Origin of the sequence: Blautia sp. BCRC 81119 (assembly GCF_003184505.1) — a bacterium.
Classification (GTDB): Bacteria; Bacillota; Clostridia; order Lachnospirales; family Lachnospiraceae; genus Blautia_A; species Blautia_A fusiformis.
The window spans coordinates 115344-173014 of sequence record NZ_QJHD01000004.1; the positions used below are offsets into that span (position 1 = coordinate 115344).

Annotated in this window: 52 protein-coding genes (1 of these 52 only partly in view); 10 read left to right on the forward strand and 42 right to left on the reverse strand. The window is 45.9% G+C overall.

The features are described from left to right. Nucleotides 1–312: 312 nt before the first annotated feature. The 5 genes from DMI82_RS03700 to DMI82_RS03720 form a co-directional block, all read right to left on the reverse strand. Nucleotides 313–1212, reverse strand: a complete 900-nt coding sequence (locus DMI82_RS03700; RefSeq protein ID WP_110102514.1) for a LysR family transcriptional regulator — start codon at nucleotides 1210–1212, stop codon at nucleotides 313–315. Nucleotides 1213–1291: 79 nt separating this feature from the next. Further along, nucleotides 1292–1963 carry a YkgJ family cysteine cluster protein gene (locus DMI82_RS03705; protein ID WP_110102515.1) on the reverse strand — a complete coding sequence of 224 codons (672 nt, stop codon included), beginning with the start codon at nucleotides 1961–1963 and terminating at the stop codon, nucleotides 1292–1294. After that, nucleotides 1963–2409: a DUF6483 family protein gene (locus tag DMI82_RS03710; protein WP_015527020.1), complete on the reverse strand. Its 447-nt coding sequence runs from the start codon at nucleotides 2407–2409 to the stop codon at nucleotides 1963–1965. Before DMI82_RS03710 ends, DMI82_RS03705 begins: the two co-directional genes overlap by 1 nt. Nucleotides 2410–2457: 48 nt before the next feature. Then, a complete protein-coding gene (locus DMI82_RS03715; RefSeq protein ID WP_110102540.1) occupies nucleotides 2458–4653 on the reverse strand; it encodes a DNA topoisomerase III in 2196 nt (731 codons plus the stop codon). A 153-nt stretch (nucleotides 4654–4806) separates the two neighbouring features. Further along, nucleotides 4807–5481: a response regulator transcription factor gene (locus DMI82_RS03720; protein ID WP_110102516.1), complete on the reverse strand. Its 675-nt coding sequence runs from the start codon at nucleotides 5479–5481 to the stop codon at nucleotides 4807–4809. Between the two features lie 180 nt (nucleotides 5482–5661). Here DMI82_RS03720 and DMI82_RS03725 point away from each other — a divergent pair, with 180 nt between their 5' ends. Next, nucleotides 5662–6594, forward strand: a complete 933-nt coding sequence (locus DMI82_RS03725; protein ID WP_110102517.1) for a diacylglycerol/lipid kinase family protein — start codon at nucleotides 5662–5664, stop codon at nucleotides 6592–6594. Nucleotides 6595–6667: 73 nt separating this feature from the next. Beyond that, complete coding sequence (locus tag DMI82_RS03730) at nucleotides 6668–7357, forward strand: phosphatase PAP2 family protein (RefSeq protein WP_110102518.1); 690 nt, start codon at nucleotides 6668–6670, stop codon at nucleotides 7355–7357. Between the two features lie 25 nt (nucleotides 7358–7382). Here DMI82_RS03730 and DMI82_RS03735 read toward each other — a convergent pair whose 3' ends face one another. Genes DMI82_RS03735 through sfsA form a run of 3 tightly spaced genes read right to left on the reverse strand, consistent with a single transcriptional unit; the run spans nucleotide 7383 to nucleotide 10144 of the window. Then, nucleotides 7383–8399: a glycosyltransferase family 2 protein gene (locus DMI82_RS03735; protein WP_021652289.1), complete on the reverse strand. Its 1017-nt coding sequence runs from the start codon at nucleotides 8397–8399 to the stop codon at nucleotides 7383–7385. Beyond that, the gene (gene mutY / locus DMI82_RS20225) at nucleotides 8396–9451 is read right to left on the reverse strand and encodes an A/G-specific adenine glycosylase (protein ID WP_110102519.1); all 1056 of its coding nucleotides are present in this window, start codon (nucleotides 9449–9451) and stop codon (nucleotides 8396–8398) included. The genes DMI82_RS03735 and mutY overlap by 4 nt, the downstream gene beginning before the upstream one ends. A 12-nt stretch (nucleotides 9452–9463) precedes the next feature. Further along, nucleotides 9464–10144 carry a DNA/RNA nuclease SfsA gene (sfsA, locus tag DMI82_RS20230; RefSeq protein ID WP_022426438.1) on the reverse strand — a complete coding sequence of 227 codons (681 nt, stop codon included), beginning with the start codon at nucleotides 10142–10144 and terminating at the stop codon, nucleotides 9464–9466. A 303-nt stretch (nucleotides 10145–10447) separates the two neighbouring features. Between sfsA and DMI82_RS03750 the strand changes: the two genes are divergently transcribed. Beyond that, nucleotides 10448–11068 (forward strand): HAD family hydrolase, encoded by a 621-nt coding sequence (locus tag DMI82_RS03750; protein WP_022426437.1) that lies wholly within the window; start codon nucleotides 10448–10450, stop codon nucleotides 11066–11068. A gap of 2 nt (nucleotides 11069–11070) precedes the next feature. Next, nucleotides 11071–12429: an MATE family efflux transporter gene (locus DMI82_RS03755; RefSeq protein WP_173741545.1), complete on the forward strand. Its 1359-nt coding sequence runs from the start codon at nucleotides 11071–11073 to the stop codon at nucleotides 12427–12429. 106 nt (nucleotides 12430–12535) lie between these two features. Here DMI82_RS03755 and DMI82_RS03760 read toward each other — a convergent pair whose 3' ends face one another. The 7 genes from DMI82_RS03760 to DMI82_RS03790 all read right to left on the reverse strand — a co-directional run bounded on the left by DMI82_RS03760 (nucleotide 12536) and on the right by DMI82_RS03790 (nucleotide 20915). Then, nucleotides 12536–12835 carry a DUF3784 domain-containing protein gene (locus tag DMI82_RS03760; protein WP_015527011.1) on the reverse strand — a complete coding sequence of 100 codons (300 nt, stop codon included), beginning with the start codon at nucleotides 12833–12835 and terminating at the stop codon, nucleotides 12536–12538. Nucleotides 12836–12917: 82 nt separating this feature from the next. Continuing rightward, complete coding sequence (locus DMI82_RS03765) at nucleotides 12918–14552, reverse strand: L,D-transpeptidase family protein (RefSeq protein WP_021652284.1); 1635 nt, start codon at nucleotides 14550–14552, stop codon at nucleotides 12918–12920. A gap of 127 nt (nucleotides 14553–14679) precedes the next feature. Further along, entirely contained in the window at nucleotides 14680–16032 is a 1353-nt protein-coding gene (locus DMI82_RS03770; RefSeq protein ID WP_092069591.1) for an MATE family efflux transporter, read from the reverse strand. Between the two features lie 257 nt (nucleotides 16033–16289). Next, entirely contained in the window at nucleotides 16290–17831 is a 1542-nt protein-coding gene (gene gpmI, locus DMI82_RS03775; RefSeq protein WP_059085365.1) for a 2,3-bisphosphoglycerate-independent phosphoglycerate mutase, read from the reverse strand. Nucleotides 17832–18042: 211 nt separating this feature from the next. Beyond that, nucleotides 18043–19338: a homoserine dehydrogenase gene (locus tag DMI82_RS03780; protein WP_021652282.1), complete on the reverse strand. Its 1296-nt coding sequence runs from the start codon at nucleotides 19336–19338 to the stop codon at nucleotides 18043–18045. Nucleotides 19339–19391: 53 nt separating this feature from the next. Beyond that, entirely contained in the window at nucleotides 19392–20510 is a 1119-nt protein-coding gene (locus tag DMI82_RS03785) for an Mbeg1-like protein (RefSeq protein WP_110102520.1), read from the reverse strand. Between the two features lie 183 nt (nucleotides 20511–20693). Further along, entirely contained in the window at nucleotides 20694–20915 is a 222-nt protein-coding gene (locus DMI82_RS03790) for a hypothetical protein (protein ID WP_021652279.1), read from the reverse strand. A 101-nt stretch (nucleotides 20916–21016) separates the two neighbouring features. Here DMI82_RS03790 and DMI82_RS03795 point away from each other — a divergent pair, with 101 nt between their 5' ends. Then, nucleotides 21017–21295, forward strand: a complete 279-nt coding sequence (locus DMI82_RS03795) for a helix-turn-helix domain-containing protein (RefSeq protein ID WP_092069588.1) — start codon at nucleotides 21017–21019, stop codon at nucleotides 21293–21295. 116 nt (nucleotides 21296–21411) lie between these two features. On the opposite strand, the gene tpiA is transcribed toward DMI82_RS03795, so the two are convergent. The 3 genes from tpiA to gap all read right to left on the reverse strand — a co-directional run bounded on the left by tpiA (nucleotide 21412) and on the right by gap (nucleotide 24607). Then, a complete protein-coding gene (gene tpiA, locus DMI82_RS03800; RefSeq protein ID WP_021977259.1) occupies nucleotides 21412–22161 on the reverse strand; it encodes a triose-phosphate isomerase in 750 nt (249 codons plus the stop codon). Between the two features lie 44 nt (nucleotides 22162–22205). Then, entirely contained in the window at nucleotides 22206–23402 is a 1197-nt protein-coding gene (locus DMI82_RS03805; RefSeq protein WP_110102521.1) for a phosphoglycerate kinase, read from the reverse strand. Nucleotides 23403–23587: 185 nt separating this feature from the next. Next, nucleotides 23588–24607, reverse strand: a complete 1020-nt coding sequence (gene gap / locus DMI82_RS03810; protein WP_021652276.1) for a type I glyceraldehyde-3-phosphate dehydrogenase — start codon at nucleotides 24605–24607, stop codon at nucleotides 23588–23590. Nucleotides 24608–24912: 305 nt separating this feature from the next. Here gap and DMI82_RS03815 point away from each other — a divergent pair, with 305 nt between their 5' ends. Next, complete coding sequence (locus DMI82_RS03815) at nucleotides 24913–25731, forward strand: histidinol-phosphatase HisJ family protein (RefSeq protein WP_022426901.1); 819 nt, start codon at nucleotides 24913–24915, stop codon at nucleotides 25729–25731. Nucleotides 25732–25806: 75 nt separating this feature from the next. Next, complete coding sequence (locus DMI82_RS03820) at nucleotides 25807–27741, forward strand: alpha-amylase family glycosyl hydrolase (protein ID WP_110102522.1); 1935 nt, start codon at nucleotides 25807–25809, stop codon at nucleotides 27739–27741. 142 nt (nucleotides 27742–27883) lie between these two features. On the opposite strand, the gene DMI82_RS03825 is transcribed toward DMI82_RS03820, so the two are convergent. The 4 genes from DMI82_RS03825 to DMI82_RS03840 form a co-directional block, all read right to left on the reverse strand. Then, the gene (locus DMI82_RS03825) at nucleotides 27884–30442 is read right to left on the reverse strand and encodes an HAD-IC family P-type ATPase (protein WP_110102523.1); all 2559 of its coding nucleotides are present in this window, start codon (nucleotides 30440–30442) and stop codon (nucleotides 27884–27886) included. 89 nt (nucleotides 30443–30531) lie between these two features. Beyond that, the gene (nifU, locus tag DMI82_RS03830) at nucleotides 30532–30978 is read right to left on the reverse strand and encodes a Fe-S cluster assembly scaffold protein NifU (RefSeq protein ID WP_015526995.1); all 447 of its coding nucleotides are present in this window, start codon (nucleotides 30976–30978) and stop codon (nucleotides 30532–30534) included. Nucleotides 30979–31006: 28 nt separating this feature from the next. Beyond that, nucleotides 31007–32194, reverse strand: coding sequence for a cysteine desulfurase NifS (nifS, locus tag DMI82_RS03835; RefSeq protein ID WP_021650819.1), 1188 nt, complete (start codon nucleotides 32192–32194; stop codon nucleotides 31007–31009). Nucleotides 32195–32219: 25 nt separating this feature from the next. Continuing rightward, complete coding sequence (locus DMI82_RS03840) at nucleotides 32220–32648, reverse strand: RrF2 family transcriptional regulator (RefSeq protein ID WP_015526993.1); 429 nt, start codon at nucleotides 32646–32648, stop codon at nucleotides 32220–32222. 124 nt (nucleotides 32649–32772) lie between these two features. Here DMI82_RS03840 and DMI82_RS03845 point away from each other — a divergent pair, with 124 nt between their 5' ends. Further along, nucleotides 32773–34107, forward strand: coding sequence for a polysaccharide biosynthesis protein (locus tag DMI82_RS03845; RefSeq protein WP_110102524.1), 1335 nt, complete (start codon nucleotides 32773–32775; stop codon nucleotides 34105–34107). A 42-nt stretch (nucleotides 34108–34149) separates the two neighbouring features. Further along, a complete protein-coding gene (locus tag DMI82_RS03850; RefSeq protein ID WP_015526991.1) occupies nucleotides 34150–35181 on the forward strand; it encodes a 3-deoxy-7-phosphoheptulonate synthase in 1032 nt (343 codons plus the stop codon). A gap of 140 nt (nucleotides 35182–35321) precedes the next feature. Here the strand turns inward: DMI82_RS03850 and xerD are convergent, their stop codons facing one another. The 6 genes from xerD to uraA all read right to left on the reverse strand — a co-directional run bounded on the left by xerD (nucleotide 35322) and on the right by uraA (nucleotide 42036). Then, nucleotides 35322–36206 (reverse strand): site-specific tyrosine recombinase XerD, encoded by an 885-nt coding sequence (gene xerD / locus DMI82_RS03855; protein WP_015526990.1) that lies wholly within the window; start codon nucleotides 36204–36206, stop codon nucleotides 35322–35324. 179 nt (nucleotides 36207–36385) lie between these two features. Beyond that, the gene (locus DMI82_RS03860) at nucleotides 36386–36994 is read right to left on the reverse strand and encodes a stage II sporulation protein M (protein ID WP_092069579.1); all 609 of its coding nucleotides are present in this window, start codon (nucleotides 36992–36994) and stop codon (nucleotides 36386–36388) included. A 129-nt stretch (nucleotides 36995–37123) separates the two neighbouring features. After that, nucleotides 37124–38683: a ribonuclease Y gene (gene rny / locus DMI82_RS03865; RefSeq protein WP_021650814.1), complete on the reverse strand. Its 1560-nt coding sequence runs from the start codon at nucleotides 38681–38683 to the stop codon at nucleotides 37124–37126. Between the two features lie 293 nt (nucleotides 38684–38976). Then, the gene (locus DMI82_RS03870) at nucleotides 38977–39465 is read right to left on the reverse strand and encodes a regulatory protein RecX (protein ID WP_110102525.1); all 489 of its coding nucleotides are present in this window, start codon (nucleotides 39463–39465) and stop codon (nucleotides 38977–38979) included. Nucleotides 39466–39468: 3 nt separating this feature from the next. Next, nucleotides 39469–40521 carry a recombinase RecA gene (gene recA / locus DMI82_RS03875; RefSeq protein ID WP_110102526.1) on the reverse strand — a complete coding sequence of 351 codons (1053 nt, stop codon included), beginning with the start codon at nucleotides 40519–40521 and terminating at the stop codon, nucleotides 39469–39471. A 264-nt stretch (nucleotides 40522–40785) separates the two neighbouring features. After that, the gene (uraA, locus tag DMI82_RS03880) at nucleotides 40786–42036 is read right to left on the reverse strand and encodes a uracil permease (protein ID WP_110102527.1); all 1251 of its coding nucleotides are present in this window, start codon (nucleotides 42034–42036) and stop codon (nucleotides 40786–40788) included. A 188-nt stretch (nucleotides 42037–42224) separates the two neighbouring features. Between uraA and pepT the strand changes: the two genes are divergently transcribed. Next, nucleotides 42225–43451, forward strand: a complete 1227-nt coding sequence (pepT, locus tag DMI82_RS03885; RefSeq protein ID WP_021650807.1) for a peptidase T — start codon at nucleotides 42225–42227, stop codon at nucleotides 43449–43451. 182 nt (nucleotides 43452–43633) lie between these two features. On the opposite strand, the gene DMI82_RS03890 is transcribed toward pepT, so the two are convergent. From DMI82_RS03890 to ftsX, 14 genes are all read right to left on the reverse strand, one after another. After that, a complete protein-coding gene (locus DMI82_RS03890; RefSeq protein ID WP_021650806.1) occupies nucleotides 43634–45259 on the reverse strand; it encodes a putative polysaccharide biosynthesis protein in 1626 nt (541 codons plus the stop codon). 15 nt (nucleotides 45260–45274) lie between these two features. Next, complete coding sequence (gene ung, locus DMI82_RS03895; RefSeq protein ID WP_021650805.1) at nucleotides 45275–45949, reverse strand: uracil-DNA glycosylase; 675 nt, start codon at nucleotides 45947–45949, stop codon at nucleotides 45275–45277. Nucleotides 45950–45970: 21 nt separating this feature from the next. After that, nucleotides 45971–46729 carry an imidazole glycerol phosphate synthase subunit HisF gene (gene hisF / locus DMI82_RS03900; protein ID WP_059085355.1) on the reverse strand — a complete coding sequence of 253 codons (759 nt, stop codon included), beginning with the start codon at nucleotides 46727–46729 and terminating at the stop codon, nucleotides 45971–45973. A 2-nt stretch (nucleotides 46730–46731) separates the two neighbouring features. Then, the gene (gene hisH / locus DMI82_RS03905) at nucleotides 46732–47361 is read right to left on the reverse strand and encodes an imidazole glycerol phosphate synthase subunit HisH (protein ID WP_021650803.1); all 630 of its coding nucleotides are present in this window, start codon (nucleotides 47359–47361) and stop codon (nucleotides 46732–46734) included. 146 nt (nucleotides 47362–47507) lie between these two features. Continuing rightward, nucleotides 47508–49025: a sensor histidine kinase gene (locus tag DMI82_RS03910; RefSeq protein WP_022426553.1), complete on the reverse strand. Its 1518-nt coding sequence runs from the start codon at nucleotides 49023–49025 to the stop codon at nucleotides 47508–47510. Continuing rightward, on the reverse strand, nucleotides 49022–49702 hold the full coding sequence (locus DMI82_RS03915; protein ID WP_015526981.1) for a response regulator transcription factor: 681 nt from the start codon (nucleotides 49700–49702) through the stop codon (nucleotides 49022–49024). Before DMI82_RS03915 ends, DMI82_RS03910 begins: the two co-directional genes overlap by 4 nt. Before the next feature lie 224 nt (nucleotides 49703–49926). Beyond that, nucleotides 49927–50793 (reverse strand): phosphatidylserine decarboxylase, encoded by an 867-nt coding sequence (locus DMI82_RS03920; protein ID WP_193599907.1) that lies wholly within the window; start codon nucleotides 50791–50793, stop codon nucleotides 49927–49929. Further along, the gene (locus DMI82_RS03925; protein ID WP_015526979.1) at nucleotides 50790–51473 is read right to left on the reverse strand and encodes a CDP-alcohol phosphatidyltransferase family protein; all 684 of its coding nucleotides are present in this window, start codon (nucleotides 51471–51473) and stop codon (nucleotides 50790–50792) included. The genes DMI82_RS03920 and DMI82_RS03925 overlap by 4 nt, the downstream gene beginning before the upstream one ends. Before the next feature lie 110 nt (nucleotides 51474–51583). Beyond that, on the reverse strand, nucleotides 51584–52606 hold the full coding sequence (locus DMI82_RS03930; RefSeq protein ID WP_022426551.1) for a lysylphosphatidylglycerol synthase transmembrane domain-containing protein: 1023 nt from the start codon (nucleotides 52604–52606) through the stop codon (nucleotides 51584–51586). Beyond that, nucleotides 52606–53304: a phosphatase PAP2 family protein gene (locus tag DMI82_RS03935; protein ID WP_044961052.1), complete on the reverse strand. Its 699-nt coding sequence runs from the start codon at nucleotides 53302–53304 to the stop codon at nucleotides 52606–52608. Before DMI82_RS03935 ends, DMI82_RS03930 begins: the two co-directional genes overlap by 1 nt. A 324-nt stretch (nucleotides 53305–53628) precedes the next feature. Then, entirely contained in the window at nucleotides 53629–54276 is a 648-nt protein-coding gene (locus tag DMI82_RS03940; RefSeq protein ID WP_015526977.1) for an L-rhamnose mutarotase, read from the reverse strand. A 206-nt stretch (nucleotides 54277–54482) separates the two neighbouring features. After that, the gene (locus DMI82_RS03945; RefSeq protein WP_015526976.1) at nucleotides 54483–55406 is read right to left on the reverse strand and encodes an AEC family transporter; all 924 of its coding nucleotides are present in this window, start codon (nucleotides 55404–55406) and stop codon (nucleotides 54483–54485) included. Between the two features lie 21 nt (nucleotides 55407–55427). Then, nucleotides 55428–56615: a S41 family peptidase gene (locus DMI82_RS03950; protein WP_110102528.1), complete on the reverse strand. Its 1188-nt coding sequence runs from the start codon at nucleotides 56613–56615 to the stop codon at nucleotides 55428–55430. Nucleotides 56616–56787: 172 nt separating this feature from the next. Continuing rightward, on the reverse strand, nucleotides 56788–57671 hold the 3' portion of the coding sequence (ftsX, locus tag DMI82_RS03955) for a permease-like cell division protein FtsX (RefSeq protein WP_110102529.1). Its footprint extends 22 nt past the window's final position; the window shows 884 of its 906 coding nt (coding positions 23–906); its start codon lies off the right edge, out of view; it ends in the stop codon at nucleotides 56788–56790.

Consider the following 57671-nt stretch of genomic DNA (forward strand, 5'->3'; position numbering starts at 1 on the left):
TTCGTTCATTTTATTACGGATTTCCGTCATCACTTTATCACTTTAAATCAAGTATCTGTCCTTATTATACCAACTGGTCATTTTTATCTCAACCCAAATTTTCATTGAATTTACGCATGTGATCTATAGATTATTTTTATAATTTTTAGGCACGGCAAAGATATCTGACGCAGGACTTCACGCTATGATGGACTGGATTGTTTGCAGTAATTTATGGAATTGCTATAGTATTCACGCCAGGATCTGTGTCAAAAAAATCTCCGCCCTATTATAGAAGCAGAGATTTTTTACAGAAATTATATCACCAAGATTCTACTGTATCACTTCATAGATCCGGTAATGCTTATATATATAATCCCGGAACTGCTCCACAAGCGCACTTGGATACCGGTTTTTCATCATTCCCATATATATATATCGGCGATAGTGAAGATTCTCGATATTTAAGATTTTCACAGGAAGTGTATGGATCACCGGTACATCCGGCACAATGCCTACCCCAAATTCCTCCGCCACCATACCTGCCAGTGCACCATCCTCTTCTACCTCAAAGGCCGTCTCCGGTGAAAGTCCTTCCTTTTCGAAAAGCTCCCGGATCACAAAATACAGTCCGCTTGCAGGGGTAAAGGTCACCTGCGGATACTGTCCCAGCTCTTTTATGGTCACTGAATTTCGGTCTGCAAGAGCATGGTTCTCAGGCACTACAGCCACCAGCTTTTCTTCTGACACCGGCACAAAGCTGATTTCCTTCTCTCCCTCTGCCCGGGAACAGAAGATCACGTCGAATTTCTCTTCCTTCAGACCCCGGATCAGACTTCCGGTAGCTGCATTCTGAAAACGGAAATCAATCTTCTTCCCCTCCTGTTCATTAAGGAACCCCCGGACAAGCTCCGGGATAAATCTGCGTCCCTGGGTATGGATATATCCGATGGAAATACTTCCTCCCGGAATCCTTGCCGCTTCCTGTATCCTCTCCACACCAAGATTCAGGATATGTAAGGAGTCCTGCACATATTTCAGAAACATTTCCCCGTATTTGGTCATGGTCACATTTCTTCCGTGACGCTCAAAAAGTGGAACCTGCAGTTCCTTTTCAAGGTTGGAGATCGCATGGCTCAGGCTTGGCTGGGTTATATCCAGCCTCTTGGCTGCTCTGGTATAATTTTCGATCTGGGCAAGAGTCACAAAATATGTGAGCTGATTTAAGTTCATATGTCAAAAAATCCTTTCTTTCCTCCGCGCGAGAGACCTTCAGGCAGGTAAGCTCAGACACCTCGCTGCCTGGTCTGTTTCACACTCCAAGGCTCAGGAGTTCTTTTCCCGCCGCAAGTCTCTCATAAAACTGCTCATAAAAATCCCGCTTCTCATCATAAGGCTTCCTGTAAAACTGGTTTACCACATACATGTTCAGGTTTCGGATCAGATCACTGTCCTCGCTCTCATAGAGAACCGCCTGGACATCCAGAAGAAAATAATGCCAGTCACAGACAAATTTTTCGTAATTTCGAAAATCCGGAGTATCTACCCATTTCCGGACCTTGATCTTACTGCGGCTGGTCTTTTTGCACTCGTGGATCTGAAGAATGTATTTAAAACTCCCGTCCTCATAGTATCTTCCCAGCGGGAACAAACGGCAGAAGCCCGGACGGAAGCTGTGGATGGAGCATCTTCCGTTGCCATTCAGAAATACGCATCGTTCCTCTGCCCCTGTCATCCTAAGATGCGGCAGAATATTTCCGTCTGTGACGCCAAGCTCTATTTTTCCGGCAAGCAGCTGGTCCACACTTAAGTGAAGTCCCTGACTTAACCGCCATACATCCAGCGGATCCAGTACAACAGAATCTCCCATTCCCGTACAGCAGTCAAAACAGCCCTTACAGTCCTGACAGTCTGCCTTTACCATGTCATTTGCCTCGTATAAACGACCGTCGGAAATTTCCTCCAGTGTAACCTCCCGCCGCATTAGACAAGTGCCTCCAGTCCTGTAACTCCCCAGTCCTCAGCCAGGCTTTTCAACCCGTCCAGAATCTCCTCCCTGGAATAATCGTGATCATCCAGGTAATCTACGTCCATATCATTGAGATGCAGATAAAAGGTAAGGGCAAGCTCCAGATAATCCGGATCATCTTCCTCCATGTTCATAAGAAGCTCATTTTCCGCTCCGTTGATGTCACCCTCATCAGCAAGTCCGATAACCTTCTTAAAAAGCTGGTCTGCCTCTGTATAATCTGCCTCTGCTGCAGGAAGTGTATACTGCGGCATATCTCCCTTAAGAAGAAGTCTTGTGATCAGTCTTGCGATATCCTGAATATTTCCTGACATTCTGTCATCCTGTAATCCCAAATCGTTTTCCTCTCTTTCTGCTGTCCTGTTCTGCCAGACACATTTCTCCGACCGACGTATCTGCATCCGGTCCTCCGCTCATCCGAACCCCGGATATCTGGACAGGCAATTTATTTAATCCAGTTTAATTCCTGACAACGCCTGCGCAAATGCATTGTTCACCGGCTCATTGGCCTCTTTCTGCTGTTTCTTAAGATAACGCTGCACATCACGCTTATTCACACCTGCACCCTCTTTGGCTCGTCTTGCCTGGAAGGATGAAAGCTTTTCTTTATAGCCGCACTGACATACAAAGGTCTCTTCTTTTCCCTTCAGAAGCATCTCCATACGCTTATGGCATTTCGGACAGCGCGCATTGGTGGTCCTGGATACTGTCTCTCTGTATCCGCATTCCCGGTCCTCGCACACCAGCATTTTGGCATTCTTTCCGTTGACTGCCAGAAGATGTTTGCCGCAGTTAGGGCACTTCTTGTTTGTCATATTGTCATGGCGGAAGGTTCCCTGTCCGCCTTTGATCTCATCTACGATCTCACAGGCATATTTACGAATCCCTGTGAGGAATTTATCCTGACGGAGCTTTCCGTTTGCAATATCACTGAGCTTCATCTCCCAGTCTGCGGTAAGCTCCGGCTTTTTCAGTTCTTCCGGAACCAGCTCCAGAAGCTGTTTCGCCTTGGAGGTAATGTAGATCTCATTGCCTCTTTTTTCCATCATAAAGCTGTTGAAAAGCTTCTCGATGATGTCCGCTCTTGTGGCTACCGTTCCAAGTCCACCGGTCTCACCAAGGGTTTTTGCCGCTTTTTTGTCGTGGCTTTCCATAAAATGAACCGGATTTTCCATGGCACCAAGAAGTGTGGCCTCTGTAAATCTGGCCGGTGGTTTTGTTTTGCCTGCTGTAAGAGCTGATCCTTCCACAGTAAGTATCTGACCTTCCGTAAGCTCCGGAAGCTTCTGGTCTTTCAGCTTATCACCGGATTCCTCTTCATCCTCATCCTGCCAGCCGCCTTCATAGACTTCTCTCCATCCGGCACTTTTTACAATACGTCCGCTTGCAGCGAAAGTTTCTCCTGCTGCAGTTCCTTCCATGCTTACCAGCTCATATACAGCCGGCGGATACAGCACGCTCAGGAAACGGCGTACTACCATATCGTAAATCTTTCGTTCCTCGTTGGTCATATGATCCAGCTGTACAAACTGTTCTGTAGGAATGATGGCATGATGGTCACTGACTTTTTTGTCATCCACAAAGCCAGCACTGGTCTGGATTGGTTTATTGGCCAGTACACCGGCAAGTTTCCGATAAGGACCTGTCCCGCATGCCTGAAGACGCTCTTTAATGGTAGGAACTACATCTTTTCCTATATATCTGGAATCCGTTCTTGGGTAGGTAAGGACCTTGTGATTCTCGTAGAGCCTCTGCATGATATTCAGAGTTTCCTTTGCAGAAAAGCCGTATTTCTGATTGGCTTCTCTCTGAAGAGTGGTCAGGTCATAAAGCCCCGGCGCATAGGTCTTCTTCGGCTTTCTGGAAACCTTTGTTATGGTAAGGCTGCTTTTTCCTGCCTTTGTCTGGATCTCCTGGGCACGCTCCTTCTTAAAGGTGCGGAGGCTTCCGCTTTTTCCGTCACGCCAGGTCCAGCGTACATTTCCCGCCTGCAGAGTGATCCCGTAATAATCCTCCGGCTTAAATTCCCGGATCTCCTGCTCTCTTCTTGCGATCATGGCAAGGGTGGGGGTCTGCACACGTCCGCAGGAAAGCTGGGCATTATATTTACAGGTCAGTGCTCTGGTCCCGTTCATTCCCACCAGCCAGTCCGCCTCCGCCCTGGCCTGTGCCGCACGGTAAAGATCATCATAATCATGGCCGTTTTTAAGGTGGGCAAAGCCGTCACGGATCGCTTTGTCCGTTACGGACGAGATCCACAGACGCTTAATAGGCTTATGGCAGTCTGCCTTTGCAAGGATCCACCTTGCTACCAGTTCTCCCTCACGTCCGGCATCTGTGGCAATGATGATCTCCCCAATATCTTTCCTGTAAAGCTGGGTTTTCACCGCATTGTACTGCCTGGAGGTCTGGCGTATCACCACCAGTTTCATTTTCTCCGGCATCATGGGGAGCGTAGAAAGCTCCCATTTGGTATATTTTTTATCGTATTCTTCCGGATCTGCCAGTGTTACCAGATGTCCCAGGGCCCAGGTCACTACATAGTCTTTTCCTTCCAGGGTTCCGTTCCCCTTCTGACTGCAGTGGAGGACTCTGGCAATGTCTCTGGCAACGGATGGCTTCTCCGCAATTACTAATGATTTCATATTTTTTTCTTTCACCTCTTACTCTTTGGAGCCTGTTTTTCAGAGCTCCGGGGTTCAACTATTATAGCATGAAAAAAGCACTTCGTCCAGAAAAGGGCCGAAGCCTTTTTCCGTCGAAATGCTCTTTACTTTCATATTACTCTCAGCAGCTGTTCATGCACATTTTCCGCTGATCTTATAGCCCACTCCACGAACGGTTTCCACCAGATCTCCTGCCGGTCCAAGCTTCTGGCGAAGGGTACGGATATGTACATCTACGGTTCTGCTCTCCCCGTCGAATTCATATCCCCAGATCTGATTTAAAAGCTGTGTTCTGGAAAGAACCGTACCACTGTTTTTCAGAAGGAGACAAAGCATCTCGTATTCTTTCAGTGTCAGATTCACAGGCTCCTGATCAACAGTTACCTCATGTCTTCCCGGACATACATAAAGATTTTCCATACGATACTCCTCTGCGCCATTGTCCTCTGATCTCCGAAGAAGGGCACGTACCCTGGAGATTAGCTCCATCATGCGGAACGGCTTCGGAATGTAATCATCTGCACCGCTGTCCAGACCTACCACGGTATCAAACTCACTTCCTTTTGCAGTAAGTATGATCACCGGAAGTTTCCGCACATCCGGACGGATACGGATTTTTTTTAAAATAGACAGTCCGTCTTCCTCCGGAAGCATAATGTCCAGAAGCACCAGTGAAGGCAGTTCTTTTTCCAGCGCTTTCCAGAAAAGTGATGGCCGTTCAAAGCCCTGTGCCTCCAGCCCCTGACTGTTTAATGTATATACAACAAGTTCACGGATACTTTCATCATCTTCCACAAGATATATCATAATTTTCCTCCAGCTTCATTTTTCATCTGATACGTGCAAGTATAAAGTGCATTCGTAAAATCCAGCATAGAAAAAAGGTTAAGTTTATGTAAAATATAGAAATCCTTAAGAAATTTTAATTTGTAAAAGCCGAACGTCAATGTTATGATAAAGCTGACAGTTGTCTGGAGGTTTTTTATTATGTATTCTTTTATTGTGAATCCCAATTCAAGATCCGGTGAGGGACGTAATGTCTGGAACCGGCTTCGCAGCATCATGGAAAGTCAGGGGATCTCATATCAGTATTTTCTCACAGAATATGTGGGACACGCCACAGTACTGGCACGAAGGATCAGTGCCGCCGGAACACCGGAGGATCCGGTAACTCTGGTAACAGTAGGCGGTGACGGCACTATTTATGAAGTACTTACCGGGATCATTGATCTGTCTTCGGTTGTTTTCGGATTTATTCCGGTCGGGTCCGGCAACGATTTCTGCCGCAGTATGGGCCTGCCCTTTGATCCTTTTGAAGCGCTTCGCTCTATTCTTGAGAACAGACGGACCATTTTCATGGATGTTCCTGTTCTCCACCTTGGCAGCCATTCCTACCGTTTCGGCATCAGTGCAGGAATGGGCTACGATGCGGCAATCTGTCAGGAAGTCCTGATCACACCTGGCAAAAAATTTCTCAACCGTCTCCATATGGGTAAACTCATCTACCTTATGGTGGCACTGAAGCAATTTCTCTTCCTTACTCCGTCCCCGGTCACGATAACACTTGACGGAAACAAACCACAAACCTTCAGCAGGACTTGGTTTGCGGCTGTAATGAACCAGAAATATGAAGGCGGAGGCTTTAAATTCTGTCCAGACGCCAGTCCGGAGGATGGTTTACTGGATGTGATCGTTATTGAAGGAATCTCCAAGCTGAAAATGCTGTTCTGCCTGCCGAGCGCTCTCTGGGGAAAACATACCCGCATTCGCGGTGTACATATTTTACAGTGCAGGAACGTACATATTACAAGTGCCCATTCCCTTCCTGTGCATAAAGACGGAGAATCCGGCGGAATCCAGCGTGAATTTTCTGTGACCATTGAAAAGAAACCTTTAAAAATCATAATGCCTGTGTTATAGTAGCAGGTAGATACTTAACAAAAAAGAAGCTTAAGGCTGACATCAGCCATACCTCAAGAAAAGGAGCGGCAAAATGTTGAGTAAAATAAAAAAATACAGGCACGGTTTTATCATAGCGATCTATTTCGTTGCCTATCTTATCCTGTTTGGATATCTGGAGCAGCGGCCTGTACGAGCCTACCATGTTGTACATACTGTTTTTGATGATATGATCCCGTTCTGCGAGATTTTTATTATTCCGTACCTTTTATGGTTTCCATATGTGGTAATGACGGTTGTGTATTTCCTGTTTCGCAATAAGAATAAAAAGGAATATTTCCAGCTGATCTTCAACCTGATGATGGGAATGACGGTTTTCCTTGTTGTTTCCTACATCTATCCGAACGTTCAGTATCTCCGCCCTGCGGTATTCCCCAGAAGCAACATCTTTACACGACTGGTGGCTGAGATCTATCGGACAGATACTCCCACCAATATCCTGCCAAGTATCCATGTATTTAATTCCCTGGCTGTTTATTTTGCCATTCATCACTGCCAGGCACTAAAAGACAGGAAATGGCTTCAGCGAGGAGCTCTGATCCTTTCTGTTCTGATCATCCTGTCCACCATGTTTATCAAGCAGCACTCCGTGATCGATGTATGTCTTGGTACCACACTGGCACTGTTCGGACATCTCCTGTTCTATCCACAGAGAGTGGAGGATTACGAGGAACAGCGTTCCCTATCTCATATGCGCAAGAAGAAGCCGGAACAGAATTTATAAAAAAAAGCCCCGTTGGGGGCTTTTTTTAATTAAATCCATAAAACTTCTGACAGATCTTATAGGCTGCCACAAACATCTTTCTTCCACCTCTTCCGGGAAGATTGGACACCCTTCCGAAGAGACTTCTCCGAAGCTTCCGGTACAGTCCCATATTCTGATCTTTGATGTAATCCTGCAGCTCCTGTTTTTTATCCAGGCATTCCTGCGTTGCAGCTCTTACCAGCATGATCGAAGAAACGGTTGTGATGATATCCAGATAGCTGAACATATAAGCACGAAGTCTGCGGTTGCTCACATTAGCCTTCAGATAGGCGTCCACCATCAGTTTGTTTACACGGATCTGCTGATCGATACGCTTGATCATCACTTTCTCATTGACAGACTGATCATCTCTTCCAATAAAATATCGATAGAAATTTACATCCAGATAATAGAGATTTTTTACATAGGGAAGCGGCTCAAACGCAAACAGGTTATCTACGTAGAACGTATGCTTCGGAAGCTCCATTCCACAGTCATGGAGAAGTTTTGTACGGTATATCATGGAATGCATAAGGAGATACTGGCCTTTTTTCATGTGGCGTACCTCATCCCATCCGAAAATCTGGTTTGTCGGAAAACAGTGTCTGTACTGCATGACCTTTTTGCGGGTAGCTCCCTGCTTCTCATAAACGAAATTACTGATGAGAAGATCCACGGTCTCAGCCCCACGTATCAGTTCATAAAGTGTTTTCAGGACCTCATAGTAGGCATCCTGATTTACCCAGTCATCACTGTCCACAACCTTGAAATAAAGTCCTGTTGCGTTTTTGATCCCTGTGTTGACTGCCTGTCCATGGCCGCCATTTTCCTGATGTATGGCTTTTACGATAGTTGGATATTTCTCGGCATAATCATCTGCGATCTCGGCAGTACGGTCACTGGAGCCATCATCTACAATGATGATCTCTACTTCCTCTCCTCCGATCAGCAGGGAATTGATGCATTTTGACATATAAGCCTCTGAATTATAGCATGGTATTGCTACGCTCAAAAGTTTCATGTGTTTTCCTCCTTCATATATCTGGTGTATGCGCGAAACGCAGATGGTATTGCATATTTTTTATCGGATTCTCTCTTATCCACAAACAGGAACTCCCCCTGCGGTGCTTCTTCCAGAGAGGATACAGCGATACGATAAGCACACATCCTCCATTCAATATGGGAAAAAATGTGCTTCGCATCCGGCAGTGCTTCGATCCGCAGTGGTTCCAGCCCCATGGCTTTTACCCGGGCAAGTGCCGCCTTCTCCGTCAGATGTCCTTCCACATTTGGAAGCTCATAAAGGCCTGCCAGAAGTCCTGTATCCGGACGTTTACGGATCGCTGTGCCTGCTCCGTCCTGGATCACAAGGACCGTTCGCTGTTCTATGGTGCGGGCTTTCTTCGGTGCTTTTACGGGAAGTTCTTCTACAGTTCCATGCTTTCTGGCAAGGCAAAAATGCCCCAACGGGCATTCTTCGCACTTTGCTGCTCCGTTTGGAACACAGACTACAGCTCCCAGCTCCATCATAGCCTGGTTGAAATCCCCTGGTCTGTCCTCAAACATCTGCTCTGTAAGATCATTTTCCACCGATTTCCGTACAGACTGTTTCATGATATCTCCACGGTTTTCGGTGAGTCTTGCGTATACCCGCAACACATTTCCATCTACTGCAGGGACTTTCTTTCCGTAGGCAATGGACGCAATGGCACCTGCCGTATATCTTCCTATTCCTTTTAACGAGAGAAGTGTCTCAAAATCCTCAGGGATCCTGCCTCCATATTCTTCCATGACCTGAACAGCCGCTTTCTGCATGTTGCGGACACGGCTGTAATAGCCAAGGCCTTCCCACAGCTTGATGATCCTCTCTTCCGGTGCCGCCGCAAGGGCTGCTACATCCGGAAGTTCCTGGATAAAGCGCTGAAAATAAGGTTTCACCGCTTCCACTCGGGTCTGCTGGAGCATGATCTCAGATACCCAGGTATAATAGGCATTGTCTTTATCTCTCCAGGGCAGGATCCTTTTGTTTTTATCGTACCATTTCAGAAGGGGTTCTGCAATGTTTTCAGGCATATCGTTTCCTTTCTATAATCTTACCGGTATCGGATCACATATCTTCATGGAATCTTCCGTGACAACACAGTCATAGGCCAGGATGTGAACACCGGCATCTGCTGCCGCCTTAAGTGTTTCTCCAAATTCCGGATGTGTCTCCCGATTTGGTTCAAAATACCTTACACCCTTCATCTGGATCACCAAAAGAAGATACGCCTCATAGCCGTCAGCTGCTGCATGCATCAGCTCACAGAGATGCTTGATCCCCCGTTCTGTAGGTGCGTCCGGAAAACGCACGATATTATTTTCTTCCAGAGTGACGCCTTTTACCTCGATAAAAGCCTTTCGCTTCCCGGATTCCACATACAGGTCAAAACGGGAATTTCCGTATGTCTTTTCTCTCCTGACAGTCACTTTCTCCGGAAAAAGATTTCCGGCCGCCACCCACTCTTCTGCTGCTTTATTTGGGGCCTGGGAATCCATATTGATCCAGCGGCCCTCCTTGTTCACACTGATCAGATCGTATTTCGTTTTCCTGGCAGGATTATCACTCTTTTCCAGGATCACTTCTGCTTCCGGAACAAGAAGTTCCCGGCATCTGCCTGTATTCTTCACATGGACCGTTTCCAGCTGATCCCCGATCTGCACATGAGCGATAAAACGGTTAGGCCTGTCTTTGAATATACCTCTGATCGTATTCTTATAATTCATAGTTTTTCCCTCGTAACCCTTACTATAACATAAAATCTTCAAAAGCGCAGTTGCTTTTTTTTCTTTTCTCATATAGAATTGTTTTGATAACTGTTCACTGGTAATATTCTGCGAGGTGTTTTTTGTGAGCGAAGGCCACAGAAAACCCGAGACATACCGCGCGAATTTATTCGATTAGCATAAATTCTGTGCATCGTGAAGCGTATTGCTGAGAACGGAGTGAACAGTAACTTGTTTTGTACTATGTCCAGTACAAAGGGTTGCTTTTTTTACATATCATAGTTTTTTGGGGAGGTTTTTCTGATGGACAGTATTATTTTTGATGTTGACGGTACGCTCTGGGATTCCACCGGAATCGTAGCTGAGGCCTGGAGTGATTACCTTATCCATACGGAGCACATGGATACCGACGTAAGCGCCAAACGACTGATGGGGCTTTTCGGCCAGCTGCTGCCGGATATCGCAAAGGCTCTTTTCCCTGAGCTTCCGGAAGCAGAACAGCTTCGTATCATCGACGGCTGCTGCCAGGCAGAGCACGAGGCACTGCTTCGCAAATGTGCTCCGCTGTATCCGGATCTTGAGGAAACACTGAAGATTCTTTCCAGCCGTTTTCCTCTTTTTATCGTCAGTAACTGCCAGGCCGGATATATTGAAGTGTTCCTGAAATCCACAGGCTTCGGACACTATTTCAAGGGCCATCTCTGTCCAGGTGACACCGGCATGGCCAAAGCGGAAAATATCATGAAGATCCGCGAGGATAATAATCTTTCCGATCCGGTTTATATCGGTGATACTATAGGAGACTTTAATGCCTGCCAGAAAGCAGGAGTTCCTTTTATCTTTGCTGAATACGGTTTCGGTCAGGTGGATAAACCGGATTACCGGATCACCAGGCCTTTTGACCTTACGGAGATATGCAGATGAGTATGAAAAAATCAAAATCCATAGACCTTACTTCCGGTCCGATCCTGAAAACGCTTTCAGAGCTTGCTCTTCCTATCATGGCATCTTCCCTTCTTGGAACTGCCTATAATATCACAGATATGGCCTGGATCGGACTTCTGGGCTCCAAGGCAGTTGCCGGTGTCGGTGTGGGCGGCATGTATGTGTGGCTTTCCCAGGGACTTGTAGCCCTTCCGAGAATGGGCGGACAGGTAAACACCGCACAGTCCTGCGGCCGGAAGGATTATAAAGAGGCACGTTCCTACGCGGCCAGTGCCCTGCAGATGACCATTCTCTTCGGGCTCTTATTTGCTGCAGCAAGTATTATATTTCTTGATCCTCTGATCGGATTTTTTAATCTGACAGACCCGGAAGCATATTCTTCTGCCAGATCTTATATGCTGATCACCTGCGGACTGATCATTTTTTCCTTCCTGAACCTGACTCTCACCGGACTTTTTACAGCCCAGGGAGATTCCAGGTCTCCACTGATGGCCAATTTTCTTGGACTTGTGGGAAATATGCTCCTGGATCCGCTCCTAATCCTTGGCATTGGACCTTTTCCACGGCTTGAAACGGCAGGTGCTGCCATTGCCACAGTAACTGCACAGTTTCTGGTTTTTGCAGTGCTGGTTTTCCGGATCTTTACTTCCGGGCTGGAAACAAATGTACTTCGTGAACTTCATCTTTTTTCACGTTTTCCGAGAAAATTTTATAAAAATATCTTCCGCATTGGTTTTCCAACCGCTATCCAGAGCATGCTCTACTGTATGATCTCCATGGTACTGACCAGAATGGTTTCCGCCTTCGGTGCTGCTGCCATTGCTGTCCAGCGTGTGGGCGGACAGATTGAATCCGTTTCCTGGAACACCGCGGACGGCTTTGCCTCTGCCTTAAATGCTTTTACCGCACAGAATTTCGGTGCAAAAAAATACGACCGCATCCGCCAGGGCTACCGTATTTCCTTTGGTATCCTGACAATCTGGGGCCTTATCATAACTGCAGCCTTTGTGCTGCTCCCACGCCCGATCTCCGGACTGTTTTTCCATGATCCGGAATCCCTTGGGATTTCTGTAAATTACCTGATCATCATCGGCTTCTGTGAGGCTTTCATGGCCATTGAGCTGATGACCATCGGTGCACTGTCCGGCCTTGGTATGACCAAGCTCTGCAGTATCATCAGTATTATCCTGACAGGGGCCAGAATCCCGCTTGCCATGCTGCTGACTCATGCGGGAATGGGACTCAATGGTATCTGGTGGGCACTTTCCCTTACTTCTATCGTAAAGGGAATCATCTTTACTCTGACATTCCGGCAGACCAGCCGAACGAAATTAAACTAAATACAGACAGAAAAACTCCCCGCGGATACCGGAGCCTGATCAGACAGGTTACCGTTTCACGGGGAGTTCTGCTTTTTTACCTAAAGGATAGTTCTGATACTTCTGATCATTTTTTGATACATTTTGTTCTGAGTACAAACAGAAATACCGCAAGTATCACAAACAGAATTACTACATAGGCAATCTTTGCTGCTACACTTGTGGTGAATGCGTCAACTCCTGTAGCCACTCCGATAAGTATCAGACAGATTCCTGAAACCTTTTCCATTTTTTTCTCATCATACTTCTGGGCTCTGGCCTGTGTGTTTCCGCCTTTCATAAAAAAGGAACCGTGTCCGGTAAAAAGCATAAATCCTACTACCAGTGCTGCGATTGTAAGTATAAAGCTGAATGACTGATCAAACATAATGTTTTCCTCCTGCTAAAGAACAGGAGCCACACACCGGATCACCGGCTGGCTCCTGTTTGTTTTTTGACTACAGCTCCGATCAATAGAAACAGACGATCGGAACATTATACTGGATAATGTTGTAAAGCTCTCCCGCTTTATCCGGCGGCATATTGATACAGCCGTGGGAACCTCCGGTTAGATACCGATCGCCTCCAAAATACGGCTGCCAGTCTGCATCATGGAATCCAATGCCTCCGTTAAACGGCATCCAGTAGGTTACCGGCTGTTCATAGGAATAGGTTCCGTCTGGTTTCTTGGTGCCACGTAACACATCCGGGCTCTTCTTATAGTACAAGGTGAAGATTCCAGGAGGTGTTTTTCTCTTGGGATCACTTGCAAGTCCGGATACGATATCTGATTCAAAGATCACATTTCCATCCTGATAATACCACATATACTGTTCTGTAAGGTCCACTTCAATGTAGGTATTTCCCAGATCATTCACACCATAGGAATTGGCTCTCATGGAATAAACCGGCTCTCTGGTCGTCTGAGCTCCGGACTGGATCTCCTGGGTAAGCTGTGCCACCTCTCCGTCCTGATCGATCTTCCAGCCATATGCAGAACCGGAAACCGAAACAGTTCTTCCGCTTGTTGTCTGGAACTGACGCTCTGTACCTACTGTATCATGATCCGCTGCAAGCTGTGCCACATAATCCACGATATGCTGTTTGAAGGATGCATCATCCTGGATCAGCTGGCCCTTTTCGTCAAACTGCAGCCAGTTCTTGATGGTGCTTCCATCAAGTGTTACTGTCTCATCTCCAAATGTGTAGGTGATGCTTGCCCTCGCAAAGTTATTATATGCATCCACCGTTGCCTGCAGATCTGCACTGTCGCTGGTCACATCTGCTTTCACATAAGCATCCGGGTTACTGCCAAGATCTACTTCCCCGTCATCGCTGCTGATAGCATCACTGATCATCTGATAGGCTTCTTTTACCTTCAGTTCACTTCCCACTGTCTCCGGCACGATCGTAAACTCGGAATCATTAAAGCTTACGTACGCATTCTCCGGTGCTACCTGATTCTCTTTCTGGGCACAGTTCAGTGCTTTCACTTCTGACTCCAGCTTTGACTTGTCAAAAGCTGTCTGCTCACTGGCTGTGTAAGTCGTCTTTTCAAAAAATCCTCTCACCCATTCATAGGGCTTCTGCGCTTTCAAAAGCTTCAGAACTTCACCACTGGATATATAACGATAACTGATATCCGTTCCTTCTATCGTCTGCGGTTCCTGATCTCTGGCCTTTACCTGGATGGAATAGCCTTCCATTTTTTTTGCGATCTCCTGCTCAACCTCATATGCAGTCCTGTTGGAGCTGTCGATCCCGTTAATCGTTGTGCCCTCAAAGAAATGACTGGTATAATAATAAGATACTCCTGCATATGCACAGCCTGCCACTACCAAAACCATGGCGGCGATCATTCCGGTCACCTTCAGTGCCTTATGCTTTTTCTTTTCGGGTATAACAATAGGTTCAAATTCAGATTCATCGATAGGTACGTAGGTGATCTTCCTTGGCCTTGCTGATTTCGAAGGTCGTGCCGACTTGTGAGCAGCTGATCTGTTATTTTTATTTTCAGGCTGAGGCTCTCCTGCAGTATCACTGACGATCTTTGCCATGGCATCATTGATCCTGTCCTCGATATCCCTCTTTTCATCGTTGCTCATATTTATTCACCTCTATGTTCATGTGCCTTCAAAAAAGGCATCTTTCCATTGATACTTTCTGGTCTTACTCACCAGCTTTTTCATTATATCATACTTTCCGGAAATTGCATCTCATTTCACGTTTTTTTTATAACTTATTTGTACCGTACAGCTTCCGCGCCATATCTTTCATAACATAGAAATACATTACCCAAAGGAGCACTGACGCAAAGATCCAGGCCACCGGACTTGCAAGACAGGTACCGATATAGCTGCTTTTTCCGGCTGCAACGGTAGCGGTGATCCCTCTTCCTGCAAGCTCAGCCACACCGGCCATCATAGGAAGAAGACCATATCCCATTCCCTGGATCCCGTTTCGCAGTACATTGACAAAATACAGAGGAATAAAAAACAGTGCCACACATTTTACATAGATTGCTACCATAGGAAGCACTTCTTTAATGTTATCTGAGATAAACAGATATGCGAAATATTTTCCCGCAAAGAACAGAAAACTGCCAACAACAACAGAATATACAATTCCTATAAAATGCGAAGCCCGGAAGCCTTCCCGCACTCTCTCAAGCTTTCCGGCTCCGATATTCTGTGCATTGTAGGTAGCGCTGGCAGTTCCCTGTGCCACATATGCCTGGGTGAAGATCTGCTCGATCTTACTTCCTGCTGTAAACGCCGCCACCGCATAAGAGCCAAGCATATTTAAGGCTGACTGTACCATCATGGTTCCGATCGCCGTAATGGAATACTGCAGTCCCATTGGGATTCCCACACCGATCTGCTTGGCTGCGAGGTTACGTCTAAAATACCAGTCTTCTTTTTTCATACGGAGCTCCGGCACAAACTTCCAGATATATACCAGACATAAGACTCCTGAAACTCCCTGGGAAATAATGGTAGCCCAGGCTGCTCCAGGTGCTCCCAGCTTAAACACGATGATAAATACAAGGTCAAGCACAATATTCAGCATTGCAGATAAGATCAGAAAATACAGTGGTACCTTACTGTTTCCCAGTGCACGGAGGATACTGGCCAGGATATTATATAATGCCTGGGCAAAAATCCCTCCGCAGATGATCATAACGTAAGCATATGCATCCTTGAAAATATCATCCGGCGTATGCATAAATTTCAGAAGTGCATGCATACCTGTCATGCTGACTGCTGTCATCACTGCCGAGACCAGCGCTGTCAGGATCAGTGCATTTCCCACGGTCTGACGCATCTCATCCATTTTTCCCGCACCGTACTTCTGTGCAGTCAGTACGGTAAAACCGGCAGTAAGTCCCAGAAGAAAGCCTATGATCAAAAAGATGATAGTTCCTGTTGAGCCAACTGCCGCCAGTGCCTTTGTTCCTACAAATTTTCCTACAACCACCGCATCTACCATATTGTAGAACTGCTGAAATACATTACCAATAAATACCGGGATCGTAAATCCCAGGAGCACTTTTACCGGTTTTCCCTGTGTCATGTCTGTTTTCATGAAATCTTTTTTCCCCCCATTTAATTTGATCGTTCATAAACTTTGTGCTGCTTTTTGTTATTCTTTTTATTATTCTTTCTGTAACTTTACAGTTGCTCAAAAGTTACCTGTTTTTATGTATCAGAGGGATTATAGTTGAAATGGAATGATTTTACAAGATGATTTTGAAAATTTTTTTCATGTGTGGAAACAGAAACAATCGGATGAAAAAATCCCGGCAGATCCATAAAAATCTGCCGGGATTCCGTGAAGCTTATTTATTTCTCAACAAGAAGAGACTCTCCTGTCATTTCCTTCGGCTGCTCCATACCCATAAGCTGGATCAGAGTCGGAACGATATCTGCAAGACATCCGTTCTCACGAAGTGTGTATTTCGGATCTGCGTTTACAAGGATAAACGGTACCGGGTTCGTTGTATGAGCTGTCCACGGCTCACCTGTTTCATAATTTACAAGCTGCTCTGCGTTACCATGGTCAGCGCAGATAAAGAGCTGTCCGTCAACCTCTTTGATCGCCTCTACAGCCTTACCAACACACGCATCAACAGTCTCAACAGCCTTGATCGCAGCTGCCTCAACACCTGTATGGCCAACCATATCCGGGTTCGCAAAGTTGATGATGATCACATCATATTTGTCAGATTTGATCGCCTCTACAAGCTTTTCACAAACCTCCGGTGCACTCATCTCCGGCTGCATATCGTAAGTCGGAACCTTCGGGGATTTTACAAGGATTCTGTCCTCTCCTTTGTTTGGTTCCTCAACACCACCGTTGAAGAAGAATGTAACATGTGCATATTTCTCTGTCTCGGCGATACGTGCCTGTGTCATATCGTGAGCTGCAAGGTACTCACCAAAGGTATTGTGAAGAAGAACCTTGTGGAATGCTACCAGCTTATTCTGGATGGTATCATCATACTCTGTGAAGCATACGAATGTGGTATCCAGTCTCTTTGCTCTCTCAAAGCCCTTAAAATCGTCATCACAGAAAGCTCTTGTGATCTCTCTTGCACGGTCCGGACGGAAGTTGAAGAATACAACGGAATCCTTATCGGAAATAGTTGCAACCGGTTTGCCGTCCTTCTCGATAACAGTCGGAAGCACAAATTCATCTGTCTTGTCATCATCATAGGAAGCCTGAACTGCTGCTGCAGCATCTGTTCCCTTTACGCCTTCGCCCTGTGTAAGAGCTTTATATGCAAGCTCAACACGATCCCAGCGGTTATCACGATCCATTGCATAATAACGTCCGGAGATCACACCGATCTCACCAACGCCGATCTCTTTCATTTTAGCTTCCAGCTGCTCTACAAACTCTTTACCGGATGCAGGCGGTGTGTCACGTCCATCCAGGAAGCAGTGTACGTAAACTTTCTTGAGTCCCTCTCTCTTTGCCATCTCAAGAAGTCCGTAGAGATGTGTATTGTGGCTGTGTACTCCACCGTCAGAAAGAAGTCCCATAAAATGGATCGCGGAATCGTTGTCTTTTGCATTCTTCATAGCAGTAAGAAGTGCCTCATTCTTGAAGAAATCGCCGTCCTGGATCTCTTTTGTGATCCTTGTAAGCTCCTGGTATACGATACGGCCTGCGCCCATGTTCATATGACCAACCTCGGAGTTACCCATCTGTCCGTCCGGAAGACCTACCGCAAGACCGCTGGCATTGCCTTTTACAAACGGATAATCTTTCATGAGTCCGTCCATAACCGGTGTTTTTGCCTCATATACAGCATTTCCGTCATGTCTGTCATTGAGTCCGTATCCATCAAGGATCATTAAAACTGTTGGTTTTTTGCTCATAATTTTCCCCTTCTTATCTTTGATCGAAAATCTGTCCGGCACAGCTCTTCACTGATTCTGAAACCCTCTGTACCATTCAGGATTCTTTTGTTTTCCATTTTATATAGTACCAAAATCCAGAAATTTTGCAACGTTTTCTTTGACAAAAATTTGTCTGTTTTCAATTTCCCGACAACTGATACAGCTGATCTGTAAATTTACGCGAAAGATATTATTTCTGGTATACACGGATCATAGAAGAAATCTTTCTTACAGATGCGCTGTTTTCCAGTTCTTCCTTAACCTTAAAGAAAGCGCCCTCGCTTACAAGTTTGGTGATCACAACAACCTCTGCGGTATCCGGTCTCTTGCTTTCTTTCTGCATGATCTGTGCCACGCTTGCCTGATATTTTGCAAAATGCTCCAGGATTTCAGCCAGCACACCGCAGCGGTCCTCTACCTGCAGGCGGAGGAAATAACGGTTATGGGTATCTGCCATATTTTTTACCGGAAGTGTCTTATAGCAGGTGCAGCCTACTCTTCCGCAGCAATCTGCCTTCATATTACGGACTACCTCAAATACATCACCGGCAACCGCACTTGCTGTAGGAAGCTCACCTGCTCCACGTCCGTAGAACATGGTATCTCCTACTGCATCTCCGTGTACAAAAACCGCATTATAAGAATCATTGACGGATGCAAGGGGATGCTCTGCCGGGATCAGCATCGGGCAGACATAGGCCTCAACGCCGTCCTCCTGACAGCGTGCAACACCCAGAAGCTTGATCTCGCAGCCCATTTCTTTTGCGTAACGGATATCCTTTGCCGTGATCTTTGTGATTCCTTCTATATGAACATTATCAAGGGTAACTCTGGAATTAAAGGCAACTGATGCAAGGATGGCAACCTTTCTTCCAGCATCAATTCCCTCGATATCTGCAGTAGGATCTGCCTCTGCATATCCAAGTTCTGTAGCAAGAGCAAGAGCATCTGAAAATTCCATTCCCTCCTGGGACATCTTGGTAAGGATAAAGTTCGTAGTTCCGTTTACGATTCCCATAACTTCCGTTACATGGTTGGCCTCAAGACTGTTCTTCAACGGGCTGATGATCGGGATTCCTCCGGCAACTGCTGCCTCAAACAGAAAATCCTTCTGCGCTGCCCTGGCAGTTTCCAGGATCTCTTTTCCGTGGACTGCGATCAGATCCTTGTTTGCAGTTACAACGTTCTTGCCGGCTTTCAGTGCTGCAAGGATATAAGTACGTGCCGGCTCGATCCCGCCGATCAGCTCGATCACAATATCAATGGAAGGATCTCCCTCAATATCTGCCCAGTCTGTTGTAAGAACAGAAGGATCGTCTACCTTCCCGGACGCTTTCTCAAGGTTACGCACCAGGATCTTTGTGATCTTTACCTGGCATCCAAGCTTGGCTGTCATTTCCTGCTCCTGGCTTTTGATCACTTTATATACACCGGTTCCTACTGTTCCGAGACCAAGAAGGGCCGCATTTACGACTTTTTCGTTCATTTTCTGATGTCCCCTTTCCGTTTTTTCCAATTTTTATCAGAGTAACTCCTATGTTATGGCAGAAAACGCTTTTTGTCAAGTTCCGGCAGAGGAAGCAATTCCAGCCAGCTGCCAAAAAGTCCGGTGATCAGTTCCTGCACCATAGCTTTTGACTGTGGTTCCAGTTTATCCAGCTGGCGCACCATGGCAGCCAGACTTTTCAGACCACCTTCCTGGATTTGGGAAATGGTATCTGCTCCGGTTGCTTCCAACACAGAAAAGAGTTCCCCGATGAGATGCTCTCTCTGCTTTTTATCCATATGGTCGATCCATTTATGAAGACTTCGATCTGACGCCGCAGCTCTTCTTGTCAAACTTTCTTTCTCTATAAAGGATGACCCCATTACCTCCCAGGTAAAAGCATCATGCTGCAGGATTCCCTTCTGTGTACTGGCTACGATCCGCGGATCTTTCTGATGGCTGAGCAGCATACCGATCACAGATGCCTCGGGAATGATACGGGTGACTTTTGGCAAAACGCTTTCCACTCTTCCGGGACTGAAAAATCCTTCTGGAAAACCCGGGCCATCATTATCATAGACAGAAAGAAGCTTTTCCTGCAGGATGTCACTGCACTGCATCGCTGCATACATAGCCAGATTTCCTCCTTTGGAATGACCGCCGATCCGCAGCATGGACTGTATATAAGTTCCATGCGTTTCCAGATATTCCAACGCTTTTCTGTGCGAAGGAACAACTCCGTTGCTTAAGTTAAAATCCTCCTTCCATCCCACAATGGTATCATCGGTTCCACGAAATGAAATATATGTGGTTCCATCATCCAGTCCTATAGTCACTGCCGCAAACTGCTGAGCCTGACTGGAAATGATTTCATTGACAAAGCCCCCTACTGTACATTTCCGGAATCTCTCCGCACAGGCCATTTTTTCAAGGAGCACCGGTGTATTCTGCAGAAATGCACTTTCTGCTTTCAGATCCTTCTTCATTTCCTGTCTGGAAAAAGCCGCAAAGAGTTCTTCTACAGAAAGAGTATTTCCGTTTTTTACTTCTGCCATCTCATCCAGATCAAGATAGGAAAAACACGCCAGTATCAGATTGTCAACTTCATTAAAGGGTGACTGCTCAAAGGTAAGATCTCCTCTCCATTCAAGATAATCCAGAATATTCCCCATAAAATCCTCCGCAAATGATCATATAAGCGTCTTACGCACAGCTACAGGCTTTCTTTCTATTATAATACGTAACGGCTGCATCACAACACAGCCATCTGATGCGTTTCTGCCGTTATCAGATAACCGTTTTCTGAAACGACATACCCTGCCAGATATTTATTGTTATCATACCATAAATCCTGATCATTTGCTCCTTTCATCCATTTTTTTTCTGAGATAAAGGATGTAATGAATGCAGCCGCAGGTAAAAGCCGGAAACAGTATCGACAGGCCTGCTGCTGACATCATATAGATCACTGCCCCTTTTCCGTCATCCGGTGTTCCTGCCACAAAGCAGTAGAACATGGTAGCTGAAAAATACAGTGTGATCACCACTGAAATTAAGATTTTAAAAAACTTCCTCATTGCTTCTCCTTTCTGTAGTGTCGATATAAGGACACTGTTGTGATTCCAATTTTACCTTCATAATAAGATTAATTCAAGGATGAATCGGACAGGATATATATATGATAAAATATGACAGATTTTGGGTCACGATGAAGAAGCGTGGGATCACTCAGTATGATCTTTATGAACATTATCAGATCACCCGTTCACTTCTGGACAGACTTCGAAAAAATAAAAATGTTGAAATTTATACCATAGACAGGCTGTGTTCCATTCTCCACTGCGAGATTGAGGACATTGTGGAACACGTTCCCGAGCCTGACGAAAGGAACGAACATACAGAAAAAGCTTCAGAGAAAAACAATCCTTACTCTGAAGATAAGAAAAACTCTCTCTAACTGTGATCAGATGCAGCTTTTTTGTTGGCTGTGTTATCCGTGTCAGGGAGAGTTTTTCTGATTTTTTCTATAAGTAGATATAAAAAAAGGGGCCGAAGCCCCTTTTTAAATGGATCTTATTTGTAGTTTACGATCTTTCCGAAATCTGGTTTCAGGGAAGCGCCGCCTACAAGACCGCCGTCGATGTCAGCCTGAGCAAATAAGTCAGGAGCTGTTGCAGCGTTTACAGATCCGCCGTACTGGATACGGATCTCTGCTGCTGTAGCGTCATCATAGATCTCAGCGATGCATTTACGGATATCAGCGCAAACCTCCTGAGCCTGCTCTGTTGTAGCTGTCTTACCTGTTCCGATAGCCCAGATCGGCTCGTAAGCGATAACTGCTGTCTTAGCCTGATCAGCTGTAACACCCTGGAATCCAACCTTAACCTGCTGACGGATGAAGTCCATTGTTACGCCCTGCTCTCTCTGAGTAAGTGTCTCACCACAGCACATGATCGGTGTGATGCCATGCTCGAAAGCTTTAAGCATTTTTTTGTTAACGTCCTCGTTTGTCTCACCGAAGTACTCTCTTCTCTCGGAGTGTCCAAGTACAACGTACTTAACGCCTGCATCTACGAGCATAGCCGGAGCGATCTCACCTGTGTAAGCGCCTTTCTCCTCGAAGTACATGTTCTCAGCACCAACCTGGATGTTAGAACCTTTAGCTGCCTCAACAACAGGGATGATGTCGATAGCCGGTACGCAGAATACTACGTCAACTTCATCGTTAACAACAAGCGGTTTTAAAGTCTCAACAAGCTTTACAGCCTCGCTTGGTGTCATGTTCATTTTCCAGTTTCCAGCAATGATTTTCTTTCTTGCCATTGTTTTTATCTCCTTTTCGTGTTCGCGGAACACTTTATTTTTTATCAGTCTTTATCGTTAGCTGCTGCTACGCCCGGAAGCTCTTTGCCCTCAAGGAACTCAAGAGAAGCACCGCCACCTGTGGAGATGTGTGTCATCTTGTCGCCATATCCAAGGATATTTACAGCTGCTGCGGAATCACCACCACCGATGATGGTTGTTGCGTCTGTATCAGCAAGAGCTTTTGCAACTGCCTCTGTACCATGTGCGAAGTTCGGCATCTCGAAGCATCCCATCGGTCCGTTCCATACAACAGTCTTGGCATCTTTTACAGCGTCTGCAAAAAGCTTCTCAGTCTCCGGTCCGATATCCATTCCTTCCCATCCGTCCGGAATCTCACCACGTTTTACAACCTGGATATTGCAGTCATTGGAGAAGTTATCACCGATTCTGTTATCTACAGGAAGAAGAAGCTTCACGCCCTTCTCCTCTGCTTTCTTCATCATGTCAAGAGCATACTGAAGGTAATCATCCTCGCAGAGGGATGTTCCGATATGTCCGCCCATAGCCTTGGAGAATGTATAGGACATACCACCACCGATGATCAGTGTATCTACCTTGTCAAGAAGGTTGTTGATTACAGAGATCTTGCTGGAAACCTTAGCACCGCCAAGAATTGCTACGAATGGTCTCTCCGGATTGTTTACAGCGTTTCCAAGGAAATCGATCTCTTTCTGCATCAGATATCCTACAACTGCTGTTTTTACATATTTGGTAACACCTACGTTAGAGCAGTGAGCTCTGTGAGCAGTTCCGAATGCATCATTTACAAATACATCACAGAGGGAAGCAAGATCTTCGCTGAACTTGTCTTCGTTCTTTGTCTCTTCTGCACGATAACGTGTGTTCTCAAGAAGAACTACATCGCCATCTTTCATCTCTGCTACAGCAGCTTTTGCGTTCGGTCCTACTACCTCAGGATCTGCTGCAAATTTTACTTCCTGGCCAAGAAGCTCAGAAAGACGAACTGCTACAGGTGCAAGAGAAAGCTCCGGTTTCGGCTCTCCCTTCGGTTTTCCAAGGTGGGAGCAAAGGATAACCTTTCCGCCGTCTGCGATCAGTTTCTTGATTGTAGGAAGAGCAGCTACAAGACGGTTCTCATCTGTGATCTTTCCATCCTGAAGCGGAACATTGAAGTCGCATCTTACAAGTACTTTCTGTCCTTTTACATTGATATCGTCAACACTTTTTTTGTTCAGCATCTCTATATCTCCTTAACTTTTATTTCTGCAAAAGCAGATGAATAAGGGCGAGCGGTATTGTTGTCCGCTCTGTTAACAGTCATTCCTCAGACATTTTTTTGTTTGGTCTTTTGGAAAAAAAGGGCCCGGTCCTCTTCAGACCGGACCCTTTCTGAGTCTATTCTTCTACACCCGTTCGCAGAAAATTAAGCGTTCAGAAGTTTTCCGAAGTGCTTGATTGTACGAACCATCTGGCTTGTGTAGGAGTTCTCGTTGTCATACCAGGAAACTACCTGAACCTCTGTTGTGCCATTCTCAAGTGGAAGTACCATTGTCTGAGTAGCATCGAAGAGGGAACCAAATCTCATACCAACGATATCGCTGGATACGATCTCATCCTCGTTGTATCCGAAGGACTCATTGGAAGCTGCTTTCATAGCTGCGTTGATCTGCTCTTTAGTAACGTTTCCTTCAACTACTGCTGTAAGGATTGTTGTAGAACCTGTTGGGGTAGGTACACGCTGTGCAGAACCGATAAGTTTGCCGTTAAGCTCTGGGATAACAAGTCCGATAGCTTTAGCAGCACCTGTGCTGTTCGGAACGATGTTAACTGCAGCTGCACGGGATCTTCTCAGATCGCCTTTTCTCTGCGGTCCGTCAAGTGTCATCTGATCGCCTGTGTAAGCGTGGATTGTGCACATGATACCGGATTTGATCGGTGCAAGATCGTTAAGAGCCTTAGCCATTGGTGCAAGGCAGTTTGTTGTACAGGAAGCTGCGGAGATGATCTTGTCCTCGTTTGTAAGACCCTGATGGTTTACGTTGTAAACGATTGTCTTAAGGTCGTTTCCAGCCGGAGCGGAAATAACTACGTGCTTAGCACCTGCATCGATATGAGCCTGAGCTTTGTCTTTGGATGTGTAGAAACCTGTGCACTCAAGAACTACGTCTACACCGATCTCTCCCCATGGAAGCTCTGCAGCGTTAGCCTTAGCATAGATTTTGATCTCTTTTCCGTCTACTGTGATGGAATCCTCGCCTGCTGTTACTTTATCAGCAAGAGCATATCTTCCCTGTGTAGAATCATATTTTAATAAGTGAGCAAGCATCTTAGGAGATGTAAGATCGTTGATTGCTACGATCTCAAATCCTTCTGCTCCAAACATCTGACGGAATGCAAGACGACCGATACGTCCAAAACCATTAATTGCAACTTTTACTGCCATGATAAATTCCTCCTATGAATTGAATGGTGATTTAAATCGTTCCTTTGTTAAAGAAACATCAACCTGTTTCATATTGTACCTAATTCCAAACAAAAATTCAAGAGCTATTTATAAAAAAGAACATTAAAATAAATATTAAGAAAATTTCTGAAAAATGTGCTATAATTCTCTGATAGAAAGTTCTGTCCTGCTGATTCCCAAAACGGATATCTATATTCCCGCTGGGAGTTTGACTTTCCCGGATTCATAACAGGCAGATACGATCATTGTCACAGAATATAAAGGCTTGAATATGGAGGTACAAAATGGACCAGAAAATTTTATGGGACTGCCATATGCACTCCTCTTTTTCCGCAGATTCCGATACACCGATGGAAGAAATGATCCAGACTGCCGCAGACCAGGGTCTCACGGGAATCTGTTTTACTGAACATTTTGATCCGGATTATCCCGATACTCCGGAAAATCTTGATTTTTCCCTGAACATCCCTGCATACCGTCAGAAACTTGAGAGTCTTGCGGATGCTTTTAAAGACCAGATTCAGGTTAACTTCGGGATCGAGCTTGGACTTCAGCCTCAGCTTGCAGAATCTTTTTCCGATCTTCTGAAAGAAGTTCCCTTTGATTTCGTTATTGGTTCCTCCCATGTGGTGCACGGATACGATCCTTATTATCCTTCTTATTTTGAGGGCCGTAAGGAATCCGCATGCTACATGGAATATTTTGAATCCATCCTGGAAAATATCGCTGCTTTTGACGAGATGGATGTGTACGGACATATCGACTATGTAGTACGTTATGGTCCAAATCAGAACCGTCAGTATTCTTACGGACGATATAAGGAGATCCTGGACGAGATCCTGCGGACATTGATCCGCAAAAATGTGGGAATCGAGCTGAACACAGGCGGTTATCACTACGGGCTTGGTGAACCGAATCCATGTGTCAATATTATCCGACGTTACCGTGAGCTTGGCGGTGAGATCATCACCATCGGTGCAGATGCCCATACTCCGGATAAGATCGGCTATGCCTTTGACAAGGCGGCTGATGTTCTCCGTGAATGTGGTTTTTCCTATTATGCTGTATTTAAAAACCGCCGTCCTGTTTTTCATAAGCTGTAGCTCTGTTTCTCTCTCCGGTGAGAGAGTTTACATTTTTATACCGAAAATATCATTTTATCTAAGGAGGAACTCTATATGTCAACAAAAAGACTCCAGAAAAAGAAAGCTGCCATGCAGGCAAAAAAAGAAAAGCAACTGAAAAAAAATACCTCTGCTACCGGCACCAGTTCCAGTGCTGCCAAATCTGTTGAAAATGCTAAAGCCGAAGTGAAAAAACTTGAAACCGTAAAGAAGGAAACGCTTAAAGTCGAAACTTCCAAAACTGAACCGATCAAAGTCGAGACTTCCAAGACCGAACCGATCAAGGTCGAGACTTCCAAGACTGAGCCGGCGAAAGTTACTACTTCCAAGACCGAGCCTCTGAAAGTCGAAACTTCCAAGGAGGACACAGCTTACGATGCCCTCTACGAGAAACGTCTGAAACACTACTACAATGATCTGAAATGGCTTTACTGCGAACTGTTCCGCGATCACCCGGAAGTTACCGGCACATTCTCAAGCCTCACAAAAAAGATGAAAGAAATCTACCGTGAGCGTTCTCTTTCCATGAAGGAAGCCGACCAGAACTGCGCTGCAGATCCTGATTGGTTCCGTAAGACTACTTTCACCGGAATGGCTGTAAATCCTGCTGACTTCGCAGATACTCTTTCCGGGCTGTCCGATAAACTGGACTATATCAGTGAATGCAAAGCAGACACTCTGTACCTGACAGATCTTTTCCAGGCAACCTCCAACTGCTCCCTTCGCATTATCCCGGAGATTGGAACCTCCGAAGATCTGCATACACTTGCAGCTAACTGTAGGAAAGCAGGTATCCGCCTGGCTCTTGAGATCCCGTTAAGTCTTTCTGTGGATGACCCACAGTCCGGTGCGCCATGCGTGCTCCAGACTCCAGCTTATTTCAATGCAATGCTTCTTCAGATCCTGGAGCTTGCAAATGAAGGTGCTTCTATATTCAGCCTTGGTGTCCTTCCGATGATACCGGAAGAAAATCTCTGGAAGCTTCACTCTCTGCTGCGTATGACCCGAATGGTGTGTGAGATCGTATGCCCCGGAATTCTTCTCCTTGGTGAAACAGACCGCCCACCTGCAGAGGCTGCTGCATTTGGCGGAACTTCCGATATGCCGGAACTTCACATTGTAAACAGCACCCAGCTGATGTCCGATCTCTGGCATACCGTTGCTACAAAGGACACTGCCCTTCTCCGCCGGGGAATCGACAGAGCTGCAGACCTTCCGCAGGCACCGGTATTCCAGAATTACCTCCGTAACCGCAACACGGTACGCTGGAATCTGGACTATGATTTCCTGAAAGGAAGCTTTATCACAGAAGGGCCTCACAGAGATTATCTGAATGAATTCCTGGCAGGTATTTTCCCTGATTCCTTTGCCCGGGGTGAAATTTATGTAAATCCGGAAACCGAGGAATCTGAGCTCTGCGGAACAACCGCATCTCTTGCAGGAATCGAGCGTTTTGATTATGAAGGAAATATGGAGGGTGTCAGCCGGGGAATCCGCTATGACGTAGCACTTCATGCATTGCTTCTTTCCCTCCCCGGAATTCCGGTACTTCGAAGCGGTGACGAGGTCGGACAGCTGAATGACTATACCTATAAAACAGACATTTCCAAAGCAGCTGATCCTCGCTGGCTCCACAATGGACGTTTCAACTGGGCACTTGCCCGGAACAGAGCCGATGCCGAAACGATCCAGGGACGCATTTTCAACAGCCTTGAGCAGCTGGAATCCATCCGTGCCAGCCATCCGGTATTTGCACCTGAAGTTTCTGCACATACACTGGAAACCTGGGAAAAAGCTCTCCTTGCCCTGGTAAGAGAAACCTCCGAAGAAAAGCTGATCTGCATCTACAACTTCAGCGACCAGGATAAGGTAGCCTGGATCAACGAACAGGACGGTACCTACACAGATCTTCTCACAGGAGTTCAGAGAGACGCACAGGCTGTAGAAATCCCGGCCTTCGGATTTATCTGGCTTATGCACACGAAATAATAGCTTTGTCAGGCGGATATCCACAATCTGCATTCTCTACACAGCTCTGCACCGGATAACTGGATAACTGCTTCACAGTTTATTTGCAAAAAAGGACACTGCCATTTTCAACGGGCAGTGTCCTTTTTTATTTCTCATATTATTATTTTCTCAGCTTATCAATAAATGCAGCAAATTTCCCCTGTTCCCCACTATCCAGCGAACGACTGTAAATATTTCTGAGCCAGGCCGTGATCACATCGATCAGGATCGGAGAAAATGTCATCAGAAGGAACACCAGAATGATCATTCCGAATTCCAGCGATCCCAGTGTCAGAAGATTCTGCAGAACCACCGCCGCACCGAAAAAGATCACCTGCATACTGTAAATGATCACCTTTCGATACTTATTCAGAGGTGCGTAAACTGTCTTAAGTGCCGCCATATAATTCCATCCTGTTACAAGCACACAGGCTGTATTCAGCATAGCATTGGAATGGTATACATTCTGGCATACCAGCATCACACTGAACACACAGCCCGTGATGGTCACAGCAGCCGGAAATGCATTCATAAATACATGACGCAAAAATGTATGGTCGATCTTCTCATAATTATTCTCCTGTGCCAGAAGGAATGTAGGAATACCAACAGCGCAGGCACTGATCAGAGACATCTGGATCGGCTCAAAGGGATAGGAATCCCCGAAGAAGATCGTGATCAGTGACAGCAGCACGGAAAAAATCGTTTTGATCAGAAACATAGATGCCGCAGTACGGATATTATTTACAACCCGGCGTCCCTGATTCACAATTTCCGGCATTGCTGCAAAATTAGAATCCAGCAATACCACATTGGCAATATTCTTGGCAGCATCACTGCCCTCAGCCATGGCAATACTGCAGTCCGCCTCTTTAAGCGCCAGAACATCATTGACACCATCACCGGTCATGGCAACCGTATGCTTCTGAGCCTGCAAAGACTTCACCATTGCCTGTTTCTGCTGAGGTGTTACACGCCCGAACACACTATATTCTGCAACTGCCTCGTCCATCTGTTCCTGAGTTGTGATCGTTGTCGCATCTATATAATGCTCTGCATTTTTAAGGCCAGCACGTCTGGCAATTGCAGAAACCGTCACCGGATCATCACCGGAGATCACTTTCAGATCAACACCCTGACTTTCGAAATATGCCAGCGTATCCGGTGCCTCTGCACGGATCACATCGGTAATAAGCAAAAGTCCGACAGGTTCCAGTCCCTCCGGAAGCTCCGCTCCCTCACTCACATTTACACTATGGGCAAGAACCAGCACACGAAGACCTTCCTCTGCAAATCTGCCACAATACTCCATCAACTCCGGGTTCCCTTCCGGAAAAAGAAACTGCGCTGCACCCATCAGATAAGTACCTGTATCTGTAAATGCAGCTCCGCTGTACTTCCTGTCAGAAGAAAATGGGATCACATGATCCAGCTCCATATCCTGAGATACTTTAAATCTCGCCCTGAGTGCATCGGCAGTGGCATTCTGATCCTTCAGCACAGAAAGCAGATTTCCCATGATATGCTCGATCTCCCGGATCTTCTCCGGATCTTCCTGACTATGTTTCTCCGGGTCAGCTTCTGACTTTTCCTGTAATACGAGATTCGCGCTTCCATCCTCCTTTGCGATCGCATCTGTTGCTGAAACTGCAGAAGTCGCAGAACTCTCAGTTCCATCGCTGTCACCTTCGCCGGATTCAGGATCTTTCCCGGATATTTTCTCTGAAATCTCATCATACACCGGCGGATAGCTCTCCACCGCCTCCACACACATGGTACCCTCTGTGATAGTTCCTGTCTTATCCAGGCAGAGCGTATCCACGCGTGCAAGAGTTTCTATACAGTACAACTCCTGCACCAGCGTCTTCTTCTGGGCAAGCTTCAGCGCACCCAGAGTCAGTGCCACACTGGTAAGAAGGACCAGTCCCTCCGGGATCATTCCCAGGACCGCTGCAACCATATTGACAACAGAATCCCGGATATTGTCTCCCACAAAATAATACTGTTTATAAAAAAGCATCGCACCCATTGGTACGATAATGATACTGATCACCTTTAGAATGGCATTCAGGGAATTTCTAAGCTCTGAATTATGGCGTTTGAATTCCTTGGCCTCGCTGGTGATCCTTGACGCATAGTTGTCACTTCCCACATGGATGATCTGGCAGCAGGCCTGTCCCGCCGTCACAAAGCTTCCGGAAAAAAGCTCATCTCCCGGATTCTTCGGAAGATTGTCTGCCTCACCGGTAAGCAGAGATTCATTGACCTCAAGGCTTCCCTCCAGGATCTTCGCATCTGCCGGAACCTGTTCTCCGGCCTTCAGGAATATCAGATCATCGACAACCAGCTTCTCTGTAGAAATTTTCCATTTTTTTCCTTCACGCAGAACAACCGTCTTGGATTCTGTCAGGATGGCCAGCTTGTCAATCGTCTTCTTGGCACGGACCTCCTGAATGATCCCGATCACGGTATTAATAAAAATGATTCCTACAAACATGGAGTTTTTGTAGGAACCAACCAGCAGTACGAGAACCAGCAGCACCAGGTTCAGAAAATTGAAGAATGTCAACGTATTCTCCAGAATGATCTGCTTATATGTCCTGGTGTTGGGGTTTTCGTTATTATTTACCTGGCCCTGCGCAATTCTTTCCTGAACTTCTTCGTTCGTAAGTCCTGTCATGCTTCTTACTTACCTGTCCTTTCAATGGCTTACGGTTCTGTTCAACTGAAGCTTGCTCATGCCCCGGTTATGATCGTAAATAAAAGGAATCAATACTCCTCTTCTGTATCCTCTTCACCCTCGTGGATATCAGACTTCGGTTTGGAAAGACCCTCGATCTTAATGTGATGTTTCTCTGCATAATCCCAGAGAGCTGCATGAATTGCTTCCTCAGCAAGCAGGGAACAGTGGATCTTTACCGGCGGAAGTCCGTCCAGAGCCTCCATAACGGCCTTGTTGGTTACTTCCATAGCTTCCTCAATGGTCTTGCCCATTACAAGTTCTGTTGCCATGCTGCTTGTTGCAACTGCTGCACCGCATCCAAATGTTTTAAATTTGCAGTCTTTGATAATATGAGTTTCGTCATCGATATCAAGGAATATTCTCATAATATCACCGCATTTTGCATTTCCTACAGTACCCACGCCACTTGCGTTCTCGATCTCACCGACATTACGTGGATGCTGAAAATGATCCATTACTTTTTCACTATACATTATTTTTTCCTCCTGGCAAGTATTTTTATTATTTTTTCTGCTTTTTAATAAAATCTTCATATAATGGAGACATGCTTCTTAAGTTTGCAGTAATATCTTTCAGCTTATCTACTACAAAATCAACATCCTCCATAGTTGTCTCCTCGCTTAAGGTCATACGGAGAGATCCGTGTGCGATCTCATGAGGAAGACCGATAGCTAACAGAACGTGTGACGGATCCAGAGAACCGGATGTACATGCGGAACCGCTGGATGCACAGATTCCGAAATTATCAAGCATCAGAAGAAGTGACTCTCCCTCGATGAACTGGATGCTTACATTTACGTTGTTCGGAAGACGTTTTACTTTATCTCCATTGAGACGTACGTACGGGATCTCTGTGAGGATCCTGCTGATCATATGATCTCTGATCTCGATTTCTTTTGCAGTACGCTCTTTCATGGACTTGTTTGCACGCTCTGCTGCAAGACCGTATCCTACGATACCAGGAACGTTCTCTGTACCTGCACGACGTTTTCTCTCCTGTGCTCCGCCATGTACGAAGGAGCGGATCTTAACACCCTTACGGATATAGAGGAAGCCGATTCCCTTCGGTCCGTTGATCTTATGTCCGCTGGAGCTGAGCATATCAATATTGAACTCATCTACATTGATCGGGATCTGGCCGAATGCCTGAACAGCGTCTGTATGGAACAGGATTCCATGCTCATGTGCAATCTGTCCGATTTCTTTCAGCGGCTCAAGAGTACCAATCTCATTGTTTGCAGCCATAACAGAGATCAGGATGGTCTCCGGTGTAATGGCTTTCTGAAGCTCATCCAGGTCAATGAAACCATTCTCATCTACATCCAGGTATGTGACCTTGGCACCACGCTCTTTTTCAAGGTACTCGCAGGTATGAAGGATGGCATGATGCTCGATCTTTGTTGTGATGATATGGTTTCCTTTATTTTTATATGCCTCAAAGGTCGCTTTCAGAGCCCAGTTATCAGACTCGGAACCACCTGCAGTAAAATAGATCTCCTCTTTTTTGGCTCCGATCACATCTGCGATCTGCTGTCTTGCCTTTGCGATGGCAGCCTTGCTGTTTGCCGCAAAATCATAAACGGTTGAAGCATTTCCATAAAACTCTGTAAAATACGGCAGCATAGCCTCCACAACTTCCGGTGCGGTCTTTGTGGTAGCCGCATTGTCCAGATATATCATTTTTCCCATTTTCTTTTCCTCCTGTTCAGGATAATTATTTTTCGTGTATTCTCCGGCTTTCTTCGATCAGCTCACTGAGCATCAGGGTATCCACTGCATCTGTGATGCTGTCGTTGATCCTCTTCCACACTAATTTAGCCACGCAGAGATCAGAACCTTGGCAGCCACCGTCACCTTCTGTTCCCGGACATGTTGCAGCCTCCAGGCCACCCTCCAGGACACGAAGGATATCTCCCACTGAAATCTCTTCTGCCGGTCTTCCAAGGAAATATCCTCCGGCTGCACCGCGGACACTCTTCACAAGGCCCGCTTTCTTCAAAAGTGCCATCAGCTGCTCCAGATAGCTGACTGATATATTCTGACGGCCCGCAATACTCTGAAGCGAGACCGCTTCTTTTTCACTGTAAAGACCAAGGTCTATCAAAGCCTTAAGTCCGTATTTTGCTCTTGTTGACAGTTTCATCCGCTCACCTCTTTTTTTCAATTCCCAGTGTTTTCCTCGGATTTCATGTTTACTCTATCAGAAACATATGGTTCTGTCAAGACTAACTTCTTCATATACTGACAAAAAAGACTCAAGGTTATCCATGTCAAAAAAAATATTTCTCAAAGGAACCCTGATTCTTGCCTGCACAGGCCTTATCAGCCGTATCGCAGGTTTCTTTTATAGAATATTCCTCTCCCATGCCATTGGTGCGGAAGGTCTTGGTTTGTATCAGCTGGTTCTTCCTCTCCAGGGACTTATGGCCGCTTTATCCTATACAGGGATCCAGTCTGCCCTTTCCCGACTGATCGCGTCCAGACTTGCCCTTCAGGAGAAAAAGGAGGCACGTTTTTCGCTGGTCACAGGAACACTTATGGCTGTCTTTTTTTCTGCTGCAGCCGGTTTTCTGCTTTTTCAGCACGCATATTTTTTTGCTTCCGCAATTCTGAAAACACCGCAGACTGCCGGTCTTCTTCGCATAACAGCTGTCAGTATTCCTCTCTGTGCCATTCATTCCTGCATTAACAGCTATTATTATGCCCGGAAAAAAGCCTCTGTTCCGGCAGCCGTGCAGCTTTCGGAGCAGTCTGCACGGATCGGCACTACCTATATCCTGTATCTGATCTTTCTTTCCGAAGGACGTCCGATCACTGCATTGATTGCAGCGGGAGGTTCCCTTGCCGGAGAGACTGCCGCTTCGCTGGTGTCGCTGCTGGTAGTTTCCTTTCATTTCGGAAATCACCCTGTACACGAAAAGACTCCCGTCAGGATCTTTCCGCTGATAAAGGACCTTTTCACACTGTCTTTTCCCATTTCCCTGAACAGGATCCTTCTGACACTTCTCGGCAGCATAGAAGCGGTCCTGATCCCACAGATGCTTCTGCGTTCCGGCATGACAGCCTCAGACTCACTGAAGATCTATGGGATCTTTACAGGAATGGCACTGCCCCTGCTCCTGTTTCCTTCCACACTTACGTCTTCCGCCGCTGTAATGCTGATGCCTTCCATCGCACAGCTTGATGCACTGGGAAAGCAGAAGCAGATCCGCCGTGTCACAGATCAGACCTTTTTTCTGTGCATGTTCCTGGGATTTCTATGCGGAAGCGGATTCTTTCTTTTTGGCCCATTCCTCGGAACATTGCTTTTTCACAGCCAGACTGCCGGAACCTACATACGGTATCTGTCTTTTATCTGTCCTTTTCTTTATACAAACACCATGCTCACCAGCATCCTGCAGGGACTTGGAAAACCGGGGCTCTGTCTGATCCACAGTATTGCCAGCATTCTCATCCGCATTTTCTCCGTTGTTTTTATAATTCCGGCAACAGGGATCCGAGGCTATTTTTATGGAATTTTTCTGGGTGAGCTGCTGCTTACTCTTCTACACGTGAAAGCGCTAAAATTTCCCTATCGACAATCGGCCAATAATCGTTTATAATAAATAATCGAAATGTCTATAGTTATGGAGGAATAAAGTACTATGAGTTTTGAATTCATAAAAAAACTGCCAACTCCTGAGGAAATCCGCAATCAGTATCCGCTCGATGCTGAACTTCAGGCGCTCAAGGAGAAACGCGATGCTGAGATTCGCGACGTTTTCACCGGAAAATCCGATAAATTCCTCGCTATCATCGGACCATGTTCTGCAGATAACGAAGATGCCGTATGCGATTATCTTTTAAGACTTCGCAAAGTTCAGGAAAAGATCGAGGATAAAGTCCTTATCATCCCGCGTGTTTACACAAACAAACCACGTACGACCGGTGAAGGATACAAGGGAATGGTCCATCAGCCGGATCCTGAGAAAAAACCGAACCTTCTTGCCGGACTGATCGCGATCCGCAAGATGCACATGCGTGCTATCCGCGAAAGTGGCTTCACCTGTGCAGATGAGATGCTTTACCCGGAGAACTACCGTTATCTCTCTGATCTGCTTTCCTACGTTGCTGTAGGCGCACGTTCTGTTGAAGATCAGCAGCACAGACTCACTGTCAGCGGCATGGATGTTCCGGCTGGTATGAAGAACCCTACCAGTGGTGACTACAGCGTTATGCTGAACTCCATTGTTGCAGCACAGGGCGCTCATCGTTTTATTTACAGAAGCTGGGAGGTTGAGACCACCGGCAACCCACTCTCTCACGCAATCCTTCGCGGTGCAGTAAACAAGCATGGGGAAGCGATCCCGAACTACCATTACGAGGATCTTCGTCTTCTCTATGACAAATACCATGCAAAGAACCTTGCCAACCCGGCAGTGATCGTGGATACCAACCACTCCAACTCCAACAAGCATTACGAGCAGCAGGTTCGTATCGCAAGTGAGGTTCTTCACAGCCGTCAGGTAGATCCTGAGCTTCACTCCATGGTAAAAGGTCTCATGATCGAGAGCTATATCGAGCCAGGCAACCAGAAGATCGGTGGAGATCACATCTACGGAAAATCCATCACAGATGCCTGCCTTGGTTGGGATGAGTCTGAGAAGCTGCTTTACACGATTGCTGAAAATTGCTAAGATCTGTCTGATCTGCAGTTCAGGAAACGGATATTTGTGATCCTTTTACACTTTATGTTCAAAAAAAAGAACCGGCATTCTTCCATTTTGGAAGCTGCCGGTTCTTTTTTGAACGCGTTTTTTATATTATTTCTTACAGATCAATGCCTCGGATGTGCTTTCATATATACGTCTCGCATTTTCGCAACGCCAAAATTCAGATAGACCTGTGTGGTGGAAATATCCGAATGTCCAAGCATTTCCTGCACACTCTTCACGTCCGCTCCATTCTGCAGCATATGTGCGGCAAAAGAATGTCTCAGTGTATGCGGCGTGATATCATGCTGGATCCCGGCTTCCTCTGCATATCCCTTGAGAACCTTCCAGAATCCCTGTCTGCTCATGGATTTTCCTGAACAGTTGGTAAAAAGACTCTCCGTCTCATTTTCTTTCACAAATTTTCCACGGGCTTCCTTCAGATATTTCTCCATGGCTGTTTTGCATACATTTCCTATCGGGATCACCCGTTCCTTATCCTCATCGTGACAGACTACATAACCAAGCCGCAGATTGAGATCCTCCAGGTTCAGCCGCAAAAGTTCACTGACGCGCATTCCTGTAGCATACAAAAGCTCCAGCATGGCACTATCCCGGATTCCCTTCGGTGTATTCAGATCCGGCTGTTTCAAAAGGCGGTCTACCTCATCCACAGTAAGGATCTCCGGCATCCGCTTCTCAACCTTGGGCGGCTTCAGTTCCAGAGACGGATCCCTCTCGATCCTGTTCTCCTGATAAAGATACTGAAACAAGGCACGGATAGATGCTACATTTCTGGAGATCGTTGAGGAAGCGAACTGTCCTCTCTCCATATAGCTGAGATAGCCTTCCAGCTCCAGTTCTCCTACATCTCGGATATCATAGATCCCACGATCTGCAAAATACACTGCCATCTTCTTCAGGTCTCTCTGGTAAGATACTTCTGTATTATGTGACGTCCTTTTTCTATTATGTAAATATGTAATAAATTCCCGTATCTCTATGTCCATTTCTCTGCATCCCGTTTCTCTAAAATCATACTCGTTTATGACTGAATTATACTGTGAATTTTACATAAAATCAAACAGTTTTTCATCGTAAAACCGCACAATTTCAACACTTTCCGGCGCAAACCACCAAATATCGCAGATTTTATGGAAACCATTACTAGATATTGTGGAAATTTTCCTCAAAAAAATTTCAGGCCCTTTATAACTTTTTCTACGATCCAGGGATTCAGAAAACTTTCTGCGAGGATTCCTCCTGTATACAGCAGAAAAACTGTGATTCCCTGCCGAAAATAAGCCCCTGTTTTCTGCGGCACAAGTCCATAATTTTTCCAGATCCCATACGATTGTCTGTATACGATACCTGCAAGATAAAAATACGCCGGAATATAGACCAGATACTGCGGCATCAGAAGTCCGGCGCCGGCCACACCGCCATAAATACCAAATTCCAGAACCGATAATGCCAGGATCATTCCTGTCTCCATTCCCAAAAACAGCATATATGCGACCGTCAAAGGCACTCCGAATATTGTAAATCCGCATAAAAACAACAGAAGAAAAAAACCTCCTCTTCGTCGCAGCACTTCCAGGAAATAAGCTCCGCCGGAAATATCTTTTCCTGCAAAGCTGCGGATCAGATAAAAAGAAGCCAGGGTTTTCTGTTTCCACTCCATTTTCCAGATCAGATTTGGCAACACATTTCCCGCAAAAAATCCGGTCATAAAAAGAAGCTCCGCCGGAAAACGTCCGGCATTTTTCCACTTCCGGTTCTCTGTCTTACTCTCCATTTACTCACCCTGTACCAGTTTACGCCTGTTTTTCCGGTAATATGACCGTTTTTCCACATGACAAAAAGGCCGGCCAGCTAAAAAGCTGTCCGGCCTTTGATATTTCCAGAACTTTCTTCCATTGAAAGCTTATTTTGCGTAGTCAACCGCTCTGCTTTCACGGATCACATTAACTTTGATCTGTCCAGGATACTCAAGCTCTGCCTCGATCTGCTTTGCAATATCTCTTGCAAGGAGAACCATATCTGCATCACTTACATGATCCGGCACGACCATAACACGAATTTCTCTTCCTGCCTGAATAGCAAAAGATTTCTCTACACCTTTGAATTCATTGGTGATATCCTCAAGCTGTTTCAGACGATTAGTATAGGTTTCCAGGGTCTCACGTCTTGCTCCAGGTCTTGCTGCGGAAATTGCATCAGCAGCCTGTACAATACACGCGATCAGAGATTCCGGCTCCACATCACCATGATGAGACGCAACCGTGTTGATAACGATCGGGGACTCCTTGTATTTCTTGCAGAGATCCACACCGATCTGAATATGAGAACCTTCTACCTCATGGTCAATGGATTTACCAATGTCATGAAGAAGTCCGGCACGCTTGGCCATACGCACATCCACACCAACTTCTCCTGCAAGAAGTCCGGAAAGCTGTGCAACCTCAATTGAATGTCTCAGAGCATTCTGTCCATAGCTTGAACGGAATTTCATACGTCCAAGAAGCTTCAGAAGTTCCGGATGGATTCCATGTACCCCTACATCCATGGCAGCATTCTCACCGTCTTCCCGGATCTGTGCTTCCACTTCTTTCTGGGCTTTCTCTACCATCTCTTCAATTCTTGCCGGATGGATACGTCCATCCACGATCAGTTTCTCAAGAGCCACTCTGGCGATCTCTCTCCTGATCGGATCAAATGCGGAGAGTACCACTGCCTCCGGTGTATCATCAATGATCAGATCCACACCGGTAAGTGTCTCAAGTGTACGGATGTTACGGCCTTCACGACCGATGATCCTTCCCTTCATTTCATCACTTGGAAGCTGTACCACAGAAATCGTTGTCTCGGAAACATGATCCACTGCACATTTCTGAATGGCATTGACTACATATTCCCTGGCTTTCTTATTGGCATCTTCCTTGGCTCTGTTCTCAAGCTCTTTATAGAGTCTTGCAACATCCACCTTTACGTCATCTTCTACAGATTTCAGTAATTCTTCTTTTGCCTGTTCGGAGGTAAGACCTGAAACTCGTTCCAGTTCCTGTACTCCTTTTTCCTCAAGTTCATTTACTCGTTTTTCTTTTTCTTGTAACTCGTTAAATTTCGCTGTACATTCCAGCTCACGCTTCTCCACTGCATTAGCTTTTTTGTCAACAGATTCCTCTTTTGACAAAACTCGCTTCTCGTATCTCTGCAGCTCGTTTCTCCGTTCCTTGGTTTCCCTTTCCAGTTCATTTTTAGTTCGCAGAGATTCTTCCTTTACTTCAAGTAAAGTTTCACGTTTCTTGGTCTCTGCTGCTTTCAATGCTTCATCAAGAATATTCCTTGCCTTATCCTCTGCTGTACCTATGATTTCCGCATCCTTGCGTACTTTCTTGTCAACAGCAACCTTGCAAGTAACAGGAACTGCAATAAGTAGCGTGACTACCACAGCGACAATAACACCGATAATTGTGCCTGCCACAGGAGCACCTCCTTATTTAGTTTTCATTGTACAAATACAACAATACAAGTTTAGCTGTTTTTCACATTTATGTCAAGTTTTTCTCATGAAAAAGCAGATTTTGGTTAGCATATATAAACTGGCTCTTTTTCTCCGCAGAGTTATTGTTACTGTTCACTCCGTTCTCAGTAACACGCTTCGCGATGCACAGAATTTATGCTGATCGCATAAATTCGCGCGGTATGTCTCGGGTTTTCTGTGACCTTCGCTCACAAAAAACACCTCGCGGGACATTACCAGTGAACAGTAACGAGTTATTCCATATCACGGTTCACCCGGATGTTCATTTCTTCCATGGTATGGGAAATATCCTCATACCGGAATGCTCGTCTGGCCAGATATCCATACAGCCTTCGCATCTGTCCTTCATCAAGCTCTGTGTCCGGCGCATATTTCTTTTCGATCGTCCTGCGTAATACCTCCCGCTCGTCCGGTTCCATAAGCTCTTCCATCTCATTCCAGGCATCCAGGGCAATCTGACGGTCCACACCCTTTAACTGAAGTTCCGAGAGGATCTTCTGACGGCTCCTGGTTTCCATGCGGAAGGAGATATAGGTTCTGGCATAACGGGCATCGTTGATATACCCATAGGACTTCACATAAGCAATGGCATCTTCTACTGCCTCCGGTGAAAATTCAGCCTGACGGAGTTTATCCGTCAGGCCTTTCTCTGTGCGGTCCATATGTTCCAGAAGCCGCATGGCTTTCTTTCTTGCACGGTTTCGTTCTTCCAGATCCAGCATGGATTACTCTTCCTTCTCTGTATCTTCTGCCTGTACTGCTGCTTCTGCTGTCTCATCTGCCGGATCCAGATGATAATGTACACGAACCTTCTTCTCGATCTCATCGCGGATCTCCGGATGCTCTCTCAGGAATAATTTGGCATTCTCACGTCCCTGTCCGATCTTATCCCCTTCATATGCATACCAGGCTCCGCTCTTGTTTACGATGGAGCATTCTGCAGCCAGATCCAGGATATCTCCCTCTCTGGAAATACCGGTTCCGAACATGATATCAAACTCTGCCTGCTTAAATGGCGGAGCCACCTTGTTCTTAACTACTTTCACACGGGTGTGGTTTCCAACCATCTCACCACCCTGCTTCAATGTTTCCACACGGCGTACATCCATACGGACAGATGCATAGAATTTCAGCGCACGTCCACCGGTTGTAGTTTCCGGATTGCCAAACATCACTCCAACCTTTTCACGAAGCTGGTTGATAAAGATCACCACGCAGTTGGACTTGCTGATAACAGCTGTCAGTTTACGGAGTGCCTGTGACATCAGACGGGCCTGCAGACCTACATGGCTGTCTCCCATATCTCCTTCGATCTCAGCCTTGGGGACCAGGGCTGCAACAGAGTCCACGATCACGATATCCACAGCACCGGAACGTACCATAGTCTCTGTGATCTCCAGCGCCTGCTCTCCGTTATCCGGCTGTGAAATATAAAGGTTGTCGATATCAACACCTATACTCTTGGCATAAACAGGATCAAGAGCATGCTCCGCATCGATAAATCCTGCAATTCCGCCTCTCTTCTGCACTTCAGCGACCATATGTAAGGCTACCGTTGTCTTACCACTGGACTCCGGTCCGTAGATCTCCACGATACGTCCCTTGGGAACACCACCTACACCAAGGGCGATATCCAGGCTTAAGCATCCTGTGGGAACTGCCTCCACCTGCATATGGGAACCGGAATCTCCAAGCTTCATGACAGAGCCTTTACCGAACTGTTTCTCAATATTTCCAAGAGCCGCTTCCAGCGCCTTCTGCTTCTCTTCACTGATCATTATGTAATCTCCTATTCTTTATTCTCTTTCTAATCAGGTTTCCTTTAATTCGAACCTTTGTTCGTGTTTTCTGTATTACATAGTATTATAAAACGGAATGATTGTCAATAAGATACTTGAAAATCCCTCTGTTTTTTTGTTGACAGGATCTCTGAAAATCCGACAAAAGGCTTCCAATACATGATTTCTTTTTTCTCTCTGAATGCAAAAAAGCAGATAAAAAGATTTCCCTCTTCATCTGCTTTTTATGCAATATATTTTCTGTCACTGATCGTTTGTCAGCTTCAGTTTGTCCAGAATATAGAATACAAGGCTTAATGCCATGGCAACCACACATGCCAGCACCATACCGGTAAGCTCAACATTTCCAAGCTTCAGGGCAATTCCGGAAAGACCTACAACAAAGACAACGCTTGTCAGCGTCAGATTTCTGGACTTGCTGTAATCCACGTGATTGTCAACCAGCATACGAAGGCCGGAGGTTCCGATCATTCCGTAAAGAAGGAAGGAAATCCCGCCGATCACCGGACCGGGAATGGTACTGATCAGGGCTGCCAGTTTACCAAGGAAGGAACAGCAGATAGAAAGCACTGCCGCACCACCGATCACCTGTACACTGTAAACCTTTGTCACTGCCATGACACCGATGTTCTCACCGTAAGTAGTTGTCGGCACAGAACCAAGGCATCCGGAAACTGTGGTAGAGAAGAAATCTGCAAACAGGGATCTGTGGAGACCCGGATCTTTCAGAAGATTTCTTCCAACGATCTTTCCGGTTACGATCTGATGGCCGATATGCTCGGAGGTTACCAGAAGCAATGCCGGAAAGATCGTCATAATGGCCTCAAAATTAAATTTCGGAGATGTAAAGTTGGGAAGAGCCAAAAATGCCGCTTCCCTTACCTGTGTAAAATCCAGAAGCCCGCATACACCTGCTGCCACATATCCCGCAATGATCGCGATCAGGATCGGAATAACAGAAAGGAAGCCCCGGAACAGGATCTGCCCGAATACCGCAACTCCAAGTGTGACCAGAAATACGATCACATTCTTCGGATCTACCTTCTCGTCCAGAAGTCCTGCCGTACTTGCTGCATTTCCCGCAAGTTCCAGACCGATCAGTGCCACTACCGGTCCCATTGCCGCTGTGGGAAGCACGATATCGATCCAGTCTGTTCCGCACTGGCGGACGATCAATGCCACGCACATACCAGCAATACCCAGAACAACGAAACCACCAAGGGCATACTCATATCCATACTTGCTGATCACCAGAAGAGCCGGTGAAAGGAAGGCAAAACTGGAGCCCAAATAAGCCGGTGCCTTTCCTTTTGTGATGAAAATAAAAAGGAGTGTTCCCACACCATTCATCAGAAGCACAATAGCCGGACTGATACCAAAAAGGAATGGCACCAGTACGGATGCTCCGAACATGGCGAACATGTGCTGGATACTTAACGGTATCAGCATCTTTGCAGGTACTTTTTCTTCGACCTGTATGATTCTTTTTTCCACTCTCAAATCCTCCTGTTTTTTATTATCCCACAGATTATAGCACAGGTTTTCATATCGTGGGAAATTTTTTCTGAAAATATACGGATACTGTGTGGTATACTGTTATTATCTCCGGAAAAACAGGCGGATTCCATAAATACAGCTGCCGTCTGTTCCGGAAGGAATTTTTCAGAAAGGAATATTCTTCTATGAAAGCATACCAACGACTTCTATCCTATGTAAAAATATCCACACCCAGCAATGAAGAAAGCTCTTCTTCCCCCTCTTCCCAGTGCCAGTTTGACCTGGCCCGGCTTCTTGTGGAGGAACTGAAAGGCCTTGGGATCTCTGATGTGTCTCTGGATGAACACTGTTACGTTTATGCACATCTTCCTGCTACAGAAGGTCTGGAGCACTGCAAAGCACTGGGCTTTATCGCTCATATGGATACGGTTTCCGATTTCTGCGACCATGCAGTCACACCGATGATCACAGAAGATTACGATGGAAAAGAGCTCCCTCTCGGCACAAGCGGCAGAACTCTTTCCCCGGAAATGTTCCCCCATCTTGCTTCACTTGCCGGACGTACCCTGATCACCTCAGACGGAACCACGATCCTGGGCGCAGACGACAAGGCCGGCATTGCAGAGATCCTCACTGCGCTGGAGCATATCCTTACGGAAAAAATACCTCACGGACCTCTCTGCGTTGCTTTTACTCCGGATGAAGAGATCGGCATGGGACCGGCCCACTTTGATGTAAAAAAATTCGGTGCGGATTATGCATATACCCTGGACGGTGATACGGAAGGCGAGATCCAGTACGAAAACTTTAACGCCTGCAGTGCAAAAGTAACCTTCCAGGGTGTTAATGTACATCCCGGTTCTTCCAAAAATACTATGATCAACGCAGCCCTCATTGCCATGGAATTTAACTCCATGCTTCCGGCAGCGGACACTCCCAGGAATACAGAAGACTACGAAGGATTTTTCCATCTGTGTTCCATGAAAGGAGATGTTTCCCAGGCTGAGCTTCAGTATATTGTCCGGGATCACGATGCCGCTTCTTTTGAGATCCGTCAGAAAACGCTCACCCATATCACGGAGATCCTCAATGAAAAATGGGGGGAAGGTACCGTAACTCTTACCATCACCCAGCAGTACCGCAATATGAAAGAGATCATCGATACCTGCCCATGGCTGATATCTCTGGCAGAGGAAGCCTGCCACAGCTGCGGTGTCACACCGCTGATCCTGCCTATCCGCGGCGGCACAGACGGTGCACAGTTAAGCTTTATGGGACTGCCCTGCCCGAATCTCGGAACCGGCGGACATGCCTATCACGGGCCTTATGAGCATATTACAGCAGAAGGAATGGATGCCGCTGTGAACGTTACTCTGGAGATCATAAGACTGTTTTCACAGAAAAAAGTCTAAAAGGAATCCATTCTTCAAAAGCCTGCATTTCCAGAGACCTGATACAATAAAAAATACTCACAGATCCTCCGGCTGGAAATCTGCCGGAACAAATCTGTGAGTATTTTTTCCTGTGCTAGCTGTGTTCACTTTGAGTTCTGCACCGAATAACTGTATTGCCGTTTACTGATCGGACTTACAGATCAGATGATCTTCATCATTCTCGCCAGCTTCTTCATATATCTTCCACCAGGCATCATACCCAGCTCTTCTTCACCGGGCTTGCTTACAAACAGATATACAATAAAGTATACAACTGCTGCCAGGATCACGGAAATACCTAGGCAGATCACATTGGAATGAATCAGTGCATACAGACCGTAATACACCACTCCCGCAACAACCCCCATCGGGATAGATGCAAGGAACGGGCTTAAATAAGCACTTCTCCATGGATTCTTATAGCCCATATATTTCTTGATGGAACGGTCGTTGAGAAGACACATCACAACTGCATAAACGATCTGGGCGATGACAATGGTATAAACGCCAAGATTGGTAAATACCAGAAGCAGGGCCATGGCTATCACATCTGCCACCAGTGCAATGGCTGCATGGATCATCGGGAGCTTCGGCTTGCCGATTCCCTGAAGTACACCGTTGGTGATATTGGAGTTGCCATTCAGGATAATGGTGATTCCTCCCAGGATCAGAAGCTGTCCGCCTACGCCATTGGTTCCCGGGAAGATCAGTCTCGTGATCGGTCCGGAAAGAACTGCAAGACCTACTGCCGCCGGAATGGAGATCAGCATACTGATCCATGTGGCACGGTCTGTCTTCATATTTGCACCTTCAATATCGTGCATTGCATAATGCGCGGAAACCTCAGGGATCATAGATGTCGGTGCTGTACTTGCCAGGGTAAGCGGGATATTGATCAGTGTCATATAATATCCGTACTCGGAATACAAGGTCTGGATCACGTCCTTGGCAGCACCCTTGATATCCATGATACCGGAATACATATAGCTGTTGATATATCCGTTTACATTATAAATAAAAGCACTAAGAATGATCGGCATGATGATGAGCACGATATTACTCATTACATGACCCATACTCTCATTTACAGAATGGCGGTCATTGACGATCCTTTTCCGGATGATCTTACGGTTTACCCCATAAACGATCAGCATAAAGATCAGCGCGGAAGCCACACCTGCTCCGGTACCCATGGTAGCACCTGCCGCACCCCAGCGATGGACCAGATCCATATCTCCTGTTGCGGAAAAATGCTGGATAAATACATGTGACATCAGAAGCGCAAAGGTTGCCACAAAGATCTGCTCAATGATCTGCGAGATCGATGTAGGCATCATATTGCGGTATGCCTGGAAATATCCACGGAATACACCGCAGAGACCGGACATGAAAATTGTGGGCGCAAGCATCTGCAGTGCCAGACGGGCGTTAGCCATACTGTCCGGAACCAGGATCCCTGCACCAAATACACAGATCAGCGCCACGATACCGCCGGCAACTGCCGCATAGATCAGTGCACCGTAAAATACCTTCTGTGCATCCTTATATCTGTGAAAAGCGATCTTCTCCGCCATGATCTTGGATACAGCCTGAGGAATACTGAAGGACGCGATCATCAGCAGGATAAAATATACATTCTGTGCAAACTGGAAAAGTGCAAAGCTCTGACTTCCCAGTGTAGTTGAAAGCGGACTCTTGTACAGCATTCCGATGATCTTGGAGATCAGCGCCGCAACCATAAGAAAAGATGCGTTTTTCACAAGTGTGTTATCATTTTTTTTACCCATTTTACTTTCCTTAACTTAAATATTCTCAATCTGCCAGTCAACAGGTTCTACCCCATTGGCTTTCAAAAATTCATTAGCCTTGCTGAAATGCTTGCATCCGAAAAATCCCCGGTAGGCAGAAAGGGGACTTGGATGTGGTGCTTCCAGGATCAGATGCTTCGGATTATGAAGCATGGATGCCTTCATCTGAGCAGGCCGCCCCCAGAGAAGAAACACGATCGGGCGATCCTCCTGGTCCAGGATCCGGATGGCCGCATCAGTAAACTGTTCCCAGCCGATCCCTCTGTGGGAATTGGCCTGATGTGCACGTACAGTCAGCACTGTGTTCAAAAGAAGCACGCCCTGCTTTGCCCATTTTTCCAGATTACCGTTGTTTGGGATATAACATCCCATATCATCCTCAAGTTCCTTATAAATATTCACCAGAGATGGCGGTGTTTCCACACCTTTTTTTACGGAAAAGCAAAGCCCATGAGCCTGTCCGTCATTGTGATAGGGGTCCTGTCCCAGGATCACAACCTTTACCTGATGCAGAGGCGTAAAATGAAACGCATTGAACATATCTTCCGGCGGCGGAAAAATCTTTCTTGTTCTGTATTCTGTCATCACGGTTTTATAAAGTTTGGCATAGTAGGGCTGATGAAACTCACCTTTCAGTGCCTCCTGCCAGTCTCCTGCTATAGGAGCCATATCTATCACCTCTCATCTAACTTATCTTCTCACGGAAATTCCTTTTTCCGCAAGGTAATCCTTCACTTCCCGGATCTCCAGCTCTTTATAGTGGAACAGAGATGCTGCCAGTGCCGCATCTGCTCCGCCTTCTGTCAGTGCATCATAAAAATGCTCCAGGGTTCCGGCACCACCGGAGGCGATCACCGGGATGGAAACCGCATCTGCAACGGCTCTTGTAAGTTCAATATCATACCCGGCCTTGGTTCCGTCACAGTCCATGCTGGTAAGAAGGATCTCACCTGCGCCAAGTTCTTCCACCTTCTTTGCCCATTCAAGAGCATCAATACCGGTATCCAGTCTTCCGCCATGTTTGTAGATATTCCAGCCGCCATCCTGTCTTCTCTTGGCATCAATGGCAACTACTACACACTGGCTTCCGAATTTCTGTGCGGCCTCATGGATCAGCTCCGGACGGTCGATAGCTGCGGAATTTACAGAAATCTTATCTGCACCTTCACGGAGAAGCTTCCGGAAATCATCTACGGTACGGATTCCTCCGCCTACGGTAAACGGGATAAATACGTTGGCTGCAACAGCTCTTACCATATCCACCACGGTATCACGCTCCTCGCAGGAGGCAGTGATATCAAGAAAAACAAGCTCGTCCGCACCGGCTGCATCGTAAGCTTTGGCAATTTCCACCGGATCTCCGGCATCCTTAAGATCAACAAAATTCACGCCTTTTACTACACGTCCTTTATTTACATCCAGACATGGAATGATTCTTTTTGTAAACATGATTATGCCTCCTTTCCGGTGCCTGACTCAAGTGCCGCAAAATTCTCAAGGATCTTCAAGCCCCACCGGCTGCTTTTTTCCGGATGGAACTGACACGCAAATACATTTCCCTTCTCCACAGACGCATGGATGCATGTGCTGTACTGAGTGGTCGCTTTCACGATCTCTTCCTCCTCTGCCTGAAGATAATAGGAATGTACAAAGTAAACGTATGTGTTTTCCGGAATACCCTTAAATAATCTTCCGCTGTTCTGAATATGCAGGGAATTCCAGCCCATATGCGGAATCTTCAGTCCCGGACTTGGCGGGATGCGCAGGATTTTCCCCTTCAGGATCCCAAGACCTTCCACTCCCGGTGTCTCATCACTGCTCTCAAAAAGCAGCTGCAGTCCCAGGCATATCCCAAGAAAGGGCGTTCCCTTTTCCACGATCTCATGTATTACCGGAACAAGTCCGTATTTTTTGAGATTTTCCATAGCATCACCAAAGCTTCCAACCCCCGGAAGGATTACTTTATCTGCTTTCAGAAGCACCTGGGGATCTCTTGAGACGACAGTCTCCTGTCCCAGATACTGAAGTGCTTTTTCCACACTTTTGATGTTTCCTGCATCATAGTCAATGATTCCTATCATAATAATGCTTCCTCCTGCTCTTTTGTATCTCGATATTCCTCTCTCACCTTCGATTTACATTGCTTTAGTATAACGCAAAAACAGGCGGTTGCAAAGACTTTTCTCTGCTGCCGCCCATTTTTTCACATTATCACGGTAAAGTTTTATTATTTCCGGTCCAGTGTAAACCAGAATTCCACGCCATTATCAAAGTTCTGCACGCCATATTCCTGGTTCATGCTTTCCATAATGGCCTTTACAATGGATAAACCGATACCGCTTCCGCCGTATTCCCTGGTTCTCGCTTTATCAACTTTATAAAATTTATTCCAGAGATTCGGTACATCTGCCTCAGGGATCGGAGTCCCTGTGTTAAACACACTGATCTTCACACGGTTACCCTCATCCTGCAGCTTGATCTCGATTTCTTTCTCTCCCTCCAGATGGTTCAGGGCATTGCTTACATAGTTTGTCACAACCTCTTCGATCTTAAACTCATCGGCCCATACATAAACCGGCTTCTCCGCCTCAAAGATCACTTTTGCATTCTTCTGCCCGATCATGATATTCATGGTCTGAAGCACGCCGCGGATCAGGGATACGATATCAAACCGCTCCATTACAACTGCATCTTTGCCGGATTCCAGCTGATTCAGTGTGAGAAGATTTTTTACCAGTTTATTCATCTTGGAGGCTTCATCCATAATGACATCGCAATAGAACTCTCTGCTCTCAGGATCATCAGAAATATTTTCTTTTAAGCCTTCTGCATAGCCCTGGATCAGGGCAATGGGAGTTTTCAGTTCATGGGACACGTTATCCAGAAATTCCTTTCGCATCTTGTCGATCTTGATCTTGTCCTCAATGTCACGCTGCAGTTCATTATTTGCAGATTTCAGTTCACTGATGGTAGTCTCCAGCTGTGAGGACATCCGGTTGAAATTATCTCCCAGAACATCGATCTCATTGCCGACCTTGCTCTCGTATTTTGCCTCAAAATCCAGATCTGACATTTTTCTGGAAAGTTCCGTAAGCTCACTGATGGGACGGGTGATCCTCCTGGTCACGACCATAATGACCAGACCACTTAAGATTATGATCATCAGACCTACCGCAAAGTAAAACTTATTGGAAATATCTGCGCTCTCCCGGATGCTCTCAAGGGGTGTCCTTATGATAAAATAATGTTCCTCATCCAGCTGTCCCCAACATTCCACATAATCCATTCCCGCAAAACGGTCATGCGACTGCTGGATGGTATAATTGTCACCCTGCTTCAAGGTCCGGCTCTTATCTCCGTCCTCATCCAGATCATAGACATATCCGAACAGCTTGCTCTGAAGCATTTTTTCATTTTCGCCCCAGGAAAGCCAGCTGGTATTGCTGCTGTCAATGATAACCCAGGAAAGATTGTTTCTGGAGCAGGCTCTCTGGATCTCATCGGGAATACTCTCCATACCTTTCGAGCTATTGCTGTTCATCATCTTGTCAATATCTGTATTTTCCAGAGTTGTTCGGAGATTCAGAAGTACATCGATCTTTTTTGTCACATAATATTTTTCAAGAAAGGCTCCGTTGATCACGGTAATAGTCAGAATGGATAAAAACAGCAGACCGATAAAGTATGCTGTGATCTGATGGCGGAGACTGTGGATCTTTTTTATTTTTTCCTTCGGTTTTTTCATTCTCCTACCTCAAACTTATAGCCCATCCCCCAGACTGTCTTGATATACTCGCCCTTATCGCCCATTTTACTTCTCAGTTTTTTGACATGAGTATCAATGGTTCTGGCATCTCCGAAATAATCATAATTCCACACAGAATTCAGGATCTTTTCTCTGGAAAGAGCGATTCCCTCATTCTCCAGGAAATAAGTCAGAAGCTCAAATTCCTTGAAGCTCAGATCCATCGGTTTATCATCTACCGTTGCCTGATGCGCTGCCTTGTCAATGACAATCCCACCTGCTGAAAGTATCTCATCCGGGTTGCTCTGTCCCGTTCTTCGAAGAATGGCTTCTACACGTGCTACAAGGATCTTGGGGCTGAAGGGTTTGGAGATATATTCGTCCACCCCGAGTTCAAATCCCAGAAGCTCATCACGCTCATCTCCTCTTGCTGTCAGCATAATGATGGGAACCTTGGAATTTTTGCGGATCTCACGACATACTTCCCAGCCATCCATCTTCGGCATCATCACATCCAGGATCAGAAGCGCAATGTCCTTTTCTTTATAAAAAATATCCATGGCCTCCTCACCGTCACCGGCTTCCAGTACCTGGAAATTCTTTTTGGTGAGAAAATCCTTTACCAGTTTTCTCATTCTGCTCTCGTCATCTACTACAAGAATTTTTAATGCATCCATTCTATCTTCCTCCGTTTCTCAGTCGCTGTTCCGGACAGCTGCTGACAGCCCGAAATGCTCTGTATCATCCCTCTTTACAAAAAGCTGAGCTTTTACTTCCGGTTCATTCTAAAGCGGATATTTCCATTCCGCTTTGCTACTGCTCATAATATATCACAGGTTTGTGTTGTGTGTGTGAACGTAATTTCATTTTTTTAATTTTATCCGCAAAAAAGGAGAACCCTCTAAAAGGATTCTCCGATCTTTTCTCCCATGAATACTCTTGTTTCAATTCCTTCACGGGAATTGTTTAAAATATCTTCATCCGGCTTTACCGCATTTTTTTCGGTGATCAGCACAATGGTGGAGCCGCCGAAAGCAAAATTTCCTTTTTCGTCTCCCCGTTTCACAAATGCTTTCCCTGGCCGGTTTTCGATCCTTCCGACAAGAAGAGCACCTACCTCCATCATCAGCACGGTACGGAAATTCTCTGTTTTCAAAAGAGAATACTCTCTGCTGTTTTCCTTGTAGATCGGATAGGCATCGTTGGCCACGGGGTTGACTGTATGCAGGATCCCCGGGATCCTGATGCGTCCGGACTCCGCCGCATTGTCCGGATAAATATATCTGTGATAATCCTGAACGCAGAGACGAAGCACCCACACATAGCCACCCTGATATCTTTTTCCAAGAGAAGGATTCCTGAGAAGCTCCTCTATGGTATATTCGGTCTGTTTGATATGAAGACGGGCTTTTTCATCTACCGGATACACACTCACCCTGCAGTCACAGGGACTGATAAAATGTCCCGGTTCCATATCAATATGGCGGGCACCCTCCCGGATCTTCCGCTTGAAAAAATCATTGTAAGAGATGTATTTACGCTTTTCATAATCACTCATATCCAGATGATTGAACCGTATAAAGGGTTTCACCGCTGCTGCCGAAAGCCTGGAATCCAGAAGCTTTCCCATGGCAATGGAAACAACAGGAGTGACCAGTGGACGTATCAGCATGCGTCCGGCTACAGAACCGTAGATTTTTTCCAGAAGGTTGTTCTGAAAGGAATCCTCCTCTGTAATATGCCCCATTCTGTCCGCTGTCCGGATCATAGATTACCACCTCTCTCCATGGAAAGCTTATAGAGATAATTGAACTTCCACCATCCTTCGTTGTAGAAAAGTACAAGAAGGACTGCCACAGAAACTACCGCAACAATGATCACCAGCTCCCTGTTGGTGGGCTTACGGAATTTAAAATCCAGGATAAACAGAAGTCCTACCGTCAGCATTGCAATATGAAGGAGCACCACAAACCATTTATACTCCGGAAAAAGCAGGGATACCACAAACAGAAGCGGCAGGACCACAGACATGGATGTGATGGGAAGTCCCTGATAATATTTTCGGTTTTCGGAGGTTTCATTCTGACGTTTTTCCTCCATAACATTGAAGTATGCCAGACGGATCAGGCCTGCCAGACCGTAAAATAAAAGAATAGCTATTCCGTAAATATGACACATTCCAAGCTTAAATCCCAGCACAATGGGAAGGATCCCGAAACAGACGATATCTGCAAGGGAATCGATCTGGATCCCGAAGCATTTCTCTTCCTCCGTTCTGTTCTTCTTAGTTCTTGCGATCTTTCCGTCAAACATATCGCACAGTCCGGAAAATGCAAGACAGCACACCGCTGCTGAAATATGGTCCGTCACAGCGCAGAAGATTCCGATCATGGAAGAAACTACGCTTATGTAAGTCATTATTACCGTGTAATCATAAAATCCTATCATTTGCACACCTCTTTTTTCTTTTTCATGTCAGGCTATATTCACAGTCCCACAGGAGACTTACCTGATCTGGGTCAAGCAGATCTCCGCGATCTGCATTCGATCAAATCTTTTCAGGATTCCTTTTTTCCGATAGTGAGCTGAGCCACCGCAGTAAACACCGCACTGATCAGCAGCTCTCCGTAATATCCCAGCCCTCTGCTAAGCACCATTCCCGGAAGCAGCAGGCCACCGAATACCGGACTGAAAATGGTAAGAAACAAAGTCTCACTGATCCCCATTCCTCCCGGAAGCGGCAGCATATCCACAGATACCGATATCACTGCCTGGAGAAAAAGGATATCCCAGAAACCGGTTCCATGGAGTCCAAAAGCCTGATATACGAACCAGGTTACTGCAAACAGTGCCATACGCTGGATAAAAGTGATCTCTATTACTTTAACGATCACCAGCGGATTATTCTTCAGATATGCCGCAGTATTTCGGTAAGTATCCATGGAAGCTTCCAGTTTTTTCAGCCGTCCCTCTTTTTTCCTCATCAGATGAAACCGTTCCAAAAGCTTCATGCCCTTCATCAGGATCGCTTTTGCCAAAAGCGGATGAAATACCAGAATGGTCATAAAAGTGACACAGAAGATATTCAGCATCAGCCCCAGATAAAACACCGGCAGGATTCCTTCCAGATATTTGTGAAGAAATCCTCTTCCGAAAATTGCGATCCCAATACCGATCACCACAAGCACCAGCTTATAGGTAATCGTCACGATCATCAGGATCACCGTTGACACCGGAATGGAAATCTTCTCTTTTTTCATATAGTAGATCTGCATGGGCTGTCCGCCGCTGGCGGATGGTGTGATACAGCTGAAAAAGAATCCTACAGACGAAAACAGAAAGCAGGTTCTTTTTTTCAGATGAATCCCGCTGGAACGCATCATATACCAGATAATGATGGATTCCCCCCAGATAAAAAATGCTACCAGTGCAATTCCCGGAAGCAGCCACCGTTTATCTGCCCTATGTATGGCATCCATCATGGAAGACAGGTCTTCTCCATGAAAAACGCCGTAGATAGTCAGGGCAAAAACTACTGCCAGGAACACTCCGTTAAATATGATTTTTTTTCTGCTCTTCATCACTTGACACCTTCTGTATAGCTGTTGATCTTCTTTTCAATTTTAGTTCCAAACCGTTCATAAATATGCCAGAGTTTTGTTTTCTGTCCCAGAATAAAGCATACCTGAGCCAGGATCACACCACCTGCCACATCCACAAGTACATGCTGCTTGGTAAAAATGGTAGACAGAAAAACCAGCACAGCCAGTGTAAACGATACCCCCTTATACCATGTCGGAATTCTTTTCTGATCCTTGATCCCCAGAAAACAGAACCAGCTTACCAGACAATGGATAGATGGAAACAGGTTATCTGCCGCATCAATGGAATACAGCCAGCCGGCCAGCAGATCCCAGATTCCGTTTCCTTCGATCACCGGTCTTGTATTGGTAGTGGGATATGCCAGAAATATGATCAGACACACACAACGGGATATAATATCCGCAGTAAAAAAACGGTAAACCTGTTCCCGCTCCTGCCTTGCCGCAAGGATATAATTCACTGCCCAGAATACATAACAGCCAAAATAGATAATCAAAAACTGCGGCACAAATGGGAGCCGCAGATCAAGATTACTTTCTATATTGTGATGATACCAACCGCCTGCGATCGCCCTTGAACCGGAATATACAAGACAGTTAAATACAAATGAAAAAACAAGGGGAAAAAGCCCGTACGCAGGTACGATCCCTGTTACATATTTCCAAAAACGTTTCATAAATTCACGCCTCATTATTTTATTGATATCAGGAATAAAACATATTCTTCTCCTGCTAACATCTGCTAGTCACAGTATAACAGTCGGGGCGTATGGTTTCAACTAAATATGGAAAGTTTAAGAATTGTTAAGATTTGAGTTCAGTTATTTTTTCTTTTTTGTTCATACTTTTTTCAGAATGACGTCACAGAATGACCACAAAATATGAGTATATTATTAGATGTGCAAAGGGTACTACCTTTGATAACACTTTTTTCTTTTTCATACTGCCGGGGCTACCTCCAAACAAAGCCCCGGCCTCCTTCCTTTTTATTTTCCCATTTTTTAATTATGCCATGCAAGACGTACACTGGATGGATGTACTTCTTTTGTCATCCAGTCCACATCGTTGGTGATCCAGTCCATGATCCCGAGCTGGCGTGTCTCCCATGCGATGGTTGCCTCTCTTGCTTCCGGTGTTTCTTCCACTTCCATGGTTGTGTCGATCTCATCATATCCAAAAATATATCCGCCTGCACTCCAGATGCTGAAGTTGCTGTCCGGGCCCGGATCTATTGTTTCGCCTCTCTGCGCCACAAGTCCGTCATGACGGGCTTTATATTCTTCCTCACAGCCGTCTTTTAATTTTGTCATGAACATTCTGTGGCGGATCAGCTCTTTGTTTTCTCTCACAACACCAAAATTATGATACATCAGGCGCATGTCTTTTCCAGGAGTAGAGATCCAGGTAAAGGTATCTCCGATCTTTTCAGTCAATGCTGCCTTTACTTTCTCCTCTTCCGGAGAGATCACCTCTCCGTCTGCATTTTCGTAATATCCGAAGATCAGGTCTGCCGCATTCCAGATGCTGAAATTATGGATGCCGTTACGGTCAAGATATGCAGTAAGCTCCGGCCAGATCTCGCCTAAGGTCTTACGGTAATCATTCATTTTTCCTTCTTTTACTTTCATTGCAAAAGCATGTCGTTCCATTTATGCTATCCTCCTGTTTTGATGATCCTGTGCTATGTTTTTCACTATGAGCAGATATAGTTCTTCTGCCCTCATATGATTTGATTCTATCACTTTTATTTTGTTTTTACAATTATGAGGGCAGGATTTCCGATCACTGTTCACAGGTAATATCCGCAAAGCATGTTGCCTGACATAAAGTTATCCGTAACGATTCCCTGAGATGCTCAGGCAAGATACAACATGACCATCAGTGGCATGGTTATGATACTTACCAGCGTTGTCATTACATTGATGGTGCTGGCATAGACCGGGTCCTGATCGTAGAGCTGTGCCAGCTGTACAATCGTTGTTGCCGACGGTGTGATCACTGCCATCAGACTGATAAGCAGAATGGTTTTTCCATCCTTTACCATTGAAGCCAAGGGCAGATACTTCAAAAACAACAGTATGAGCAGCGGAGTCACCACCATTTTCAAGATCGTGATCAGATAGATCCTGGAATGGCTGAAAATATCTTTCCATTTTACCTCCGTCATGGTCATTCCAAGCATGATCATACATACAGGTCCCAGGGTGGCTGAAATCTGGCTCATGGTGTTTCCAAGGATCACCGGCAGTCTGATCTGCGTGAAGAACAGAACGATTCCAAGGATAATAGCGATCAGATTGATGTTGCAGAGGATTTTTTTCCAGTTGATGCCGGCCTTCGCCTCCATCAGCGACTGTCCGTGGGTCCACATCAGGATCATTTGCACACTCAGGAAAGCACTGGCATAGATCACCCATTTTTCCCCAAGGACTACCGTTACAAGAGGGATCACCAGATTTCCGGAATTGGAATAGATGATGGATTCTTTTTCTACCACACTTAATTTCAGTGGCTTGCCGATGATCTGTACAAATACCAGAAGAAAAATATGGATCAGGATGGCTGCTGCCACTGCCAGAAGGAAGCCATTCCGGATGCTTCTGGAATATTCGATCTGAAAAGCATTGATCATTACACAGGGCATGATGATGTAGATACAGATGACTGAAAGTGTCCTGCTGCTTTTTGCATCGATAAGTCCGCATTTTACCACTGTAAATCCACAGGACATCATCAGAAAAAATACGATGATCTGCTGCAATAATTGTAAAGTTATCATTTTTTCTCCCCTCCGAACGCGTCAGCTCTGTCCGATCTCTTTCAGGGCTGTCTGAAGTTGCGCGTCTTCTTTATGTGTAAGTTCTGTCCAGTCTGTGATGTCTCCGGAAAGCTCTGCTTCCACATCCGGAGTGATTCCTTTTTTGTTGATATCATTGCCCTTTGGCGTAAAATATTTTGCGATGGTGATCTTTACCGCACTGCCATCGGTAAGAGGCTGGATGGTCTGCACCACGCCCTTCCCATAGGTAGTTGTTCCTACAATCGTTCCAATCCCGTAGTCCTTTACCGCCCCCGCAAAGATCTCCGATGCACTGGCACTGTTTCCGTTTACCAGAACAGCCAGCGGCATGTCCAGTTCATTTTTTCCGTCGCAGGTTTCCTCTTCCCTCTTTCCGTTTTTGTCCTCTGTATAGACGATCAGTCCTTCCGGAAGTATCTGGCGAAGTACGCCGCAGACTGCAGTAAGAAGGCCTCCCGGATTATCACGGAGATCCACAACCAGCTTCTTCATTCCCTGTTCCTTCAGATCTGCAAATGCTTTTTTATACTGATCGCTGGTCACCTCAGAAAATTCGGAGATCCGGATATAGCCGGTGTCTCCGGAAAGCATCTCATGGGAAACCGTCTGGATCTCCACATCCCGGATCTCCACTTTGACATCCCGGGTTTTCTCTTCGTTTTCCCGCTGTATGGTCAGCATTACGGAATCTTTCTCACTGTCACGGACCATGGCAGCAATATCGGAAGTTTCTTTGTCTGTAACATCAGCTCCATCTACTGCCTTGATCACATCTCCCTTTTTCAGTCCCGCCTGTTCTCCAGGGCCACCCTCATAAAGCTGTATGATCTTTGCCCCTCCGGTGTCATCCTTCTGAAGAACGGCACCGATCCCTACGTAGGAGCCTTCATTGGAAGTATTCAGCTCTTTATACTGTTCTGCTGTGTAATAGGTGGAGTACGGATCCTTCAGGCCGGCAAGCAGGCCAACATAAAGCCCCTCACGCAGGCTGCTTTCGTCTTTTTCATCCAGATATTCTTCATCGATCAGTTCTTCCAGGTAATTCAGCTTCTGAACCGTTTTCACATCGGAAAGCGCATTGCCTTTCGGAAACAGTACTTTCTGATAGCTGGTAAAAACAGCGCCTGTCACAACCAGCGTTGCTGCCACTCCAATGGCTATACCTTTTTTGAATTCTTTATTTTTCATATTTTTCCTTTCTTCTGCACAGCCGGCAAAGCCGATAAGATCACAGATTTTCTGTACTCCTCTGTGCGCCGTTCGGTTTTTATATACCGAAAACGGCTGCCGATATTCCGACAGCCGCTGTATATCTTATGATCACACATCTTGCGGATACATAAGATTCTCTGCTATTTGGTTATACTCTGAGATGTTTTCTTGTTGTGAAAAAGCTTCCCAAAAGACCGATTCCCACACCAAGTCCAAGTCCCATGGGAACCAGACCCTCATAAATCTGCCAGATTGGAATGAAATCCACGATTCCTGTCAATACATTGAATTTTGTCAGAATAAACTCTACAGCGGAATTATACAGGAAAAACAGGCAGATCAGCGGTATCGCCGCACCGATCACACCGAGGATCATACCTTCCAGAAGGAATGGCAGTCGTACAAAAGCATCTGTAGCTCCTATGTATTTCATAATTCCGATTTCTTCCTTGCGGACAGAAATACCCATAGATACTGTATTGCTGATCAGGAATATGGAAATGATCAAAAGGATTGCGATCACGGCAATCGACACATAAGAAACCAGCTTGTTAATGGAACCAAGTGTCCTGGATGCCTGTTCAGACTGATTTACCTTCCGGACATGTTCCAGTCCCTGGATATAATTCACCAGTTCTGTCTGCTTGGTAATATCATTGAGATATACCTGATAATTGGATGAATTGGCAAGCGGGTTATCATCTTTAAATCCATCTGCCGCATCTTCATCTCCAAAATATTTCTGTTTATATTCTTCCCATGCCTGATCTGCGGACTGATAGTCCATCCTGGCCACTTCCGGCCTGGACTGAATAGCATCGCCGATCGCCTGGATATCTTCCTCTGAAGTGCCCTCATCAAAAAATACTGTGATCGGTACTTCTTCTTCCACCTTATGGGCAATATTACCGACGTTGTTCACGATGGAATAAAAAATGCCTACCAGAAAAATGCAGGCTGCCATCGTGATGATACATGCCAGGGAAAACATCCAGTTTCTTTTTATATTCTTAAAGCCCTGCTTCAGGGTAT

Bases quoted from the DNA above. Each gene is read 5' to 3' on its own strand.
- DMI82_RS03700 (WP_110102514.1), bottom strand. From the start codon at position 1,212: ATGAACTTAAATCAGCTCACATATTTTGTGACTCTTGCCCAGATCGAA.
- DMI82_RS03705 (WP_110102515.1), bottom strand. From the start codon at position 1,963: ATGCGGCGGGAGGTTACACTGGAGGAAATTTCCGACGGTCGTTTATAC.
- DMI82_RS03710 (WP_015527020.1), bottom strand. From the start codon at position 2,409: ATGCAGATACGTCGGTCGGAGAAATGTGTCTGGCAGAACAGGACAGCA.
- DMI82_RS03715 (WP_110102540.1), bottom strand. From the start codon at position 4,653: ATGAAATCATTAGTAATTGCGGAGAAGCCATCCGTTGCCAGAGACATT.
- DMI82_RS03720 (WP_110102516.1), bottom strand. From the start codon at position 5,481: ATGATATATCTTGTGGAAGATGATGAAAGTATCCGTGAACTTGTTGTA.
- DMI82_RS03725 (WP_110102517.1), top strand. From the start codon at position 5,662: ATGTATTCTTTTATTGTGAATCCCAATTCAAGATCCGGTGAGGGACGT.
- DMI82_RS03730 (WP_110102518.1), top strand. From the start codon at position 6,668: ATGTTGAGTAAAATAAAAAAATACAGGCACGGTTTTATCATAGCGATC.
- DMI82_RS03735 (WP_021652289.1), bottom strand. From the start codon at position 8,399: ATGAAACTTTTGAGCGTAGCAATACCATGCTATAATTCAGAGGCTTAT.
- mutY (WP_110102519.1), bottom strand. From the start codon at position 9,451: ATGCCTGAAAACATTGCAGAACCCCTTCTGAAATGGTACGATAAAAAC.
- sfsA (WP_022426438.1), bottom strand. From the start codon at position 10,144: ATGAATTATAAGAATACGATCAGAGGTATATTCAAAGACAGGCCTAAC.
- DMI82_RS03750 (WP_022426437.1), top strand. From the start codon at position 10,448: ATGGACAGTATTATTTTTGATGTTGACGGTACGCTCTGGGATTCCACC.
- DMI82_RS03755 (WP_173741545.1), top strand. From the start codon at position 11,071: ATGAAAAAATCAAAATCCATAGACCTTACTTCCGGTCCGATCCTGAAA.
- DMI82_RS03760 (WP_015527011.1), bottom strand. From the start codon at position 12,835: ATGTTTGATCAGTCATTCAGCTTTATACTTACAATCGCAGCACTGGTA.
- DMI82_RS03765 (WP_021652284.1), bottom strand. From the start codon at position 14,552: ATGAGCAACGATGAAAAGAGGGATATCGAGGACAGGATCAATGATGCC.
- DMI82_RS03770 (WP_092069591.1), bottom strand. From the start codon at position 16,032: ATGAAAACAGACATGACACAGGGAAAACCGGTAAAAGTGCTCCTGGGA.
- gpmI (WP_059085365.1), bottom strand. From the start codon at position 17,831: ATGAGCAAAAAACCAACAGTTTTAATGATCCTTGATGGATACGGACTC.
- DMI82_RS03780 (WP_021652282.1), bottom strand. From the start codon at position 19,338: ATGAACGAAAAAGTCGTAAATGCGGCCCTTCTTGGTCTCGGAACAGTA.
- DMI82_RS03785 (WP_110102520.1), bottom strand. From the start codon at position 20,510: ATGGGGAATATTCTGGATTATCTTGAATGGAGAGGAGATCTTACCTTT.
- DMI82_RS03790 (WP_021652279.1), bottom strand. From the start codon at position 20,915: ATGAGGAAGTTTTTTAAAATCTTAATTTCAGTGGTGATCACACTGTAT.
- DMI82_RS03795 (WP_092069588.1), top strand. From the start codon at position 21,017: ATGATAAAATATGACAGATTTTGGGTCACGATGAAGAAGCGTGGGATC.
- tpiA (WP_021977259.1), bottom strand. From the start codon at position 22,161: ATGGCAAGAAAGAAAATCATTGCTGGAAACTGGAAAATGAACATGACA.
- DMI82_RS03805 (WP_110102521.1), bottom strand. From the start codon at position 23,402: ATGCTGAACAAAAAAAGTGTTGACGATATCAATGTAAAAGGACAGAAA.
- gap (WP_021652276.1), bottom strand. From the start codon at position 24,607: ATGGCAGTAAAAGTTGCAATTAATGGTTTTGGACGTATCGGTCGTCTT.
- DMI82_RS03815 (WP_022426901.1), top strand. From the start codon at position 24,913: ATGGACCAGAAAATTTTATGGGACTGCCATATGCACTCCTCTTTTTCC.
- DMI82_RS03820 (WP_110102522.1), top strand. From the start codon at position 25,807: ATGTCAACAAAAAGACTCCAGAAAAAGAAAGCTGCCATGCAGGCAAAA.
- DMI82_RS03825 (WP_110102523.1), bottom strand. From the start codon at position 30,442: ATGACAGGACTTACGAACGAAGAAGTTCAGGAAAGAATTGCGCAGGGC.
- nifU (WP_015526995.1), bottom strand. From the start codon at position 30,978: ATGTATAGTGAAAAAGTAATGGATCATTTTCAGCATCCACGTAATGTC.
- nifS (WP_021650819.1), bottom strand. From the start codon at position 32,194: ATGGGAAAAATGATATATCTGGACAATGCGGCTACCACAAAGACCGCA.
- DMI82_RS03840 (WP_015526993.1), bottom strand. From the start codon at position 32,648: ATGAAACTGTCAACAAGAGCAAAATACGGACTTAAGGCTTTGATAGAC.
- DMI82_RS03845 (WP_110102524.1), top strand. From the start codon at position 32,773: ATGTCAAAAAAAATATTTCTCAAAGGAACCCTGATTCTTGCCTGCACA.
- DMI82_RS03850 (WP_015526991.1), top strand. From the start codon at position 34,150: ATGAGTTTTGAATTCATAAAAAAACTGCCAACTCCTGAGGAAATCCGC.
- xerD (WP_015526990.1), bottom strand. From the start codon at position 36,206: ATGGACATAGAGATACGGGAATTTATTACATATTTACATAATAGAAAA.
- DMI82_RS03860 (WP_092069579.1), bottom strand. From the start codon at position 36,994: ATGGAGAGTAAGACAGAGAACCGGAAGTGGAAAAATGCCGGACGTTTT.
- DMI82_RS03870 (WP_110102525.1), bottom strand. From the start codon at position 39,465: ATGCTGGATCTGGAAGAACGAAACCGTGCAAGAAAGAAAGCCATGCGG.
- recA (WP_110102526.1), bottom strand. From the start codon at position 40,521: ATGATCAGTGAAGAGAAGCAGAAGGCGCTGGAAGCGGCTCTTGGAAAT.
- pepT (WP_021650807.1), top strand. From the start codon at position 42,225: ATGAAAGCATACCAACGACTTCTATCCTATGTAAAAATATCCACACCC.
- DMI82_RS03890 (WP_021650806.1), bottom strand. From the start codon at position 45,259: ATGGGTAAAAAAAATGATAACACACTTGTGAAAAACGCATCTTTTCTT.
- ung (WP_021650805.1), bottom strand. From the start codon at position 45,949: ATGGCTCCTATAGCAGGAGACTGGCAGGAGGCACTGAAAGGTGAGTTT.
- hisF (WP_059085355.1), bottom strand. From the start codon at position 46,729: ATGTTTACAAAAAGAATCATTCCATGTCTGGATGTAAATAAAGGACGT.
- hisH (WP_021650803.1), bottom strand. From the start codon at position 47,361: ATGATAGGAATCATTGACTATGATGCAGGAAACATCAAAAGTGTGGAA.
- DMI82_RS03910 (WP_022426553.1), bottom strand. From the start codon at position 49,025: ATGAAAAAACCGAAGGAAAAAATAAAAAAGATCCACAGTCTCCGCCAT.
- DMI82_RS03915 (WP_015526981.1), bottom strand. From the start codon at position 49,702: ATGGATGCATTAAAAATTCTTGTAGTAGATGACGAGAGCAGAATGAGA.
- DMI82_RS03920 (WP_193599907.1), bottom strand. From the start codon at position 50,793: ATGATCCGGACAGCGGACAGAATGGGGCATATTACAGAGGAGGATTCC.
- DMI82_RS03925 (WP_015526979.1), bottom strand. From the start codon at position 51,473: ATGATAGGATTTTATGATTACACGGTAATAATGACTTACATAAGCGTA.
- DMI82_RS03930 (WP_022426551.1), bottom strand. From the start codon at position 52,606: ATGAAGAGCAGAAAAAAAATCATATTTAACGGAGTGTTCCTGGCAGTA.
- DMI82_RS03935 (WP_044961052.1), bottom strand. From the start codon at position 53,304: ATGAAACGTTTTTGGAAATATGTAACAGGGATCGTACCTGCGTACGGG.
- DMI82_RS03940 (WP_015526977.1), bottom strand. From the start codon at position 54,276: ATGGAACGACATGCTTTTGCAATGAAAGTAAAAGAAGGAAAAATGAAT.
- DMI82_RS03945 (WP_015526976.1), bottom strand. From the start codon at position 55,406: ATGATAACTTTACAATTATTGCAGCAGATCATCGTATTTTTTCTGATG.
- DMI82_RS03950 (WP_110102528.1), bottom strand. From the start codon at position 56,615: ATGAAAAATAAAGAATTCAAAAAAGGTATAGCCATTGGAGTGGCAGCA.